Source organism: Mesorhizobium sp. BR1-1-13 (assembly GCF_020165515.1).
Lineage (GTDB): Bacteria > Pseudomonadota > Alphaproteobacteria > Rhizobiales > Rhizobiaceae > Mesorhizobium.
In genome coordinates this window covers 1-55,059 of sequence record NZ_JAIUIH010000017.1, presented here as the reverse complement: position 1 = coordinate 55,059, position 55,059 = coordinate 1, and the positions used below count along the sequence as shown (strand labels likewise).

58 protein-coding genes and 1 tRNA gene (1 of these 59 only partly in view) are annotated in these 55,059 nt (G+C 63.0%); 24 read left to right on the top strand and 35 right to left on the bottom strand.

Features of this window, described 5'->3' with window-relative positions; translation table 11 throughout:
- On the top strand, window positions 1-997 hold the 3' portion of the coding sequence (gene mnmA, locus LB533_RS27745) for a tRNA 2-thiouridine(34) synthase MnmA (protein ID WP_140496104.1). The gene continues 194 nt to the left of window position 1, outside the view; only the last 997 of its 1,191 coding nucleotides appear in the window; the start codon falls outside the window, past its left edge; its stop codon occupies window positions 995-997.
- Window positions 998-1,034: 37 nt separating this feature from the next.
- On the opposite strand, the gene LB533_RS27740 is transcribed toward mnmA, so the two are convergent.
- Complete coding sequence (locus tag LB533_RS27740) at window positions 1,035-2,000, bottom strand: Gfo/Idh/MocA family protein (protein ID WP_140639788.1); 966 nt, start codon at window positions 1,998-2,000, stop codon at window positions 1,035-1,037.
- Window positions 2,001-2,240: 240 nt separating this feature from the next.
- Between LB533_RS27740 and LB533_RS27735 the strand changes: the two genes are divergently transcribed.
- Window positions 2,241-2,317, top strand: a tRNA-Met gene (locus LB533_RS27735).
- A 110-nt stretch (window positions 2,318-2,427) separates the two neighbouring features.
- Here the strand turns inward: LB533_RS27735 and LB533_RS27730 are convergent.
- Window positions 2,428-3,240 carry a helix-turn-helix domain-containing protein gene (locus tag LB533_RS27730; RefSeq protein ID WP_140639789.1) on the bottom strand — a complete coding sequence of 271 codons (813 nt, stop codon included), beginning with the start codon at window positions 3,238-3,240 and terminating at the stop codon, window positions 2,428-2,430.
- Between the two features lie 107 nt (window positions 3,241-3,347).
- Here LB533_RS27730 and LB533_RS27725 point away from each other — a divergent pair, with 107 nt between their 5' ends.
- The 7 genes from LB533_RS27725 to LB533_RS27695 all read left to right on the top strand — a co-directional run bounded on the left by LB533_RS27725 (window position 3,348) and on the right by LB533_RS27695 (window position 12,257).
- The gene (locus tag LB533_RS27725; RefSeq protein ID WP_224678690.1) at window positions 3,348-5,372 is read left to right on the top strand and encodes a CocE/NonD family hydrolase; all 2,025 of its coding nucleotides are present in this window, start codon (window positions 3,348-3,350) and stop codon (window positions 5,370-5,372) included.
- A 188-nt stretch (window positions 5,373-5,560) separates the two neighbouring features.
- The gene (locus LB533_RS27720; protein WP_140639791.1) at window positions 5,561-7,135 is read left to right on the top strand and encodes an ABC transporter substrate-binding protein; all 1,575 of its coding nucleotides are present in this window, start codon (window positions 5,561-5,563) and stop codon (window positions 7,133-7,135) included.
- A gap of 133 nt (window positions 7,136-7,268) precedes the next feature.
- Window positions 7,269-8,207 carry an ABC transporter permease gene (locus LB533_RS27715; RefSeq protein ID WP_140496109.1) on the top strand — a complete coding sequence of 313 codons (939 nt, stop codon included), beginning with the start codon at window positions 7,269-7,271 and terminating at the stop codon, window positions 8,205-8,207.
- Window position 8,208: 1 nt separating this feature from the next.
- A complete protein-coding gene (locus tag LB533_RS27710) occupies window positions 8,209-9,102 on the top strand; it encodes an ABC transporter permease (RefSeq protein WP_224557069.1) in 894 nt (297 codons plus the stop codon).
- Window positions 9,099-10,118 (top strand): ABC transporter ATP-binding protein, encoded by a 1,020-nt coding sequence (locus LB533_RS27705; RefSeq protein ID WP_140639792.1) that lies wholly within the window; start codon window positions 9,099-9,101, stop codon window positions 10,116-10,118. The genes LB533_RS27710 and LB533_RS27705 overlap by 4 nt, the downstream gene beginning before the upstream one ends.
- Complete coding sequence (locus LB533_RS27700; RefSeq protein WP_140639793.1) at window positions 10,115-11,131, top strand: ABC transporter ATP-binding protein; 1,017 nt, start codon at window positions 10,115-10,117, stop codon at window positions 11,129-11,131. Before LB533_RS27705 ends, LB533_RS27700 begins: the two co-directional genes overlap by 4 nt.
- Entirely contained in the window at window positions 11,121-12,257 is a 1,137-nt protein-coding gene (locus tag LB533_RS27695; RefSeq protein ID WP_181169366.1) for a succinylglutamate desuccinylase/aspartoacylase family protein, read from the top strand. The genes LB533_RS27700 and LB533_RS27695 overlap by 11 nt, the downstream gene beginning before the upstream one ends.
- A gap of 79 nt (window positions 12,258-12,336) precedes the next feature.
- Here the strand turns inward: LB533_RS27695 and LB533_RS27690 are convergent, their stop codons facing one another.
- From LB533_RS27690 to LB533_RS27640, 11 genes are all read right to left on the bottom strand, one after another.
- Entirely contained in the window at window positions 12,337-13,086 is a 750-nt protein-coding gene (locus tag LB533_RS27690; protein ID WP_140639795.1) for an SDR family NAD(P)-dependent oxidoreductase, read from the bottom strand.
- A 16-nt stretch (window positions 13,087-13,102) separates the two neighbouring features.
- Window positions 13,103-14,044, bottom strand: coding sequence for a 3-hydroxyacyl-CoA dehydrogenase (locus LB533_RS27685; RefSeq protein WP_224678689.1), 942 nt, complete (start codon window positions 14,042-14,044; stop codon window positions 13,103-13,105).
- A complete protein-coding gene (locus LB533_RS27680) occupies window positions 14,041-14,916 on the bottom strand; it encodes an N-acyl homoserine lactonase family protein (RefSeq protein WP_224678688.1) in 876 nt (291 codons plus the stop codon). The genes LB533_RS27685 and LB533_RS27680 overlap by 4 nt, the downstream gene beginning before the upstream one ends.
- Entirely contained in the window at window positions 14,888-15,505 is a 618-nt protein-coding gene (locus LB533_RS27675; RefSeq protein ID WP_224678687.1) for a hypothetical protein, read from the bottom strand. Before LB533_RS27675 ends, LB533_RS27680 begins: the two co-directional genes overlap by 29 nt.
- Entirely contained in the window at window positions 15,498-16,541 is a 1,044-nt protein-coding gene (locus tag LB533_RS27670; protein ID WP_224678686.1) for a LacI family DNA-binding transcriptional regulator, read from the bottom strand. The genes LB533_RS27675 and LB533_RS27670 overlap by 8 nt, the downstream gene beginning before the upstream one ends.
- A 23-nt stretch (window positions 16,542-16,564) precedes the next feature.
- A complete protein-coding gene (gene hisD / locus LB533_RS27665; RefSeq protein ID WP_224678685.1) occupies window positions 16,565-17,854 on the bottom strand; it encodes a histidinol dehydrogenase in 1,290 nt (429 codons plus the stop codon).
- Window positions 17,855-17,919: 65 nt separating this feature from the next.
- Entirely contained in the window at window positions 17,920-19,140 is a 1,221-nt protein-coding gene (locus LB533_RS27660) for a sugar ABC transporter substrate-binding protein (RefSeq protein WP_224678684.1), read from the bottom strand.
- 103 nt (window positions 19,141-19,243) lie between these two features.
- Entirely contained in the window at window positions 19,244-20,272 is a 1,029-nt protein-coding gene (locus LB533_RS27655; RefSeq protein ID WP_224678683.1) for an ABC transporter permease, read from the bottom strand.
- Window positions 20,269-21,261 carry an ABC transporter permease gene (locus tag LB533_RS27650; protein WP_224678682.1) on the bottom strand — a complete coding sequence of 331 codons (993 nt, stop codon included), beginning with the start codon at window positions 21,259-21,261 and terminating at the stop codon, window positions 20,269-20,271. Before LB533_RS27650 ends, LB533_RS27655 begins: the two co-directional genes overlap by 4 nt.
- Window positions 21,258-22,793, bottom strand: a complete 1,536-nt coding sequence (locus tag LB533_RS27645; protein ID WP_224678681.1) for a sugar ABC transporter ATP-binding protein — start codon at window positions 22,791-22,793, stop codon at window positions 21,258-21,260. Before LB533_RS27645 ends, LB533_RS27650 begins: the two co-directional genes overlap by 4 nt.
- Window positions 22,794-22,893: 100 nt before the next feature.
- Window positions 22,894-23,202: a hypothetical protein gene (locus LB533_RS27640; RefSeq protein ID WP_140639804.1), complete on the bottom strand. Its 309-nt coding sequence runs from the start codon at window positions 23,200-23,202 to the stop codon at window positions 22,894-22,896.
- Window positions 23,203-23,438: 236 nt separating this feature from the next.
- Here LB533_RS27640 and LB533_RS27635 point away from each other — a divergent pair, with 236 nt between their 5' ends.
- A complete protein-coding gene (locus LB533_RS27635) occupies window positions 23,439-23,876 on the top strand; it encodes a GFA family protein (protein ID WP_224678680.1) in 438 nt (145 codons plus the stop codon).
- A gap of 153 nt (window positions 23,877-24,029) precedes the next feature.
- Here the strand turns inward: LB533_RS27635 and LB533_RS27630 are convergent, their stop codons facing one another.
- From LB533_RS27630 to LB533_RS27575, 12 genes are all read right to left on the bottom strand, one after another.
- Window positions 24,030-24,284: a cytochrome C oxidase subunit IV family protein gene (locus LB533_RS27630; protein WP_224678679.1), complete on the bottom strand. Its 255-nt coding sequence runs from the start codon at window positions 24,282-24,284 to the stop codon at window positions 24,030-24,032.
- Window positions 24,285-24,289: 5 nt separating this feature from the next.
- Complete coding sequence (locus tag LB533_RS27625) at window positions 24,290-24,931, bottom strand: cytochrome c oxidase subunit 3 (RefSeq protein WP_224678678.1); 642 nt, start codon at window positions 24,929-24,931, stop codon at window positions 24,290-24,292.
- The gene (gene ctaD / locus LB533_RS27620; RefSeq protein WP_224678677.1) at window positions 24,928-26,571 is read right to left on the bottom strand and encodes a cytochrome c oxidase subunit I; all 1,644 of its coding nucleotides are present in this window, start codon (window positions 26,569-26,571) and stop codon (window positions 24,928-24,930) included. Before ctaD ends, LB533_RS27625 begins: the two co-directional genes overlap by 4 nt.
- On the bottom strand, window positions 26,568-27,527 hold the full coding sequence (coxB, locus tag LB533_RS27615; protein ID WP_224678676.1) for a cytochrome c oxidase subunit II: 960 nt from the start codon (window positions 27,525-27,527) through the stop codon (window positions 26,568-26,570). Before coxB ends, ctaD begins: the two co-directional genes overlap by 4 nt.
- Window positions 27,524-28,276 (bottom strand): SCO family protein, encoded by a 753-nt coding sequence (locus LB533_RS27610; protein WP_224678675.1) that lies wholly within the window; start codon window positions 28,274-28,276, stop codon window positions 27,524-27,526. Before LB533_RS27610 ends, coxB begins: the two co-directional genes overlap by 4 nt.
- A complete protein-coding gene (locus LB533_RS27605; protein WP_224678674.1) occupies window positions 28,273-28,776 on the bottom strand; it encodes a hypothetical protein in 504 nt (167 codons plus the stop codon). The genes LB533_RS27610 and LB533_RS27605 overlap by 4 nt, the downstream gene beginning before the upstream one ends.
- Entirely contained in the window at window positions 28,769-29,899 is a 1,131-nt protein-coding gene (locus LB533_RS27600; protein WP_224678673.1) for a hypothetical protein, read from the bottom strand. Before LB533_RS27600 ends, LB533_RS27605 begins: the two co-directional genes overlap by 8 nt.
- A complete protein-coding gene (locus LB533_RS27595) occupies window positions 29,896-30,375 on the bottom strand; it encodes a c-type cytochrome (protein WP_224678696.1) in 480 nt (159 codons plus the stop codon). Before LB533_RS27595 ends, LB533_RS27600 begins: the two co-directional genes overlap by 4 nt.
- Before the next feature lie 56 nt (window positions 30,376-30,431).
- Window positions 30,432-30,959 carry a DUF3341 domain-containing protein gene (locus LB533_RS27590; RefSeq protein ID WP_224678672.1) on the bottom strand — a complete coding sequence of 176 codons (528 nt, stop codon included), beginning with the start codon at window positions 30,957-30,959 and terminating at the stop codon, window positions 30,432-30,434.
- Window positions 30,956-32,329 carry an NrfD/PsrC family molybdoenzyme membrane anchor subunit gene (gene nrfD / locus LB533_RS27585; protein WP_224678671.1) on the bottom strand — a complete coding sequence of 458 codons (1,374 nt, stop codon included), beginning with the start codon at window positions 32,327-32,329 and terminating at the stop codon, window positions 30,956-30,958. The genes LB533_RS27590 and nrfD overlap by 4 nt, the downstream gene beginning before the upstream one ends.
- A complete protein-coding gene (locus tag LB533_RS27580; protein WP_210239881.1) occupies window positions 32,322-35,216 on the bottom strand; it encodes a TAT-variant-translocated molybdopterin oxidoreductase in 2,895 nt (964 codons plus the stop codon). The genes nrfD and LB533_RS27580 overlap by 8 nt, the downstream gene beginning before the upstream one ends.
- Window positions 35,217-35,283: 67 nt before the next feature.
- The gene (locus tag LB533_RS27575; RefSeq protein ID WP_140639815.1) at window positions 35,284-35,940 is read right to left on the bottom strand and encodes a cytochrome c3 family protein; all 657 of its coding nucleotides are present in this window, start codon (window positions 35,938-35,940) and stop codon (window positions 35,284-35,286) included.
- 202 nt (window positions 35,941-36,142) lie between these two features.
- Between LB533_RS27575 and LB533_RS27570 the strand changes: the two genes are divergently transcribed.
- The 5 genes from LB533_RS27570 (at window position 36,143) to LB533_RS27550 (ending at window position 40,032) form a co-directional block, all read left to right on the top strand.
- Window positions 36,143-36,295, top strand: coding sequence for a peptide ABC transporter permease (locus LB533_RS27570; protein WP_140639816.1), 153 nt, complete (start codon window positions 36,143-36,145; stop codon window positions 36,293-36,295).
- A 120-nt stretch (window positions 36,296-36,415) separates the two neighbouring features.
- Window positions 36,416-37,582 carry an HlyD family secretion protein gene (locus LB533_RS27565; protein ID WP_140639817.1) on the top strand — a complete coding sequence of 389 codons (1,167 nt, stop codon included), beginning with the start codon at window positions 36,416-36,418 and terminating at the stop codon, window positions 37,580-37,582.
- Entirely contained in the window at window positions 37,579-39,180 is a 1,602-nt protein-coding gene (locus LB533_RS27560; RefSeq protein WP_140639818.1) for a DHA2 family efflux MFS transporter permease subunit, read from the top strand. The genes LB533_RS27565 and LB533_RS27560 overlap by 4 nt, the downstream gene beginning before the upstream one ends.
- Window positions 39,181-39,281: 101 nt before the next feature.
- The gene (locus tag LB533_RS27555; protein ID WP_181169370.1) at window positions 39,282-39,446 is read left to right on the top strand and encodes a hypothetical protein; all 165 of its coding nucleotides are present in this window, start codon (window positions 39,282-39,284) and stop codon (window positions 39,444-39,446) included.
- 142 nt (window positions 39,447-39,588) lie between these two features.
- A complete protein-coding gene (locus tag LB533_RS27550; protein ID WP_140639819.1) occupies window positions 39,589-40,032 on the top strand; it encodes a PPC domain-containing DNA-binding protein in 444 nt (147 codons plus the stop codon).
- A gap of 19 nt (window positions 40,033-40,051) precedes the next feature.
- On the opposite strand, the gene LB533_RS27545 is transcribed toward LB533_RS27550, so the two are convergent.
- Window positions 40,052-40,660 (bottom strand): cysteine hydrolase family protein, encoded by a 609-nt coding sequence (locus tag LB533_RS27545; protein WP_140639820.1) that lies wholly within the window; start codon window positions 40,658-40,660, stop codon window positions 40,052-40,054.
- Between the two features lie 238 nt (window positions 40,661-40,898).
- Between LB533_RS27545 and LB533_RS27540 the strand changes: the two genes are divergently transcribed.
- Genes LB533_RS27540 through LB533_RS27530 form a run of 3 tightly spaced genes read left to right on the top strand, consistent with a single transcriptional unit; the run spans window position 40,899 to window position 42,752 of the window.
- Window positions 40,899-41,315 (top strand): GFA family protein, encoded by a 417-nt coding sequence (locus LB533_RS27540; protein ID WP_140639821.1) that lies wholly within the window; start codon window positions 40,899-40,901, stop codon window positions 41,313-41,315.
- The gene (locus tag LB533_RS27535) at window positions 41,267-42,322 is read left to right on the top strand and encodes an ATP-dependent DNA ligase (RefSeq protein WP_140639822.1); all 1,056 of its coding nucleotides are present in this window, start codon (window positions 41,267-41,269) and stop codon (window positions 42,320-42,322) included. The genes LB533_RS27540 and LB533_RS27535 overlap by 49 nt, the downstream gene beginning before the upstream one ends.
- A gap of 13 nt (window positions 42,323-42,335) precedes the next feature.
- Window positions 42,336-42,752, top strand: a complete 417-nt coding sequence (locus LB533_RS27530; RefSeq protein WP_140639823.1) for an HD domain-containing protein — start codon at window positions 42,336-42,338, stop codon at window positions 42,750-42,752.
- Window positions 42,753-42,775: 23 nt separating this feature from the next.
- Here the strand turns inward: LB533_RS27530 and LB533_RS27525 are convergent, their stop codons facing one another.
- Entirely contained in the window at window positions 42,776-43,114 is a 339-nt protein-coding gene (locus LB533_RS27525; RefSeq protein ID WP_318011228.1) for a DUF427 domain-containing protein, read from the bottom strand.
- A 363-nt stretch (window positions 43,115-43,477) separates the two neighbouring features.
- Here LB533_RS27525 and LB533_RS27520 point away from each other — a divergent pair, with 363 nt between their 5' ends.
- Window positions 43,478-43,759, top strand: a complete 282-nt coding sequence (locus LB533_RS27520) for a hypothetical protein (protein WP_140639825.1) — start codon at window positions 43,478-43,480, stop codon at window positions 43,757-43,759.
- A gap of 90 nt (window positions 43,760-43,849) precedes the next feature.
- Here the strand turns inward: LB533_RS27520 and LB533_RS27515 are convergent, their stop codons facing one another.
- Window positions 43,850-44,467 (bottom strand): flavodoxin family protein, encoded by a 618-nt coding sequence (locus LB533_RS27515; protein WP_140639826.1) that lies wholly within the window; start codon window positions 44,465-44,467, stop codon window positions 43,850-43,852.
- Window positions 44,468-44,617: 150 nt separating this feature from the next.
- Here LB533_RS27515 and LB533_RS27510 point away from each other — a divergent pair, with 150 nt between their 5' ends.
- The 3 genes from LB533_RS27510 to LB533_RS27500 all read left to right on the top strand — a co-directional run bounded on the left by LB533_RS27510 (window position 44,618) and on the right by LB533_RS27500 (window position 47,084).
- Window positions 44,618-45,337 (top strand): MgtC/SapB family protein, encoded by a 720-nt coding sequence (locus tag LB533_RS27510; protein WP_318011227.1) that lies wholly within the window; start codon window positions 44,618-44,620, stop codon window positions 45,335-45,337.
- Window positions 45,338-45,429: 92 nt separating this feature from the next.
- Entirely contained in the window at window positions 45,430-45,816 is a 387-nt protein-coding gene (locus LB533_RS27505; protein ID WP_224678670.1) for a hypothetical protein, read from the top strand.
- A gap of 77 nt (window positions 45,817-45,893) precedes the next feature.
- The gene (locus LB533_RS27500) at window positions 45,894-47,084 is read left to right on the top strand and encodes an NADH-quinone oxidoreductase subunit D (protein WP_140639828.1); all 1,191 of its coding nucleotides are present in this window, start codon (window positions 45,894-45,896) and stop codon (window positions 47,082-47,084) included.
- A gap of 55 nt (window positions 47,085-47,139) precedes the next feature.
- On the opposite strand, the gene LB533_RS27495 is transcribed toward LB533_RS27500, so the two are convergent.
- Window positions 47,140-47,577, bottom strand: coding sequence for a CBS domain-containing protein (locus LB533_RS27495; RefSeq protein WP_224678669.1), 438 nt, complete (start codon window positions 47,575-47,577; stop codon window positions 47,140-47,142).
- Window positions 47,578-48,007: 430 nt separating this feature from the next.
- Between LB533_RS27495 and LB533_RS27485 the strand changes: the two genes are divergently transcribed.
- The gene (locus LB533_RS27485) at window positions 48,008-48,193 is read left to right on the top strand and encodes a hypothetical protein (protein WP_140549729.1); all 186 of its coding nucleotides are present in this window, start codon (window positions 48,008-48,010) and stop codon (window positions 48,191-48,193) included.
- A 25-nt stretch (window positions 48,194-48,218) separates the two neighbouring features.
- Here LB533_RS27485 and LB533_RS27480 read toward each other — a convergent pair whose 3' ends face one another.
- The gene (locus LB533_RS27480) at window positions 48,219-48,968 is read right to left on the bottom strand and encodes a metallophosphoesterase (RefSeq protein WP_140639831.1); all 750 of its coding nucleotides are present in this window, start codon (window positions 48,966-48,968) and stop codon (window positions 48,219-48,221) included.
- Window positions 48,961-49,770: a nucleotidyltransferase family protein gene (locus LB533_RS27475; protein WP_140639832.1), complete on the bottom strand. Its 810-nt coding sequence runs from the start codon at window positions 49,768-49,770 to the stop codon at window positions 48,961-48,963. Before LB533_RS27475 ends, LB533_RS27480 begins: the two co-directional genes overlap by 8 nt.
- Window positions 49,771-50,039: 269 nt before the next feature.
- Between LB533_RS27475 and LB533_RS27470 the strand changes: the two genes are divergently transcribed.
- Complete coding sequence (locus LB533_RS27470; RefSeq protein ID WP_224678668.1) at window positions 50,040-51,743, top strand: HAD family hydrolase; 1,704 nt, start codon at window positions 50,040-50,042, stop codon at window positions 51,741-51,743.
- A gap of 84 nt (window positions 51,744-51,827) precedes the next feature.
- Here LB533_RS27470 and LB533_RS27465 read toward each other — a convergent pair whose 3' ends face one another.
- The 4 genes from LB533_RS27465 to LB533_RS27450 all read right to left on the bottom strand — a co-directional run.
- Window positions 51,828-52,025 carry a hypothetical protein gene (locus LB533_RS27465; protein ID WP_140639833.1) on the bottom strand — a complete coding sequence of 66 codons (198 nt, stop codon included), beginning with the start codon at window positions 52,023-52,025 and terminating at the stop codon, window positions 51,828-51,830.
- A gap of 150 nt (window positions 52,026-52,175) precedes the next feature.
- On the bottom strand, window positions 52,176-53,522 hold the full coding sequence (locus LB533_RS27460; RefSeq protein ID WP_224678667.1) for a PQQ-dependent sugar dehydrogenase: 1,347 nt from the start codon (window positions 53,520-53,522) through the stop codon (window positions 52,176-52,178).
- Complete coding sequence (locus LB533_RS27455) at window positions 53,509-53,967, bottom strand: DUF2231 domain-containing protein (RefSeq protein WP_224678695.1); 459 nt, start codon at window positions 53,965-53,967, stop codon at window positions 53,509-53,511. Before LB533_RS27455 ends, LB533_RS27460 begins: the two co-directional genes overlap by 14 nt.
- A 105-nt stretch (window positions 53,968-54,072) precedes the next feature.
- Window positions 54,073-55,059, bottom strand: a 987-nt coding sequence (locus LB533_RS27450) for an acetate/propionate family kinase (protein WP_224678666.1), incomplete at its 5' end; no start/stop codon positions are given.

The window sequence follows — 55,059 nt, the reverse complement described above, 5'->3', positions numbered from 1 at the left end:
CGATGACGCCCGCCGCGTTTCCGAGACGCTCGGCATTCCGCATTATGTGCTCGACTACGAAGAGCGCTTCCGCAAGGCGGTCATCGATCCCTTCGCTGAGAGCTATGTCGCCGGCGAGACGCCGATCCCTTGCGTTTCCTGCAACCAGACGGTGAAGTTCGCTGATCTGCTGGCCACCGCCAAGGATCTCGGCGCCGACGCGCTGGCCACGGGCCACTACATTCGCTCCGGCGCCAATGGCGCCCATCGCGCGCTCTACAGGCCGGTCGACGCCGATCGCGACCAGAGTTATTTCCTCTTCGCCACCACGCAGGCGCAGATCGATTATCTGCGCTTTCCGCTCGGCGGCCTGCCGAAGCCGCAGGTTCGCGCCATTGCCGAGGAGATGGGCCTGACGGTAGCCGCCAAGCAGGACAGCCAGGACATCTGCTTCGTGCCCCAGGGCAAATATTCCGACATCATTGCCAAGCTGAAGCCGACGGCCGCCAATCCGGGTGACATCGTCCATATCGACGGCCGGGTGCTCGGCCGCCATGAAGGCATTCTGCGCTACACCATCGGCCAGCGCCGCGGCATCGGCGTGGCCTCCGGCGAGCCGCTCTATGTCGTCCATCTCGACGCCGAGCGCGCCCGTGTCGTGGTCGGGCCGCGCGAGGCGCTGGAGACGCACAAGATCTACCTGCGCAACATGAACTGGCTTGGTGACGGCGCGCTGGCCGACATGCCCGCGGGCGGGCTGGAACTGTTCGCCAAGGTCCGCTCGACCAGGCCGCCACGCCCGGCGATGCTGCGTCACGAGGCGGGCGTCACATCGGTCGAATTGGCCGATGGCGAGTCCGGTATCGCGCCTGGACAGGCTTGTGTGCTCTATTCCGACGACGGCAACGAGGCCCGCGTGTTCGGCGGCGGCTTCATCGAACGCTCCGAGCGCGGCGCCGAGGCCGAGGCGATGTTGAGCCGGCTTGCCGCGTCACCGGCGCAGGTTCCCGCCGAGTAGGCAACGATCTCTCCGCCGCGACGCGGCCCGGCCTTCTTCAGGGATTGGATTTGGTGTGCGTGACCGTACCCGCGGTCAGGATGCGCAGCACCCGGATCGCCTCCTCGCCGCTGGTGCGCGGTTCGGCCCGCGTTTCGATGCAATGGATGAAGTGCTCGAGTTCGCGCGTCAGCGGCATGCCTTGGCCAACCGCGACATAGGAGGGCTCATTGGTGGTGAACGCCCATTGGCCGCTGTCCTGCCAGACCGCGTGGCGATAGACGGCGAGCTTGCGCTCCCATGGTTCGACATCGTCGAAGACAGCCATCGCCTTGGTGCCGACCACGGTCAGCCGCCGTTCGCGGTAAGGGTTCAGCCGCGAGGCGAAGAGATGGCTGCGCAAACCGTTGGGAAAGCGCATGTGCAGATGCGCAAAGTCGCTGAGATTGTCGAGCAGCGCCGCCCCTTCGCCGCGCACCTCGATCGGTTCGGTGCCGGTGATGGCCAGGATCATCGACAGGTCATGCGGCGCCAGGTCCCATAGCGCATCGTTCTCGGTGTGGAATTTGCCGAGGCCGAGCCGGTGCGAATGGATGTAGCGGACCTCGCCGAGCTCGCCCTTTTCGATGAGCGCCTTCAGCGTCTCGAAGGCGGGATGGAAACGCAAGACGTGGCCGACCATGAAGACGCGGCCCTTGTCCTTCGCCGCCTGCACCGAGCGCTCGGCATCGGCAACCGTCAACGCGATCGGCTTCTCCACCAGCACGTCCTTGCCGCTTTCGGTGGCGCGCACCGCCATCTCGGCATGAAATTGCGGCGGCAGCGCCATGACGATGGCGTCGATGTCGTTGCGGACGAACAACTGGTCCGGTTCGATCGCGAGGCAGTCCTGTTCGCTGGCAAAGCCTTCGGCGCGGGCACGGTTGGCGTCGGAGACCGCGTGCAGCGCGCCGAGCGCCTTGAGGGTGCGGATGTGGTTGGAGCCCCAGTATCCGCAACCGAGGACTGCAATGCGCGGCTTCATCTGTTCTCAAACTCTAAAAACTCGTGGCCGAGACATAGCGACGTGCCTCTTCGAACTCAACCCCGGCGGCTGCAACCAATTATCGGCGCGGCAAAGCTTTTCGGCAGCGAGAATAAGCGCCCCTGCCGAGCGGTTCGAAGCTTGACAGGCTCACCCTCCCAACCTTATATCCGCGCGACCTTGGCGAACGCCTCGAAATGCCTTGCGATTTAAGGCGGATTTCGGGCCTTTCGCCGCCCTGGCGGGGTAGCTCAGTTGGTTAGAGCACGGGAATCATAATCCTGGGGTCGGGGGTTCAAGTCCCTCTCCCGCTACCATCTCTCACCTGTGTACGGCCCGGAGACATGGGTAGCAGTTTATGGGTGACAACCTCGTGCCGAACGGGTTGGACAGGCCCGCAGATGGCGGGTCGCGTTGCGAGGAACGTCTACACCTCTTCCGTCTCGAGCACGAATGTCCCAGTGGGGATGCGGTTGGTGATCATGGCGCGGATGCCGGCATCGATGGCGGGGTCATTTTCGTCGAACAGGCCGCAGGCCTGCAGCGCCTTGCGCTGGTCGACGGAGCGGCCGAGATATTCCAGAAGCACGACCGAGGCTGCGGGTCTCCGCCCCCGTAAAAGGGGCATGCCCGTCTGGATGCCGACCAGATAGGCGACGCTCGTCTGGTAGCTCGGATAGAGGATCACTTGGGTGATGCTGGTCTTGAGCAGGGTTTCGGATTCGAGCGCGAATATGCGATCGCCGAGCAGCAGCAGGGCGGCCGAATATTTCGAGGTCTTCACGCCATATTTGCCGAAATGGACGAGCCGTTCCATGCATTTCCAGAAATAGCGGCCTTCCTTTTCATAGATCACGACCAGGCATTTGATGATCTTGCCGGCATAGCCGAACGAGTAGAAATAGCGGAAATAGTAGCCGACATAGCGCCCGAGATCGCCGGAACGCTGATAGAGCTGCTCCATATGCACCAGCATGTCCGACGGCGCGTGGACGCCGAGCGGGCGGCGGCGCAGGCCGACGATCTCGGCAAAGCGCTGCTGGTCCATCAAAAGCTCGCCTTCGCTCACGCCGAAGAAATCGCAGATCTTGCGCATGTTGCGGCGGGACGGCCAGGTCTGGCCGCTCAGATATTTGTTGAACTGCTGGCGGTTGATCTGCAGGCGCCGGCACACGGCGGCGATCGACGGATAATAGCTGCACAGGAAGGCGAGGTTCTGGGGAAGCGGTTCGGTCTGCATGACCTAATGCATACTGACGCTAGAACAGTGTCAAGTCGCGAAGGGTCGCGAAATTGTGCGGCACCGCCGATTTGCCCAAAGTGGCGCTCTCCAACAGAGGCCTCGTCATGCGCACAGTGTCCAACTTCCCCCATCCGATCCGCTCGGTCGACCATTTCGAGATTCCGATGCCGGACGGCTGCCGGCTTGCGGCGCGCATGTGGCTTCCCGAGGGTGCCGAACAAAAGCCGGTGCCGGCTATCCTGGAATACATTCCCTATCGCAAGAACGATCTGACCGCCGCGCGTGATGTCGTCATGCACCCCTACGTGGCCGGCCACGGTTACGCCGTTGTGCGCGTCGACCTGCGTGGAACCGGCGATTCCGAAGGGCTGATGCTCGACGAGTACCTTCAGCAGGAGCTGGACGACGGCTGCTCGGTCATCCAATGGCTGGCCGCCCAGCCCTGGTGCGACGGCAACGTCGGCATGATCGGCATCTCCTGGGGCGGCTTCAACGGATTGCAGATCGCCGCCATGCGGCCGCCGGCGCTGAAGGCGGTGATCAGTTGCGCCTCGACGGACGACCGCTACGCCGACGATGTCCACCACATGGGTGGCACGCTGCTCATCGACAATCTCTCCTGGGCGGCGATCATGTTCGGGCGCAACACGCTGCCGCCCGACCCACACAACAAGCCGGACAATTGGCGCGCTTTGTGGCACAGCCGGCTAAAGGAAAGCGGGCTATGGCTGAAGAACTGGCTGGAGCACCAGCACCGCGACAAGTTCTGGAAACACGGTTCGGTCTGCGAGGATTTCGGCGCGATCACCTGCCCGGTCTACGCCGTCAGCGGTTGGGCCGATGGTTATTGCCGCTCGGTCTTCCGCCTGATGGAAAAGCTGCAGGGCCCGCGCAAGGGGCTGGTCGGGCCATGGGCGCACACTTATCCCCATATCGGCAAGCCTGGTCCTGCCATCGGCTTTCTGCAGGAATGCGTCCGCTGGTGGGATCAGTGGCTGAAGGGCCGTGACACCGGCATCATGGACGAGCCGATGCTGCGCTTGTTCATGCAGGATAGCGCCTCGCCGCAAACTTCCTACGAGACGCGGGGCGGACGCTGGGTCGCGGAGCCGGCATGGCCATCGCCGAACATCGAGCGGCAGTCCTTCTTCCTTTCCGGCAACGGGCGCCTGTCCATGCGTCGGGCAGACGATGCGGCCGGAACGCAGACGATCCGCTCGCCCTTGTCGGTTGGCCTGCGCGGCGGCAAATGGTGCTCCTATGCCGCGCCCGGCGACCAGCCGGCTGACCAGCGCGGCGACGATGCCGGCAGTCTGGTCTATGAGACGCAAGAGCTGGCGCACGATGTTGAGATCGCCGGCGATGCAATGCTCGATCTTGTCTTCGAAAGCGACAGGCCCGTCGCCATGGTGGCCGTCCGTCTTTCGGATGTCGCCCCCGATGGCGCGACGACGCGCGTCAGCTACGGCCTTTTGAACCTGACGCATCGCGATAGCCATGAGAGGCCCGAACCGCTCGAACCGGCAAGGCGCTACCGCGCCTCTGTCCCCTTCAAGCACGTAGCACAGCGCTTCAGCGCGGGGCACCGCATACGCCTTGCCATCTCGACAAATTACTTCCCGATCGCTTGGCCTTCGCCCGAGCCGGTCACGCTCACCGTCCATCCGGCGGATTGCCGCCTTGAACTTCCGGTCCGTGTCGGAGGCGCCGGAGATCCGGCACCGGCACCTTTTGCCGAACCCGAAGGGGCGCCACCCTTACGGGTGGAGACGATCTCAAAGGCGCAAAAGGGTTGGACGATCACCGAGAATCTGGCAGTCGCTTCGACCGTCGTTGAGATCGACGAAGGCGCCGGCACCTATCGCATCGTCGACAACGACCTAACCATCACCTCGCTCGGCCGCGAACGCTATTCCTTCCGCAGCGACGATTTCGGGTCGGCCCGGGCCGAGGCGAAATGGGAGTTCGAGTTTTCGCGCGCTGATTGGCGCATGCGTTCGGTGACCGAAACGACCATGACCGCGACGCCATCGCACTTCCACGTCGAGGCGCATCTCGAGGCATGGGAAGGCGACGAGCTTGTCCACGAACAGAAATGGACCGAGGCGATAGAGCGTCGCCTGCTGTGACATTCGCGAACTGACGCTAATCTCGCTCACATCTGCGTCGGCAGCGAAATTGACCGGCCTGCCGGCTGAATTGAAGAATGCGCCGTCCGAACTCGCGGCCCATCAGGCGGCGCGGTACCAAAAAGGAGGGATCCCGGCAATCGCCGGGAAACCCGCTCAGTTGAAAGGGGAACGAAATCGTGAATGAAATGAAATTGAATCGCAGGCATTTCCTGCAGGCCGGCGCCGGCCTCGGCGCGGGGATCATCGCGTCCGGCCTGCCCTTGTCGCAAGCCGTATGGGCGGCCGAAGGCAAGGTGCTCAAGGCCCGCGCCTATTCCGATATCGACAAGCTCGATCCTGGCTTCTACCAGAACGCGTACAATGTCGACGTCATGAACTGCATCTACACCAAGCTTACGCGCTATAAACCGGGTTCGGAGTGGGGCTGGGAACTCGAAGCCGCCGAATCCGTCGAGCAGATCGATCCGACGCACATCCGCTTCCGCCTGAAGAAGGGCATCAACTTCACTGGCGGATTTGGCGAAATGACCGCCGAGGACGTGAAGTTCTCGTTCGAGCGCGTCATCCAGCACAATTCTCCGGTCAAGGGCGACTGGGGCCCGCTTGACCGCATCGAGATCGAGGACGACCATACGGGCGTGATCGTGCTCAAGACGCCGTTCGTGCCGCTCTGGAACATCACTCTTCCCTATGGTTGCGGCCACATCGTCTCGAAAAAAGCGGTGACGAGGGCAGTTGCCGACGGCGGCGATTTCGGCATGAAGCCGCCCTGCTATTCAGGTCCCTACGTGCTGTCGGACTGGAAGCCGAACCAGCTCGTCCTGTTGACCCGCAATCCCGAATGGAAAGGCCCCAGGCCGGGCTTCGACGAAATTCATATCCTGCCGATGAGCGATATCAAGACCGCCGAGCGCGCCTATCAGGCCGGCGACATCGACTTCACCGATTTCAGCCTCGATTCGCTGGCGACGTTGAAGGACAGCCCGCCCGAAAACACCAAGATCGAAGAAAAGCCTTCGCTCTACTATGTCTATATCGGCATGAACTCGGACCATCCGAAGCTGAAGGACGTTAATGTCCGCAAGGCGATTCAATGGGCCATCAATGTGCCGCAGATCATGGACGCGGCCTATTCAGGCCAGGCCCAGGTCGCCACCGGCCTCATCGCTCCGGGCTTGGTGGGACACCGGGAAAAAGCGCTGGTGCCGCCGGAGGGCGATCTCGAAAAGGCGAAGCAGTATCTGGAGAAGGCCGGCATCACCGAACTCAGCCTCACCATCGACGCGCTCAACGTGACCACCTTCTCCACGATCGCGGAAATGGTCCAGGCGCAGCTGTCGCAGATCGGCATCATGGTCGAGGTCAATGTTCAGGATTCCGGTTCGTTCTGGACCATCGGCATGGAATCGGAAGGCGAACGCTGGAAGGACATGCAGCTGATCGTGCAGCGTTTCTCGATGGTGCCGGACCCCTATTACGCCACCACCTTTTTCGTGCGCGACCAGGTCGGTGTGTGGAACTGGGAGCGCTTCCGCAGCGAGCGCTTCGACGAACTCAATGCCAAGGCGGTGACTGTCGAAGACCCGCAGGAACGGGCCAAGATGTACTATGAGATGCAGGACATCATGGAAGATTCCGGCTCCTACCGGTTCCTCACCCATGAAGGCTCGCCGATCATGTACCGGACGACGCAACTCGAGGCCGAGACCCGCCCAGACGGGCGGCCGCTCTATCTCGGCTTTGAGCCGAAATCGGCTTAGGGGCAAATTCCAGGAAAAATGCGTCCCGGTTTTCCATCCGGAACTGCAAAAAACAAAGGGTTAGAGCGGGTCGGCGATTCAATCGAACGCTGAACCGCTCTGACGCGGTCGCCGGGACAGGCTGAGTCAGAACATGTGGTTATATCTTGGCAAGCGTATCGTGCTGGCGGCGGCAATCGTCGTCGTTGCCGTTACGCTGCTGTTCCTGATGATCCAGGCCGTTCCCGGCGATCCCGCCGCGGTCCTGCTCGGGCCGCGTGCGACGCCGGAACTGAAGGCGCAATTGCACGAGGAAATGGGCCTCGACAAGCCGCTGCCCGTGCAGATCGTCTCATTCTTCGGGGGGCTGCTGCATGGTAATCTCGGCACCGATGTCTTTACCCAGCGCCCTGTCGCGGCCATCGTTTTCGAGCAATTGCCCTACACGATCGAACTGATCCTGGTTTCGATCGCCTGGGCCGTTATCGTCGGTGTGCCGCTCGGCTGCTATTCGGCGCTGCGCCGCAACTCCGTGATCGACAAGGTCGTGGGTGTATTCGCGGTCGGAACCATCGCCATCCCGTCCTTCGTCATGGCGATCTATGCGCTGTTGATCTTCTCGGTCGGCCTGCGCTGGCTGCCGGCCATCGGCGCCGGCTCAGGCTTCCGCGACGGGTTCGTCCATCTCATCCTTCCAGCCTTCGTCGTCGGGATCGGCTGGGTGGGCTACATCTCGCGCATCGTGCGCGCCTCCATGCTGGAGATTCTTGGCGAGAACCACATTCGCATGGCGCGCTCCTTCGGCCTTTCGGAGCGGCGCATCGTGGCGCGCTACGCGCTGCCGCTCGCGATCCTGCCGACAGTGACGATCATCGGCGTCGGCATGGCGCACCTGCTCTCGGCGGCCGTTTTCGTCGAGGTGGTCTTCGCCCGGCCCGGCATCGGTGCTCTGATCGTCAAGGCGGTGGATTCGCGCAACTATCCGATCGTCATGGGCACGGTCCTCGTCACCACCGTTCTGTTCGTCATCTCCACGACGCTCGCCGACCTCGTCAACGCGGCGCTCGATCCAAGAATCCGTGAGAATTTGTAGCGTGTCCGAAGTTCAACTCATTCGCGAGGCGGTCGATGAACGCAGCGGGCCGGGCGCGGCTGCCATGTTCCTGCGGCAATTGCGCAAGTCTCCGCTCGGCATGATGGGCGCCGTGCTGGTCGTGCTGATGGTGGTGACCGCGGTCTTCGCCACTTGGATCGTGCCTTACGATCCGATCAAGATAATGGTCGGGCCCCGGCTGGCGCCGCCCTCTTTGCATTTTCTTCTCGGCACCGATCAGTTGGGACGCGATGTCTTCTCGCGGGTCGTCATGGGCGGAAGGATCGCGCTGCTCGTCGCCTTCGTCTCGTTGGGCGCCTCGCTCAGCGCAGGGCTTGTGCTCGGCCTCATCGCCGCCTTCGGTCCACGCTGGCTGGACAATCTGCTGCTGCTGGTCTTCGACACGATCCGCTCCTTTCCGGTCATCATCTTCGCGTTGGCAGTGGTGACGCTGCTCGGGCCGAGCCTTGCCAGCGTCATCTTCGTCGTCGCGATCACGTCTGTGCCGATCTATGCGCGCGTGGTGCGCACGCAGGCCCACGCACTGCGCGAGAGCGAGTTCATCACTGCGGAGCGCGCCATGGGCGCCGGCATCGTGCGCATCCTTGCCGTGCACGTGCTGCCCAATGTGATCGGGCCGCTGCTGATCCTGGTCAGCATGGATGTTCCGCTGGTCATCACGCTGGAGGCCGGCATGAGCTTCCTAGGCATGGGTGTCCGTCCGCCGACGCCGGACTGGGGAACCATCCTCAGTGACGGCTATGGCTATATCCACAAAACGGTGTGGCTGGTGATCGCCGGCGGCATCCCGATCGTCATAACCACGCTGGGCTTCACTTTCCTCGGCGAGGCGCTGCGCGACATTTTCGACCCCAAGCTTCGGAAAGACCTATGAACCCCGGCGCTCAGGCAGGACATTCTCCAAACCGCGACCCGCTCCTGGCGATCCGTGGTCTGTCTCTCGATTTTGGCACGCCGCGCGGTCGCGCCCATGCACTGCGCGATATCCATATCGATGTGCCGGCGGGCGAAGTGGTCGGCATCGTCGGCGAAAGCGGTTCGGGCAAATCGACGCTCGCCTATGCCGTGATGGGGCTGCTGGCGGAAAATGCCGAGATGGTGAACGGCGCCATCCTGTTCGAGGGGCGCGACCTGCTCGGCATGGCTCCGGCGGAGCGGCGCGGCTTGCTCGGCAACCGCATGTCGATGATCTTCCAGGACCCGATGACGGCATTGAACCCGGTTCGCAGCATCGAAAGCCAGATGATCGATATCCAGCATCACGAGGGCGGGTCGCACCGGACCAAGCGCCAGCGTGCGCTGCACATGCTCCATCGGGTCGGCATTCCGGACCCGGAGAGCCGCATCGGCGGCTATCCGCACGAGTTTTCCGGCGGCATGCGCCAGCGTATCTGCATCGCCATGGCGCTGCTGGTGAAGCCGGCGCTGCTCATCGCGGACGAACCGACCACAGCGCTCGACGCGACGCTGGAGGTGCAGATCATCCATCTGTTGAAAGAGCTGCAAAAGGAGATCGGCTGCTCGATCCTGTTCGTCTCTCACCACCTCGGCGCCGTCGCCGAGCTCTGCGACCGGGTGGCGGTCATGTATGCGGGCGAGGTGGTCGAATACGGCACCGTGCGCGACATCTTCCGCCAACCGGGGCATCCCTATACGCGTGCGCTGCTCGAATGTGATCCCGGACGCATCAGGAAACGCACTCGCCAGTTGCCGACGATCCCGGGCGAGGTGCCGAGCCTCCTCGGTACCCAGGCGGGTTGCATCTTCCGTCGGCGCTGCCCGCAAGTTTTTACCCGGTGCGTGGATGACAGTCCCGTCCCGTGCGCTATCGGCGCAACGCACACCGCACGCTGCCATCGTCTCGACGACACCCTGGTGGTGCCGGCATGAGCCCCCTCCTTTCCGTCGAGGATCTTCGCGTACGCTTCCGCACCATGGGCCCGCTGAAGGCGCTCGCCAGCGGCGTTAAGAACCCGTTCGTGGATGCCGTCTGCGGTGTCTCCTTCGAGATCCGCAAGGGCGAAACGCTCGGCCTCGTCGGCGAAAGCGGTTCGGGAAAATCCACCATCGCCCGCGCCATTATGGGCCTCCGGCCGCCGATGAGCGGCACGATACGCTTCGATGGTCAGGTACTGAACGGCCTCGCCCCGACGGAGCGCAAGCCGCATCTTCGGCGCATGGCGATGATGTTCCAGGATCCGGTTGGATCGCTGTCGCCGCGGCTCACTGTACGCTCGCTGCTGATGGAGCCTTTCCGCATTCACGACGTTACCGACCGCGACCCCGCCGCCGAAGCGGAACGCCTGCTCAACATGGTCGGCCTGCCCGCCGACTTCGGGCGGCGATATCCACACCAGCTTTCCGGAGGCCAGGCGCGGCGCGTCGGCGTGGCGCGGGCCCTTGCATTGCAACCCGATCTTATCATCGCCGACGAGCCGACTGCGGGACTGGACGTGTCCGTTCAGGGTGAAGTCCTCAATCTGCTTGGACGCTTGCAGGGCGAACTCGGCATCGCCATTCTCATCATCACGCATAATCTCAATGTCGTGCGCCACATGACCGATCGCATGGCGATCATGTATCTCGGCCGCTTCATCGAGGTCGGCTCGACTGAGCGGATATTCGCGCAGCCGCGCCACCCCTATACGGAGGCGCTGCTGTCGGCCAATCCGGAACCCGACCCGGACGCCGTGCTCGACAGGGTCGAGCTCAGCGGCGAGGTGCCGAGCCTGATGACGCGCCCAACGGGCTGCGAGTTCCACACCCGCTGCCGCTATGCGCAGGGCATCTGCAAAAGCGTCTTCCCGTCCCGGGCAGCCGACCGGGAAGATCCCCGCCATGTCTTCAATTGCCACTTCCCGCTATCGGAACGTGCGCTCGCCGGAGCCACCAATGTCTCGTGAAATCCTCGATGTTCCTCTTGCCAACGGCACGCCGGGCACCCAACACAGCGTGCGCATCATCCGGTATGGTGCCGCCGACGCGCGCCCGAAAGCCTATATACATGCCGCGCTGCATGCCGACGAAGCGCCAGGGCTGCTGGTATTGCACCATCTGGTCGAGCAGCTTGACGCCGCCGACGCGCGCGGCGAAATCCGGGGCCAGATCGTCGTCGTTCCCTACGCCAACCCGCTCGGCCTGGCGCAGTTCGTCAATGGCGATCATCTGGGGCGTTACGATCTGGCCAGCGGCCGGAACTTCAACCGCAAATGGCCTGATGTCGCCGGCGAATTGACCATCCGACTTGCCGATCGGCTCGGAAGCAGCGCCGACGACAACACGGTGCTCGTCCGCAGCACGATCCGCGAAATTCTCGACGAACGCGGCGCAGGGCAGCCTGTCGATTCCCTTTACACCGCCTTGGCACGCGAGGCTTTCGATTCCGACCTTGTGCTGGATCTGCACTGCGACGACGAAGGGCTGATGCATCTGTTCGTGCGGCCCGAGATCTCGGCCGCATTGTCCGACCTTGCGCGGGAACTCGGTTGCCGGGCGGTTTTCTCACAGGGTTCGTCGGGCGGCTCAACCTTCGCCGAAGCAAGCGTCGAGCCTTGGATCAGGCTTGCGGCTGCCCTTCCCGATAAGGTGATCCCGATCGGCTGCCTCGCCGCGACGGTGGAACTGCGCGGCTTCATCGACATCAGTGATGAGATGGCGTCGGCTGACGCTTCCGCCTTGCTCAACGTGCTTCGCCGCCGCGGCTATGTCGCGGGGGAAGCGGGCCTGCCGCCCGCTGCGCTTTGCGAGATCACCGGCTTCGACGCGTGCGATGTGGTTCGCACGCCCGCTTTCGGTGTCATCGTCTACCGCGCCGAACTGGGTGAACGCGTCACTTGTGGACAGCCGATCGCGGACATCGTCATGCCTTCCTCCCTCGGTCACGACGCGCGCGTGACCGTGCGGGCGCGCACCGACGGGCTCGTGGTGACGCGAAGGCTGAAGAAACTCGTCGCCGCCAATCAGGTCATTGCCAAGGTGGTGGGCCAAAAGCCTCTGGCCCACCGGACAGGCTATCTGCTGGAGGATTAGACCAATCAGCAGGCACTTCTTGCCCGCAGATCGATCATGGCGAAACGAGGTCCGTTCGATCTGATCCTGGTCCCGGGCTCTAGGCCAGGGGCCGACCGCCGTCGACCGGAATGATAACGCCGGTCACGAAACGAAGGTGAGTTGCGGCCGCCAAAACGGCCTCGGCGACATCGTCGGGCGTGCCCAGTCGCCCCAGCGGCGTCCGGTTTGCCTGTTCGTCCCGCCAGGATTCGTCACGGCCCTTGATGAAGTCGGTGTCGACGACGCCGGGCGAGACCGACACGACCCTGATTCTCGGGGCCAGGGCACGCGCCAGCGACTTGGTCAAATTGTCGACAGCGGCTTTCGACGCGCAATAGGCGACGTTGCTTCCCATGGCGGTGACCCCTGCGATCGATGAGATGTTGACAACAACCCCGCTGCCGGTGCGGTCGAGAAGCGGCCGCATGGCCCGCGTCGCAGCAATCACACCGCGCACGTTGACGCTGAAGATGCGGTCGATCAATTCGTCGTCCAGGCTGTCGAGGTCCGGGTGTGGCACGAAGCGGGTTGTCCCGGCGCAATTGACCAGGACATCCAGCCGGCCAACGCTTTTCTCGATCTGACCGGCAAGGCGCGCGAGGCAATCGCTGTCCGTCACGGTCGCCTCGGCGACAAAGTGACCGCCGGGCGCCAGTGACGAAACCAGATCGTCGGCTGCCTGCCGCGAACGGTTGTAGCCGATGGCAACCGAAGCCCCTTCCGCAGCAAGCCTGGATACGATCCGCGCGCCGATACCGCCGGTTGCTCCGGTGACCAGGGCGACCTTGCCCGTGAGTGTGCCTGTCATGGCCGTCTCCTGAGTGTCAAATCCCGGTGCGTCGCTTATGGGAGGCCAGCGCCATGAGATTGCGGTCGCGCCAGGCGCTGCGTTCGGCGAGTTGGGATGCTGACAACTTTTCGCGGCGCGCTTCCTCGGCCTTGGCAATCAGCCCTTCCGACCAGGGGGCCGGATCGCGCCTGGCGAGGGCGATCGAATGGTAGAGCGGTCCCAGACGTCTCGCGTAGTCTGCGATCCCGCCGGGCGCATTCAGATCGATCGTCTCGAAAGGCCCCATGAAGGACCACCGGTAGCCGAGCCCACGCGACACCGCAAGATCGATATCGGCGGCACTTGCCACGCCCTCCTCGAGCAGGGCCCAGGCTTCGTTCAGCAATGCCCCCTGGAGCCGGTTGAGGACGAACCCTTCGATTTCCTTGCGCACGATGACGGCCGCCTGCCCCACGGCCTCCATTTGCACCCGCAGCCACGCAACGGCCTCCGCGTCGGTCCAGGGCGCCGGGACCAGTTCCACCAACGGGATCAAATGCGGTGGATTGACGGGATGAGCGACAAGAAAACGCCGGCGGTTGGCACAGGACCCGGTGAAGGCCGAGGCGGGAATGCCGGAACTGGAGCTGCCTACGACCGCGTCGGGCCGCATCGCTCGGTCAATCTCCAGACAGACCGCCTCCTTGATGTCGCGCACTTCCAGCACCGACTCCTGGATGTAGTCGTGGTCCGCTACCGCGCCCTCCAGCGTATCGACAACGTTCAGCCGCCGCATGACTGCATCGACGGCATCTACCAGGCCGGCCTCTTGCATGTCGGCAAGACTAGCCCGGATCTTGTCGAGCACCGCGGCGCGGATCTCGACATTGCCGTCATAGATAGTCACATCATGGCCGGCCCGGGCGAAGACGATCGCCCAGCCACGGCCGACCAGTCCGGCACCGACAATGGCGACCTTGCGGATTGCATCCATCATTGCACCCGCGACGTCTCGCCGTCCGCGAGGCAAATTTCGGTGATCCGCAGGCCATCCTGAGTGATGCGGGATGGGAACCGGTCCTTCAACCGCTCTTCGTGGATGGGAATGACCCGCCGTGCCTCGTGGCCCACCTGCTTCATCATCTCCTCGGTGGCGAGAACGAGATTGGTCTGGCTGCCGACCGCAAGCCCCACCGGAACGTAGAGCGTCTCGATGTCGACGGCAGCTCCCGAACCCTCGATGTTGTCGAAGACGTAGACCAGATCGCCAGCCAGCACCCAAGTGTCGTCCTTGCCGTTGCGTATGGTGACCCACATCGATCCGTAAGTATGGCTGTCAAAGGCGGCATGGAGATCGATGTCGGGCAGGACGTCCTGTTTCGCTCCGTCGATCGTCACCAACCGCTTCTGACGGGCCAGGTCGACGCCGCGCACGATGTCGCCGGGGTCGACGGCTACGTTCATCCAGCGCATGCGATCCGGCAGCGACATCGCCCAGACCCACTTCGCGATCTCCCTCTCCTGGATGTAGAAGGTCGCATTCGGGAAGTCCTCGACATTGCCGAAATGGTCGAAATGCGCGTGCGTGACGAAAACCGTGTCGACGCTCTTTGGTGAGAGGCCGATTTCGCCAAGAACGGCCTCGGGCGAGTGCCAGTTCTCGACGCCAAATTTGTCGGCCAGATGCTTGCCGTAGTCCTTGTTGTTGTAGCCGACATCGACCATCGCGACGCGACCCTTGCCCTTGATCAGCGCGTAGCAGTAAGGAAGCTTGACGTAACCCTGGTTGTGGGCGCCGTAGAGCACGCCGCTCTTGTGGTAGTTGCTGACATAGCTGTACTCAAGCACCCAGATCGAATATTGGCCCATTGCTTCCTCCCTGTTGTCGCCAACGCTGCGCACAGCTGCAGCAGGCGTGATTGAAATCGACCGGCGTCATACCGGCCCGCGATTCCGACGCCGCCTGCAGCCCGGCATAGGCGCGTTTGATCCTCTCCCCGGCCCGATCGAGCCCCTGCTGCCAGTCGCGCCGCAGTCGGGCCGAACCGAAATCGTCCAAGACCTCGCCCAGCGTTGCATGAGCGGCCCGCAGACGCGCGCAATGGCTTTCGAGCGTGTGCGGCGCCTGCAAGGCGCCCAGCCGCTGCTCCACCTCCGTCCACCGTTCGCGGGCCGCCGGGATGTCAGGCAGGTCGAGCACGTCGCGGCGTCCGCCGGCCTGAGCCAGGACCAGCAGGCCTGCGAGTTGGCCGATCAGCCGGCGCAGGCCTTCGTAGACGGGGCGGGTTGCCACGACGTAGCGGACGATGGCTTCGTCGGCCAACGCGGCATCGTTGACGGCCGCGACGGGTTCCTCGCTTCCGGTGACAGAGACATGGGGCGCCGCGACGACCTCGCAGTCATAACGGTGGACGCTTACCGCCCGCTCGAAGAAGCGCTTTCCGGAGATATCAGCCATGGTGCCTTTTTCGCGTCGTCGCGCGCTCGATCACCGCACCGGGCGGGATTAGTTGGACGATCGGCTCCCGGCCGGAATTCGTGCTCAATTCCTTCGCCAGGCTGACCGTGGCCTCGAGCATCTGGTCTATGGGCTGCCGGACGGTCGTCAGCCCGTGTGAGGGCCAGTGGGCCATCTCGATATCGTCGAAGCCGACGATCGAAATGTCGTCCGGCACGCCGAGGGCCAGCTCTCGCCGCACGCCGTCGAGAAAGCCGATGGCGAGAATATCGTTGGCGCAGAAAACACCGTCGGGAACCTCTCTCAGCTCACGCAGCTTGCGCGCCGCTTCGTAGCCGGCATGATAGCTGAACTGGCCTGCCTCGATAACCGCCGGCGCGGCGAGGCCGCGCTCGACGGCGCGTTCGCTGAAGCCCCTGTGGCGCGCGACATTGGTGGAGGCATCGGGCAAGGCGGCGATGTAGGCCAGGCGCCGGTGGCCGGTATCGACGAGATAGTCGGCGATGCTGCGGCCGCCGCGTATGTTGTCGCAGGAAATGCCGAACGCGTGGTCGTCGGCCGAGAGCCGGTTGAAAAAGATCACCGGAGTGCCGGCCCTACGGCATTCCTGCGCGGCCGCCGAAGACAAGGTGGCCGCCAGGATGATGGCAAGATCTGGCTGGTAGTTGAGCAGCAGGCGTAGCGCCTGGTCGACGTCTCCGGACTGGTCGGCGGCGACGAGCATCACATTCATATCGATGGCGCGAAGGGCGGTGGTCAGCCGCGTCAGCACTTCCGGATAGAACGGGTTCTTGATGTCCGCGACGACGATACCCACGATACGCGTCTTCTTGGTGATGAGGCTGCGCGCGAAAGGGTTCGGCGAATAGCCGATCTCCCTCGCACGGTTCAGCACCAGGTCCCGCGTATCCTTGGCGATCACGGCATCGGCGTGAAAGGCCCTGGATACGGTCGAAACAGACATGCCGAGATCGCGCGCCAGATCCTTCACGGTCAGGCGGGGCTTGCTGTTCTTGTTGCGGGCGATGATCGACATGAAAACTCCGTTGGCGCGCTGGCTCAGGCCTGGTTGCGACCTCCATAGCGGCGGACCCGGATGTTCGCCTGCTCGGCATGCCCGTAGAATCCCTCGAGGACACACAGGCGCGAACAGTACTCGCCTATCATGGCGCTCGCTTCGTCGGTCAGGACGCGCTGATAGGTGCAGGTCTTGATGAACTTGCCAACCCACAAACCGCCTGTGTAGCGGGCCGCCTTCTTGGTCGGCAGCGTATGGTTGGTGCCGATGACCTTGTCGCCATAGGCAACATTCGTGCGCGGCCCCAAAAACAGAGCGCCGTAATTGCGCATATTGTCGAGGAAGTAATCCGGATCGCGCGTCATGACCTGGACGTGCTCGGATGCGATCCGGTCGGCCTCCGCGACCATCTCCTCATAGGAAGCGCAGACAATTACTTCGCCATAATCCGCCCATGCCTTGGCGGCGATCTCGGCGGTCGGCAAGATCTTCAGCTGCCGCTCGATCTCGGCCAGGGTGTCGCGCGCGAGCTTCTCCGAGTTTGTCAAAAGCACGGCGGGACTGGTCGGACCATGCTCGGCCTGGCCGAGCAGATCGGTCGCGCAGATCTCGCCGTCGACACTGTCGTCGGCAATGACCAGCGTCTCGGTCGGGCCGGCGAACAGGTCGATGCCGATGCGGCCGTACAATTGCCGCTTGGCTTCAGCGACGAAGGCATTGCCGGGACCGACGAGCATGTCGACGCGCCCGATGGTTTCGGTTCCGAGCGCCATGGCGCCGACGGCCTGCACACCGCCCAGAACGTAGATCTCGTCCGCGCCGGCCATGTGCATCGCGGCCACGATAGCCGGATGCGGACCGCCCTGGAACGGCGGCGCGCAGGCGATGATCTTCTTCACCCCGGCGACCTTGGCCGTCACCACGCTCATATGCGCGGAGGCGACCATCGGGTATTTCCCGCCCGGTACGTAACAGCCGACCGTTTCCACGGGAATGTTCTTGTGGCCGAGGACAACGCCGGGAAGCGTTTCCACTTCGAGGTCCTTGAGGCAGGCGCGCTGCTTCTCGGCGAAATTGCGAACCTGGGCCTGGGCGAAGCGAATATCCTCGATGTCGCTTGCCGACACCTTGGACATCGCCTGCTTGATCTCGCTGTCGCTGAGCCGGAAGCTTGGCGGCGACCATTTGTCGAAACGCTCCGACAACTCCCGGACAGCGGTATCGCCTCGCTTTTCTATGTCGGCAAGGATCGTCTCGACGGTCGTCCGGACGGCCGCATCGCCCTGGGCGACAGCTTCGGGATCCCTGCCCCGTTTCAGAAAAGTCGGCATATTCTCATCCTTATGTTGAGTCAGGTGGGCGGCAGGATGCCGTCCACCTGTTGCATTGCTGATCGTCAGGGTTTTACCGTCGGCTCGACCTTGGTGAGCTTGTATTCGTCGGCCGGAGCCTTGCACGACGAGCAGTTGATGCCGGGCGCATCGGGCGCCTGCTTCACGTCCGCGGGCAACGCCTGAATGGTCGCTCCTGGTGTTGGCTTGCCCTCGAGCGCCGACTGCAGCGACAGTTCCGGCAGCAAATCGGGATTGAAGACCTCGGTGACGAAGGAACTCGGAACCTTGTCGGACGGGAAAACATTGCATCCGTCGGCGAAGGTATCGCCCTTGCAAGGTTTGACTTGATCCGCTGGCACCCAAGGCAGCGGGTACTCGATGTTCATCGGCTTCAGGTCGCGCTTCTTGGTCAGGATCTCCATCATCAGCTTGAAGGCATAGCCTGACGTAGCAGGCGGCGAACCGGCGGATACACCCTTGAGACCCATGCCTTGCATCTTCGGGTCTGCCAGTCCGAGACGAAAACCGTCCGAGTTCTCGCCGGTCATCGGAACCAGTTTGTTGCCCTTGTCGAGCAGCGCTTGAACGGCGCCATATTCGCCTGCCTGAGCCCAGATGCCGTCGACGTCGGGATGCGCCGCGAGAGCCTTGGCTGTCTCCTGCTGTGTGGTGCGGTCATCCCAGTAGGAGTAGTATTCCGCGACGACCTTGATGCCGGGATACTGGTTGAAAATGTGCATCGCGCCGTCGGTGTGGCGCTTATCCACCGAGTTGCCCGGGACGCCACGGCTCAGGAAGATCTTGCCCTTGCCTCCCAGGATATTGACCAAGGCCTGGGCGGTGTTCTCGCCGAAGCCTGCGGTGATATAGCTGACATTGTAGGCGCAGGGCTCGGTCACCGTGGCGTCGTACATGAAGAAGAGCACGCCCTTCTGGCAGCCGCGATGGACCGTGCGGTTCAGCGCCGTCGACGAGATCGGGAAGCTGATGATGCCGTCGGCGCCAGCCTGTATCATGCTTTCATAGGCCGAGATCTGAGCCTGGGGGTCGGTTCCCGAGATGACTTCCTTCAGCTCCACCGTCTTGTCGTAGGGCGGCGTCTGCGCCAACGCCTTGACGATGTTCGCAGCCTCCGACTGCCATGAATTGCCGCTGTAGCTCAGCGACAGATATATCTTGAACTTCTTGTCCTGCGCTTCGGCATGGTCGACAACCGCCCCAACGCCCATGGCGGTGGCAAGCGTCAGCGACGCGGCCAGTCCCAGTCTTTTTAACAGCCTCATTTCGATCAACCTCCCGTTGGAATTTGGCCCTTGCAGGTGCCGGACCAGAGCTTGTGAGAACGTTCTCACAATTGGACAAAACGCATTTCACGCACAGGCATGGTCACTTCCTCCGCGTCAGCATTCGATTTCCGAGATCGGCCAGGAATTCGCCGCGCAGCACCAGCAGGGCGGCGACAATGATTGCGCCCTCTATGACAGTGCGCCATCCTTCGTTGAGGCCGATGGCGGAGATAACGGTGCCAAGCGTCGTCAGAAGAATTGCGCCGCCGACCGTCCCGATGAAAGTTCCGCTACCGCCGAGGATCGAGGAGCCGCCGACCACGACGGCAGCGATGGAAGGCAGCATGTAGCTGTCGCCCATCCTCAGCGTCGCCCCGTTCGAATAGCCCACCAGCATCATGCCGACGAACCCTGCGCAGGTGGCACTGATCGCATAGGGGACGAGCTCGAGCCGATTGACAGCGATGCCGGCGATGAGGGCGGCGTTCCTGTTGGTACCAAGGGCGTAGAGCCGGCGGCCGAGCGCTGTGAAGTTTTGCAAGAACCAGCCGAACAGGATGAAAGCGACGGTGAAGTAGAGGACCAGCGGCACGCCGAGGAACCATTCCTTCATCAGCCACAGCAAGACGGACGGGGAGCCGCCGCGCGGCGTCCCGCTGGTATAGCCCAGCGCCACCGACGCCACGACGATCGAGGTCGCCATGGTCATGATGAAGGGAGGAACCTTCAGCCAGACAATTCCCAGTCCGCTGATCGTGCCGACCAGCGCGCAAATGACCAGGATGGCCGGCAGCATGTACCAGATGCCGGCGTTGCCGCTACCAATCCAGGTCGTCGTCAACACGCCGCCGAGCGTGATGAGGGCGGGGACGGATAGGTCAAGCCCGCCGATCAGGATGACGAGCCCTTGCCCGAACGACAAGACGATCAAGAAGGACGCGAGGATAAGAACCGTCAGCACCTGATCCCAGGAACCCAGCGCCGGACTGATGAAGCGCGAGCACACCACAAGCACGATACTCAGCCCAAACACCACAAGCGTATTGACCACCTCCCGGTCGAGCCTTTGCCTGCCGCGCCGGTCGGAATTGGCCTCGAAACGCGTTGCAACGTCCTTATGCGCGTTCACCGGATCTCTTCCTTCTTGAGCAGGCGCGCCACGGCGCTGCCGAACACGATCGCAAGCACCAGCACGAAACCTTGGAATATGCCGGTGTAGAAGGACGAGACCCCACCCGAGAAAAGCACCTTCTGCAAAAGCATCAGCGTACCGGCGCCCAGGATCGAGCCAACGAGGCTGCCCCGGCCGCCGCTCAACGGCGTGCCGCCGAGCGCCACCGCGGCAAAGGTGAGCATCAGGAATGGCGTGCCGGCTGTCGGATTTCCTGTCGCCGTCTGGGCGCTCAGCATGAAGCCGGCGACGCCGTAGAGGATGCCGGCGCCGACAAAGGCCGTGATGCGTACCCCTGCGACGGGCACACCGGAGAAACGAGCCGACTGCTCATCGGCGCCGATCGCATAGAGGCCGATCCCGGTATTGGTCCGCCGGAAGGCAAGCCAAAGCGCGATGACGGCAACCAGAAACAGCCCGGCGATCGGGATGACACCGAACAGGGTGTCGGTCAGCGTGTAGGTAACGAAGTCGGCAACCATACCGCCAGGCGCGTCCAGGATAACCAGCGCAAGTCCCTGGCAGACGATCATCGTGCCGAGCGTCGCCGCGATGGTCTGCAGTCCAAGCCTGGCCACGAGAATGCCGTTGATTGCGCCGACGGCACCGCCGATCGCACAGCACATCAGGAGGCTGGCCAGCGCACCGCCAGGACCATCGAACGGATAGACCGCCATCAGCACATTGGTCAGCGAGACGACGCCTGCGACAGACAAGTCGAAGCCGCGGCTGATGACGACCAGCGTCTCGCCCGCTGCCGCGAGCGCCAATGGCGTCGAGTTGTTGACGAGGTCGGTGAAGGTGTAAACCGAAAGCGCATCCGGTTGCCAGAACGCGTAGAGCGCATAAAGCAGGACATAGATCATCGCCACGATGCCGGTGCCGCTGATGACAGCCCTCCATAACGCGGAGCGGCGGGGCGCGGGATTTGCCTGGACCGCGGTCATGCGGCCACTCCATTCACCGCGCCCGCAGCGTGGCCGATCAGCGCGCCGACGATAGTCGGCTCATCGATGGCATCGCCCTGATATTCGGCGAAGACGCGGCCGCCATAGAGCACCATGCAGCGATGCGCGAGATGGACGAGTTCCGGCAGTTCGGACGAGTAAAAGAGCACCGAGCCGCCATCGGCGGCGAACTTCCGGATCGCCTCGTAGATCGACTGCTTGGTTCCGACATCGACTCCACGCGTCGGATCGAAAAGCAGTAGAGTGCGCGCACCCGTCATCATGACGCGCGCCAGGAGCGCCTTCTGCTGGTTGCCACCGGAAAGCTCGTCGATCTTGAACTGCAGATAGCGCTCCTGCAGTTCGACCGCCTCAGCGGTTTTTTTCGCAATGCGACGCTCGCTGGCCGGCCAGACGACGCCACCCTGCGCGATACGCGAAATGATAGGCAACACCATGTTGCTGGCGGTGCTGAGGCCGGCGAAAATCCCTTCCGACTTGCGGTCCTCCGGCAGGTAGGCAAGGCCGTTGCCGAAATGGAGCGCGGCGCCCGGGTTCGGGATCTGGGCGGACACGCCGTCGATCTCGATGCCGCCGCTTTTCGCCTTGGAGAGGCCGATCATCGTCCTGAACAGGTCGCGTTGGCCCTGCCCCTCGAGCGCGGCGATGCCGACGATCTCACCTCGCCTGACATCAAACGACACGTCGCGCAAGATTCCGCCGGAGAGGCCCCGAACGCTGAGCGCGACGGGCGCGGTGTCGGCGACCAAAGGCTGCGAGGCGGTCGTCTCACGCGCGCTGCGGCCGACCATCATCTCGAAAATGTTCTCGTCCGAAGCGCCGGACAACTCGACGGTGCCGATGCTGCGGCCATTGCGCAGGATGGTGGCCCGCGAACACAGGGTGCGCACCTCGCCGAGGCGGTGGGAAATGTAGAGGATGGCCGTCTGCAGGTTTTTCTGCCGGCGCACGAGCTCAAACAGCCATTCGACGTCCGCCAGCGCGGCCGTCGGCTCATCGAGGATCAGCAGCTTCGAGGCATGGGTGAAGGCGCGCACGATCTCAAGCCGCTGACGATCCGAAAGCGAAAGCACGCCGACGGGCGTGTCGGGATCAAAGTGGGAGAGAGCGTAGTCGTTAAGAACCTTGCCAGCTGATGCCGTCGCGGTGCGGCGCGACACGAGACCTAGCTTGCCCTTCGGCATTTTCGGCAGCACGAGATTCTCGGCGATGCTCAGATTCGGCAGCAGGCTGAGTTCCTGAAAGGCCGTCGCCACGCCCTGCGCCCGCGCATCGACGATGCCATGCGGCGCATAAGGCTTGCCGAAGATCGACATGGATCCCCCGTCAGGCGTCACGACGCCGCTGAGGATTTTCACGAGCGTCGATTTGCCGGCGCCGTTCTCGCCCAACAGCGCATGGACTTCGCCTGGCCGCAGATCAATGGAGACGGAATCGAGTGCGACTGTCGGTCCGTAGGATTTTGCAATGTTCGCGATGCGAACAGCCAGCCGGATCTCGTCGGTACCCATACCTCCTCCCAAAAGGTAAGTCCGCCGCAGCGGTGAGAACGTTCTCAGAGAACGTTCTCACTAATCCACAAGCACTGCCGGCTTGTCAATTGTGAATCGTTCATTCCTTGTCGAACGCACCGGGCTCCCGGCCTCCGGGCGGCACTTGGCCGTCTTTGGAGTGCTCAGAAGTGGCTGAGCCGGCGCCTTTTCTGGGCGGCAGGTCTGGGGTCGCCCGCCGGGATGGATTCTGCCCTTCGGACTGATGCGTTTTCTCGTTCACCTCGCCTGAAGGGCGCGTCAGACCTTGCCCGGACGCCGGCGGCTTGTTGCCTGCGGCGTCCTGGGAGAATGAATCGGCGGGATCGCCGTCGCCCCTGGCCGGATATTTGGTGGCACCAGTCTCGCGGCGATTTTCGCTTCCAGTCATGGCCCGGTCCTCCTTTGGCATAGTCATAACCTGGTTTCGACCGGCAGGTTCCAGCGGCTAAGCAGGAAGCGCAGATTTGAATCCCGCCGCCGCTCCTCATGGCCGGAAACCAATTTGGCGGCGCTGCGTTGACCCCGCAGGATCAGATCCCCCCAACAGCTTCGGAGAAAACCCATGCTCGACCGCTGCGGAAGCGCCGTCCTGACGACCGACAGTCTCTGACAACGGGCAGCAACATGGCTCGCATCGAGCGCGGACATTGTTTCTGCGGTGCCGTCACGGCGGTGATGGAAGGAGAGCCCTTCTGGACCTGCTTCGACCATGACGACGATTGCCGGCGGGCGATCGGCGGACCTATGACCATCTGGATCGGCTATCGTCCGCACCAGGTCGAGCTGACCGCCGGGAAGCCGAAGACCTTTTCGAAGACGAAGGGGGTCGTCCGCTCCTTCTGCGCCGATTGCGGTACCTCGATCTTCTATGCCGACGAAGGCCTGCGTGACGAACTCTATGTCTCGATCGGCTTCATGGACGCGCCGGAGCGGTTTCCGCCACAGGCACAGGCCTATTGGGATATGCGCCTGCCATTCATCGAAATGGCCGACGGCTTGCCCCGTGTCGATGGCTACACGAGGCGCCGCGATCCAGCCCTGGGCAATCCGCGCGAACGTTGATGGCTCCTCGAGCACTCCAGGCAACTGTGTAACGACTTTCCCGGGAAAGGCGCGAAACGCCTTCCCGGGGAAGGTGCAAAAACAACGAGATAGTCTGGAGCGGTTCGGCGTTTCTACCAAACACAGAACCGCTCTACTACAAGGCCCCGCAGGCTATTGCCCGATCAGCGTCAGGCCGAAGAGAATGGCCAGCCACAGGCCCGCCGCCGCGACCGCAAGCCTGGGGAGGATGCCCTCGCCCGCCAGATGCATGAACAGCAGCGCGATCACCACTGTCTTGGCGGCCGCCGCGGCAAGGTTGAGCGCGGAATTGAACCCGCCGAGGTCGACAAACGAAGAGCCGACGGTAAGCGCCAGCAAGGCGAGCAGCGCGAGATAGGCGAATGTGAGCTTTGCGAGGTCGCTCATCGTCGTCAGGCCCGGTTGATCAGATAGAGGACCGGGAACAGGAACACCCAGACGATGTCGACGAAATGCCAGTAGAGTCCGATCGCCTGCACGCGGCGCGCCCGGCTGCCCTGCGCGGTCCCCGGCCAGAGCAACAGTATGCCGGCAATCACTGCGATGCCGCCTATCAGATGCAGCGCGTGCAGCGATGTCATGGCGAAATAGAGCGCGAAGAAGAATTCGGCATGGGCGGGATCTGGGCCTGCGAAGCGGAACGGCGCGCCGAGCACCGGCGCCAGGCCCTCCCTGAATTCCTTGCCGTATTCGACGGCCTTGATCACCAGGAAGATGCAGCCAAGCAGGCTCGTGGACATCAAGGCCCAGAAGGCCGGCCGCCAACGCCGGGCAGCCGTGAACATGTGGGCAAGCGCCATCGCGAAGCTGCTGGTGATCAGAACCGCCGTATTCAGCGTGCCGAGCGGCAATGACAGATGTTGCGACGCTGCGGCGAACGCCGCCCCATAGCTCAACCGGGCGAAGAGAAACACCAGCACGATCGCGCCGAACAGCATCGCCTCCGAGCCGATGAAAATCCACATGCCGAACGCATCGGCGGCCTTCTCGCGGGCCCGTGTGTCGAAGGCAATGCTTTCGGTCGGCCCGCTCATGACGCTTCGTCCCTGTGCGGGCTGAACGTCTCGTGCCTCAGTCCTTTCATGGCATAGTCATAGGCCGGCCGCCTGACCACGGGCATGGCGTCGAAATTATGCGCGGGCGGCGGCGAAGCCGTCTGCCATTCAAGGCCGGTCGCGCCCCACGGGTTGGCCGGCGCCCGCGCGCCGCGAAACAGCGACCAGCCGAGATAGAGCAGCGGCATAAGATAGCCGACGGCCAGAACGACCGCGCCGGCCGAGGACAATACGTGCCAGAACTGAAACTCCGGCGGATAGGTGTGATAGCGCCGCGGCATGCCGAGAAAACCGAGCACGAATTGCGGAAAGAAAGTCAGGTTGAAGCCGAGGAAGGTCACGGTCGCGGCGATACGGCCCCAGGTTTCGGAATAGACGCGGCCGGTGATCTTCGGCCACCAGAAATGCAACCCCGCCATGTAGGCCGTCACCATGCCGCCGACCATGATGTAATGGAAATGCGCCACGACGAAATAGGTGTCATGAACGTGGATGTCGACGGCGAGAGCGGCCAGGAACAGGCCGGCCAGCCCCCCGAATGTGAACAGCGCCAGGAAAAACAGCGCATAAAGCATGGGCGTCTCGAAAGTGATCTCGCCCTTGCGCAGCGTCAGGGTCCAGTTGAACACTTTTATCGCCGAGGGGATCGCGACGCAGAACGACAGGAACGAGAACACGATGCCGGCGTAGGCCGACTGGCCTGATACGAACATATGGTGACCCCAGACCAGGAAGCCGAACACGGCAATCGCCATCGAAGACATTGCCACCGCCTTGTAGCCGAACAGCGGGCGCTTGCTGAAGCAGGGCAGCACTTCGGAAACAACGCCCATGCCGGGCAGGATCATGATGTAGACCGCGGGGTGCGAGTAGAACCAGAACAGATGCTGGAACAGCAGCGGGTCGCCGCCCAGAGCGGGATTGAAGATGCCGATACCGAAGGCACGCTCCAGCACAATCAGGATCAGCGAGGCGGCCAGCACCGGCGTCGCCAGCACCATGACCAGCGCGGTGGCATACATCGTCCAGACGAAGATCGGCAGCCTGAACCAGGTCAGCCCCGGGGCCCGCAGCGTGTGGACGGTGACGATGAAATTGATGCCGGTCATGATCGTCGAGAAACCGACGATGAAGACGCCCAGCGCGGCCATCGAAACGAAGCCGTTGGCATAGAGCGTCGAGAGCGGCGTGTAGAAGGTCCAACCCGTGTCGACGCCGCCGGCGAGCACCGCGGCCAGGGCAAAGGCGCTGCCGAAGATGAACACGTACCAGCTGGCGAGATTAAGCCGCGGAAAAGCGAGATCGCGCGCGCCGATCATCAGCGGCAGCAGGAAATTGCCGAGCGTCGCGGGGATCGACGGCACCAGGAAGAACCACACCATGATGATGCCATGCAGGGAAAACAGCCTGTTATAGACATCGTCCGACACCAGATCGCCCGCAGGCGACGCGAGTTCGATCCGCATCATCACGGCGAAGGCGCCGCCAAGAAAGAAGAATGCCGTCAGCGACATCAGGTAGAGCCAGGCGACGCGCTTGTGGTCGGTGGTCAAGAGCCAGGCGGCAGGTCCGGCCTCCCCATGCAGATAGCTCGAAGGCGCCAAGGCTTGCCTGCTCATTGGGTCGCCCCGCTTTCCCTGGTTGCCCGCGGCGACAGGGATTTGAGATACGCCAGCAGCATCTGCAGCTCCTGCTCGTCGACAAAGCCGTCGAAACTCGGCATCACGGGCTCATAGCCGGCGGCGATCTCCTTCTTCGGATTGAGGATGGAATCGCGCAGATAGCGTTCGTCGGCAATGACGGTCTGTTGATTGTCCAGGGCTACCGGCCGTCCGAAGACCCCAGCCAGATCCGGCGCCCTCACCTTGCTGGAATTGCCATGGCAGCCGGAGCAGCCGAGCGCGCGGAAGAGTTTTTCGCCGTCGGCGGCAAGCGTTTCGCCCTGGCCCTGGTTGCCCAGCCACGCCGCATATTCTTGCGGCGGCATCACGGTCACCCAGCCGCCCATCTCCGAATGCTGGGTGCCGCAATATTGCGCACAGAACAAATGATACCGTCCGGGCTCGCTGGCGATGAACCAGACATGCGTGGTGCGCCCCGGCACCGCGTCCTGCTTGACCCGGAAGGCAGGTACGAAGAATGAATGGATCACATCCTGCGATGCCAGCGACACGATCACCGCCTTGCCGACCGGCACATGCAGTTCGTTGATCTCACGCTGACCGCCGGGATGACGGAACTCCCACATCCATTGCTTGCCAAGGCCGGCGATCTCGAGCGCGTCAAGCGGCGGATGCTCGCGGCGCAGGAACAGCACGGCTCCCCATCCGAAGATGGTGAAAGCGATCAGCAGGCTGGCGACTGTCCAGGTTACCTCGAGCGGCGTGCTGCGCGCACGCTCTCCCGTTCGCTCCACCTTGGAGCCGGCGCGATATTTGATGGCGTAGAAAACGACCAGGCTGGTCAGGAAGACGCCCAGCGTGACGGTGAAGGCAAGCAGCACGTAGAACAGGGCGTCTACACTGCTGGCGATCGAGGAGGCCTGCGGCGGCGTAAAGGGGATGCCGAACGTCAAATCGGCCTCCTTCGCGAAAGGGCGAGAATGGTGACGCCAAGGCCAAGCAGCGTCGCCATGCCCGTCACCTTCACAACGGCCCAGATCGCCGGCGTATACTGGCCCTTTGACGCATCGAAGCCAGCACACAGCAGAAAGACGTGATCGGCGATGGAGCCAAGCCGCCCGGCCGACGCATCGACCAGGGCAAGCCTGAGATCGCGCGGCTCGAAACTCAGCGCCGGAAGTACTTGCGCGATACGCCCTTGCGGCGTCAGCGCGATGACCGCGATCGGGTGGACATATTGCGAGATCCGGCCGCGCCGGTCGAATGTGATGCCGGCCTCCGCAGCAAGGGCCGCGCCGGCGCCATCCTCGCTGGTCAGGAAGCGCCACGCGGACAACCCTGCCGGACCGGCGGACCGCCCGACCTCGGTTTGGATGGAGGCCGCATCCCCGACAGTCTCGGAAGCATCTATCGAGACGAAGAGAGCATGGTAGGTCGCAGGATCGAGGCCGGTCTTGTTCAGATCCGAGGCAACCGCCTGCTGGGTCACGCCGCAGAGGTTGGGGCATTTGTCGTAACCGAAAATGAGCAGCGCCGGCCGCCCGCCGAGAATGCCGGAAAGCGTCTGCCGTGCGCCCGAAGCCTCGCGGAAGACTGTGTCGAGGCTGAGCTGCGCGCCGATCTGCGGTTCGAAACCCGGCCGCGCGCACGCGCTGGCGGTCATTGCAGCCAGGAGCACGAGCGGCAGGATCAAACGCCTCATGGCCTCGTCTCCATGGCCGGTGCAGCCTGGCGCTGCTGCGGCGCCCTGGCGTTTGGCTGCGCGGCGTCGGCGCTGGCGCGACAAATGCCGGCCTGCGGCGCGCGCGGAACCTGGCCTTCGAGCAAGGGGCAGTCCTCATCGGCCGCAGCGGGCGTTCCCGCCCAATCCGGCAGCCCCTGCGCGGCGACCAGCTTCATGGCGTCGTCGATCGGAATGCGCGCGATGCCGCCATTGCGGTCGACCCAGGCAAGGATGCCGAGTTCACGGTCTTCCTGCTGACGGAACGCGGCAAGATCGGCCCCGGGAAAATCCTGCAAGGCGGGACCTGCGGCGCTGCCGTTCATCTGCGCGCCCGCAAGTGGCCAGAACGGGGCCGTATCGAAAATCAGTCTCAGCCCAAGCGCGGCGAGCGCCAGGAAGACAAGCAGGCCGAGGCCGATGAGCACAAGCGCCCTCGGCCAGACATCGCGTGTCTCGGGATGACGCACGACCTTAGCCACGGGCCAGCCTCCCGCGCCAGAAGACGATGCGATCCGGCCTGGTCCATATATAGACGAAGCACCCGCACCAGATGCCGCCCGCGCCGACCAATGCCGCGAGATCCGGCCACGACACTCCTGCACCGAGGGCGGACAAAGCCGGCCGGACGCGCCAGGCGACATCGGCGAAATGTCCGGCCAGCAGGAGCGCGCCGAGCCCTATCAGGCCAACGCGGCTGCGTTTGACGGAGCGGTTCAGGAAACCTGCGAAGGGCAAGGCAAATTGCAGCACGATCAGCAGCCAAAGCAGATACTGCCAGCCATTTCGCCCACGGATGACATACCAATGGATTTCGTGGGGCAGGTCGCCGCCCCAGACGACCAGCCACTGCATGAATGCCAGATAGGCCCAGATGAGCATGAAGCCGAACATCATGTTGGCGAGGTCTTCGCCGAGCGCCACGTCCTCCTCGCCACCCGGCGCCGACTCGATCGCGCGGCCCGCCGAAAGCACCGCCAGCGCCAGCCCGCACACGCCGACGACCTCGGCCGCCGCTTCGAGCATCGCATAGATGGTGGAGTAAAAATCCGGCTCTATCGACATCATCCAATCGATAGCAAACACCGTCACGGCAAAGCCGTGCGCGACGAGCCCGATGGCGTAGCCGCCGCCGGTCCTGCTTGCACCCGAACCGGGCGCCGTCCAGCCAAGTACAAGCCAGGCCAGCACCAGCCAGACGAGAGCACAGGCGATGAAACGAACGACGAAGAATGGTACGTTGAGATAGGTCAGCTTCTGGCGCACCGCTTCCGTCAGCGCCGGGTCGGCTCCTGCCCAGGGAAAGACCAGATCGAGCCGCGCAAGCACCGGCAGCATCAACAGCAGCGCGACAGGCAAGGTCGCGACGGCGGCCCGCAGCGGCGGCCGCAACGCGTCGCCCCAGCGCCCGCCGGTCAGCCCGTGCACCATGAGCAGGGTCATTGCGCCGAGCGGCAATCCCAGCAGGAACACCGCCATCATCAGCCAGCCCGCCAGCGTCGCGCGCGGAGCGACGAACAGCCCGGCCGCGCATAGGCAGAGGCCTGCGGCGGCCAGCATGAGCAGCAGGATGAGGTAGCCATCGGGCCAGGCGATGCGCCTCATCGTGCAGCCTCCGCGTCGAGTTTCGCGCGAAGGGATTCGGGCAGCGTGCCGGCCGCCGCATAGCGCGAATATTGCAGCGCTCTGATATAGGCGACGATCGCCCAACGGTCCTGCGGGTCGACACGCGCGGCGTAGGAATACATCGCGCCGTAGCCGTTGGTGATGACGTCGTAGAAATGCCGGTCCGGCGCCTTGCGCAGGGCATCCTGATGGTAGGTCGGAGGCGACGGGAAACCGCGCCGAACCACCATGCCGTGCCCATCGCCGGTGCGGCCATGGCAGGGCGAGCAGAAGATATCGAACCGTTGCCGTCCACGCTGGAGCAGCGCCATGGTGATCGGGTACGGCGATTTGTCCGGCGTTGCCGCCAGCGCGGCGTCGCGCGTCACCGTGCCTTCGACCGGGGACCTGGCCGACATGCCGTCGGCGAACTGTCTGCTCTCTTCGAGCGGGTCGTAGCGCGGCTGATCGGCCATGTTCTGCTTGCAGGCGGCAAGAAGCAGGATGAACGGCAAGAGCAGCGACCGCCGGTTCACGTCGCCATCTCCTCGACCGTCTCGGCGCCAAGCCGCGTCAGCTGTCGCTTGGTAACGTCCTTGCGGTATTTCGGATCGGCCGCCTCGATCAACAGATAGAACTTGCCGCCGCGCGCATAGGTGAAGCTCTCGGCATTGAAGACGGGATGATAATATTGGGGCAGCCCGTTCGCGACCAGCATGCCGAAGAAGCCGGCGAGCACCGCCCCCAGGATCGCCGCCTCGAACGCGATCACCGTGAATGGCGGCCAGGAATGCAGCGGCCGGCCGCCGACATTGACGGGATAGTCGATCTCGACGGAATACAGGATCAATGCATAGACCAGCACGCCGCCGGCCACGGCACCCGCCAGCATCACCCATGGCAGCCGTGTCTTTCGCATGCCGAGTATGTCGACCAGGCCGTGCACCTCGAACGGCGAGAACGCATCCATATGCCGGTAGCCCTTGTCGCGCATCGTTTGCGCCGCGCTGGTCAGCGCATCCGGATCGGCGAAAGCCGCGATGACGCCATGGAGGCTCATGCCGCGCCGCCTTTCTGCTCGGCCAGTTCCTCGACCTCGAAGATGGTTATCGCCGGCAGGATGCGGATGAACAGGAAGACCAGCGCGAAGAAGGTGCCGATCGATCCGAACAGGATGCCGAAATCGAGCCAGGTCAGCGACTGCTCGCCCCAGGACGACGGCAGGTAGTCGCGGCTCGGGCCGGTCACCACGATGATGTAGCGTTCGAGCCACATGCCGATGTTGATGACCAGAGCGATCGAAAACAGCAGCGGCATATTGGACCGCACGCGGCGAAACCAAAGCAGTTGCAGCACCGCGCAATTGCAGAAGAGCATGGTCCAGAACAGCGGCGCATAAGGGCCGACGGCGCGCTGGACCATCATCGCGCGCTCGTAAGGCTCACCCGAATACCAGGAAAAGAACGCTTCCGACGCATAGCCGTAGATGACGACCATGCCGGCCGCGATCATCAGTTTGGCGGCGTTGTCCATGTGGCGCGGCGTGATCAGGTCCTCCACAGCGAATGCCCAGCGCAAGGGAATGGCTATGGTCAGCACCATGGCGAAGCCGGAGAGAAGCGCGCCGGCGACGAAATAGGGCGGGAAGATCGTCGAATGGAAACCCGGCGTGATGGCGAAGGTGAAATCGAGGGCGACGATCGAATGCACCGAGACGACCAGCGGTGTCGCCAGCGCCGCCATCAGGAAATAGACCGTCCGATAGCGCGCCCAATGATAGGCCGAGCCGCGCCAGCCAAGCGAAAGGACGCCGTAGAAGAGTTGCGCCGGCCGCGACGTCGCCCGGTCGCGCAGCACGCCCAGATCGGGCAACAGGCCCATGTACCAGAACAGCAGCGAGACGGTGGCGTAAGTGGAGATCGCGGCGAAGTCCCAGACCAGCGGACTGCGCCATTGCGGCCAATGCATGTGGGTGTTGGGCAGGGGCAGAAGCCAGTAGAAGAACCACGGCCGGCCGAGATGCAGGATCGGATAGAGGCCCGCCATCGCCACGGCAAACAGCGTCATCGCTTCGGCGAAGCGGTTGATCGAGGCGCGCCAGGGCTGGCGCAGCAGCAGCAGCACCGCCGAGATCAGCGTGCCGGCATGGCCAATGCCGATCCACCACACGAAGCTTGAGATCATCGTGCCCCAGACGACGGGGATGTTGACCCCGTAGGCACCGACGCCGACCGAGATCAGGTAGGTGATCGAGTAGAGAAACAGCAGCATGAAAGCAAAGCAGACGAAGAATGCCGCCCAGAAGAAGCGCGGCAGCTTTCCTTGCAGCACGATCGCGCTGATGCGGCCGCTGATCTCTGGAAAATCGTGACGCCCGCGCAGCACAGGTGTCACGCCTTTGCTCGTCCTGCGGGCGGCCACGTCAGCCATCGCCGCCCTCCGAGCCGGATGTCACGGCGAGCCGGTCGTTAGGGTTGCTGACCTTGCCCAGATAGGTGGTTCGCGGCCTTGTGTTCAGTTCTTCCAGCAGCGCGTAATTGTGTGGCGAGGCCTTTTCCTGGACGACCTGCGAATCCTTCCTGTTGAGATCGCCGAAGGTGATGGCTTGTGTCGGGCACGCCTGCTGGCAGGCGGTGACGATTTCACCGTCCTCGATCTCCCGGTTCTCGATCTGGGCGCGGATCCGTTTTTGCGAAATGCGCTGTACGCAGTAGCTGCATTTTTCCATGACGCCGCGCGAACGGACGGTGACATCCGGATTGTGGACGGCCTGCTCCGGTCCTGCCTCGTCCTTGTCGAATTCCTGGTATTCCAGGAAATTGAAGCGCCGCACCTTATAGGGACAGTTCTGCGAACAGTAGCGCGTGCCGATGCAGCGATTGTAGACCTGCGCGTTCAGCCCGTCATGAGTATGGATGGTCGCATTGACCGGACAGACGACCTCGCACGGCGCCTTCTCGCAATGCATGCATGGCACCGGCTGGAAGAAGGTGTCCGGATCGTCGATCCCGCCTGCATAGTAGCGGTCGATGCGCAGCCAGTGCATTTCGTGGCCGAGTGCCGCCTCGTCCGGCCCCACCGTCGCGATGTTGTTCTCGGCCTGGCAGGCCGAAACGCAGGCCATGCAGCCGATGCAGGCCGACAGGTCTATCGACATGCCCCAGGCTTCCTGGTCGTAGCTCCAGTCGGGGTAGAGCGATTCCACCGGCGCTGGGGGCGCGTGGTCGCGCACGAAATGGGGATTTGCCCTGAACGCATCGAGGGAAGCATGGCGGATGATCGCCCTGCCCTCCATCGCTTGATGATGCTGGGTCGTGACCACACGCGCCGAACCGCCGCGCGGGCTCAGGACGACATCGTCGGCAAACCATGCCGCATCGCTGGTCCGGATCGCGAAGGCATCGTAGCCGCTCGCGAGTGCCGCCACCGAGCCGGCCTTGCGTCCAAAACCGAGCGACAGCGTCACCGTGTCGTCAGGCTGCCCCGGCGTGATCCAGACCGGTGCGTCGAGATCTTTGCCACCTCGTGCCAAATTCACCACCTGCCCGCTTTCGAGCCCCAGACGCTGCGCGGTGGCTGGGGAGATCAGCGCCGCATTGCCCCAGACAAGCTTGGTGAGCGGGCGCGGCAGTTCCTGAAGCCACGATGAATTGGCGTGGCGGCCATCGCGAAGCCAGGGATCGGCGACGAAGCGAAGCTCCAGCCCGTTCGCGACGGGGGCATACGGTGCGAAGCCGCCACTATCGGCCGGCACTGATACGGCGACGCGAGCAGCAGCACTGTTTTCCACGACACCGTCACGCAGCGCCTTGCGCCAGGCCGCCTCGTCCATGGCCGTCCACGTCCGGCGCACCAGTGCCTCCGCATTGACGCCGAATTCACCGCCCAGCGCGGCAAGCAACTGATGCAGGCTCTTGCCACCGAACAGAGGCTCTATGAGCGGCTGCACGATCGAGACCGTACCGTCATAGGCCCGGATATCGCTCCAGCTCTCCAACTCATGCGCGGCCGGCATATGCCATTGAGCCAGAAACGCGGTCTCATCGCGATAGAGCCCCCAATGAACAAGAAGCTTCAGGCTCGAAAAAGTTTTCCGCGCATCGATATCCGATGGCGCCGTGTGCAAGGGATTGGCGCCGAGCACGACGGCCTTGTCGACCGAACCGTCCATGATGGCCCGGCAGAGCGCGGCAAGATCGCCATCCACCGGCATGGCATCAGGCGGCTCGATCAATTGCAGCGTGTTGCCAAGGGCGCCAAGCCTGGCATTCATCGCGAGGGCCAAGGCATGCACGGACGGTGCCTGGTGCGCTCCGGCCACCACAAGCGCATTGCGGCCGATAGCGCGCAGATCGTCGACAAGCGCGTTTATCCATTCCGGATCGAGCGGCGACAAGCCGGCCGCGGCATTGTCGCCATCGAGGGCGGCCTTGATCGCCGCCGCAACGCTTGCGACGGCGCTTGGCCTGACGGCACGGCGATGGTCGGCGGCAGCACCCGTGATGGTGGGAGTCGTCTCGACGACATAGAGGCGGCTCATCGTGTCCGTCGATTTGCGCACCCGCCGCCGCTGCGCGAAATCACGAGCATAGGCCAGGCGCCCGGGGCCATCGCCCAGGAAATCGGCATCCAGGCTGACGATCACATCGGCGCGGTCGAAACGGTAGATCGCCGTCAACGACCTGCCGAACAATGTGCCCGTTGCCTGTTCACCGGAATTGGCCGCAAGCGGATCGTGGCGGAAGACACGAAGTCTGGGATAGCGCGCCCTCAGCGCCGCGATCTGCGCCTTCGTCGTCGGCGATGTCGTCGCCTCGAGCAGCAATGCCAGCCCTTGCCCACCTGAAGCGAGGAATCCTCCAGCCAGTTCGGCGATATCTTTCAGGAACTCGTCGTAACTCGCCGGCTCGCCCTTCCTGAGCGGCGTGCGAGATCGCTCGGGATCGAACAGCGACAACACCGCCGCCTGCATGACGGCATCTGTGGCGCCGCGCGACGCCGGATGATCGGGGTTGCCCTCGACCTTTGTCGGCCGGCCCTCATGGCTCTCGATCACGGCACCGATGCCGTAGCCGTCGCTGGAGAGGGTTGTCGCGTAATAGAGCGGCCGGCCGGGGATGATGTTCTCCGGCTGGCGGACATAAGGCACGATGCTCTCGGCCTCGCTGCAGGCGGTCAGCCCGGCCAGCGACAGCGATGCGCCCATCAGTTTCAAGACCGTGCGTCGGTCGAAGCCAGGCTGAAGGCGATCGGCCATCGCGGGGAATTCGGCCTCCACAAAGCGCTGGAATTCCGCCGTGTCAGCCAGTTCGTCCATGCTTCGCCATGGCTCCCGCCCCACCGCGGCGAGCCGCAATGCCTCAAGATCGAAAGCCGGATTTCGGTCAACGGTGGCAGACATAGCAATCCGTCATGGTCTCGGGATGAATGTCGAGCACGCTGATCAGGGAATGCCGGATCTGCTCGATGTCGTCAGGCGGCTTCCAGTGCATCAGGAAAACGTCCCGCGGCGGGCGAAGATTGGGACCTGGGTCGCGGTGGCAGCCAAGGCACCATTCCATCGACAATGAATGCGCCCGTCGCGTCAGCGGCATCTCGTCGACCGCGCCATGGCAGGTCTCGCATGCGACGCCCTTGGCGATATGGATGGAGTGGTTGAAGTAAACGAAATCCGGCACCGCATTGACCCGCTGCCATTGCAGCGGCTGTCCCGAAGCGAGACTTGCGCGCACCGGCGCCAACATCTCGGCATTGGTGAAGAGTTGCGAATGACAGGTCATGCACACTTCCGTTGCCGGCAGTCCCGCCGAGGCTGACGTCTCGACCCCGTTGTGGCAATAACGACAGTCCAGTCCGATATCGCCGACATGATGCTTGTGGCTGAAGGGAACGGCCTGGGCCACGGGTTGCCCCACGCCGGTAACGAACCCTGAACGCAAAAACGCCGTGCCGCCGACGGCCGCCAGAAGCGCGAAACAGCAAACACCCCACAGAAAGAAGCGGGCAATCCCATTGGCGTTGCTGGAAAAGACCTGCGGCATCCTCGCCGATTTTTCGCTTGGAACAAGCTTTTGGATCGAGCGCCTAACGGCGGCGAAGTGACAAAGGTTCCGTCAACGCGGAATGCTCACAAAATGGTGAGTTGAGAACGGCCGCCAGCCCCCACGATTTCTGGGGAACCTTGCCGGGATGAGCAGGGTTTAACTGCTTGAGACACTCCAAATTAGTCGGAAGGAGCAGCTCATGAGCAACGATCCCGACAAGGAGGGGCCTGTCTTTTCCGCAGAGGATGCGCGGCAAGGCGAGATTATCCTGCGAACGCGAACGCGCCGTATCATCTTCATTGTGGGACTTGTCGGCATCGTCCTGGTGGCGGTGCTGCTGCGCTTCGCTTAGCGCGGGCCGGCCACAAACACTCGATCTGAAACAGGAACTTTCTCGGACGCGGATCCGTTGATTTACGTCCTTCCAGTACGCGGCTTTTGCCGCACCAAAACCCTACTGCGGACTGCTAACGTGGACACGAACTCTCCAGACGTCGCACCAGTCGACGAAAGACCTCAAACAAAGCGGCGCCCCGATTCACGACCGAAGGGCGCCTCGTCGCGCCCACAAGCGAAACAGGACCCCGATGCTTCCCCCGGGAAAAAAGAGGGCCTGTTCGGCTCGCTCAGGCGGCACCCCTACGTCACCGCGGCGGTCGTCCTTATTCTGCTGCTGGCAGCGGCCGCAGCGATAATCTGGTGGCTCCAGGCGCGACAGTATGAATGGACCGATGACGCCTTCATCGACGCCCGCACCGTAACCATAGGCGCCGAAATCGCCGGCCGCATCACCGATGTGGCGGTGACCGACAATCAGAGCGTAAAGGCCGGCGACGTCCTGCTGCGCATCGACGACAGGGATTATCAGGCGTCCCTCAAGCAGGCTCAGGCGCAGGTGGCGCAGGCCGACGCCGAAACCGCCGACATTGCAGCCCAGATCGAAGCGCAGCAGGCCAAGGTGGACCAGGCCGAAAAGCAGGTGTCGCAAGGCCGGGCAGCACTTGATTTCGCCAAGGCCGAAAATCAGCGCAACAGCGAATTGCTCGCCCAGGGAACCGGAACGCTGCAGCAGGCGCAACAGGCTGCCTCGACCCTTCGCCAGGCCCAGGCGACGCTCGACAGCGCGCAGGCGAATGTCGTGGCGGCACAGAGACAAGTCGCCGTCCTTGAGGCCCAGCGCAAGAGCGCCGCGGCAAAACTCGACCAGGCCCATGCCAGCGAAGAGCAGGCCCGCACCGCGCTTTCCCGTACCTCGATCACCGCTCCGGTGGCCGGACGGGCAACGAACATATCCGCCGCCGTGGGCGCCTATGCCCAACCAGGGCAAGTGCTGATGATGTTCGTGCCCGAGGACGTGTGGGTGAAGGCCAACTTCAAGGAAACACAACTCGACCTTATGCGGCCTGGCCAGCCCGTCGAGATCAATATCGACGCCTATCCGGAGCAGACCTTCAGGGGCCACGTCGACAGCATCCAGGCCGGCAGCGGAACCGCTTTCAGCCTGTTGCCCGCGGAGAACGCGACCGGCAATTTCGTCAAGGTGGTGCAGCGCGTGCCCGTAAAGATCGTATTCGACAAGAAGACCGGCTTGCTGCTCGGACCCGGCATGTCCGTGGTGCCGACGGTCAAGGTGCGATGACTGGCCAGGCGACCGTGCAGCAAGCCGGCGAAAGCCGGTCCGCCGCCGGCGGGCGCAATCCCTGGCTTATCGCCATCGTCGTCTCCATCGCCACCTTCATGCTGGTGCTCGATACCTCCATTGCCAATGTGGCGCTGCGCAACATAGCGGGCAGCCTCGCGGCCGGGATGGACGAAAGCACCTGGATCATCACCACCTATCTGGTCGCCAATTCCGTCGTCATCCCGATCAGCGGCTGGCTCGCCGGCGTGATCGGTCGCAAACGCTATTACATGATCTGCGTCGCCACCTTCACGCTCGCCTCGCTGCTCTGCGGCCTGGCGCCGAACCTGAAAATGCTGATCCTGTTTCGCATCCTTCAGGGACTGGGCGGCGGCGGGATGGCGCCCAGCGAGCAGTCGATCCTCGCCGATACTTTCCCGCCCGAAAAACGCTCGCAGGCCTTTGCCCTCTACGGCATCGCCGTGATTGTGGCGCCGACGGTCGGGCCGACCATCGGCGGCTGGCTGACCGATCATTTCTCCTGGCACTGGATCTTCTTCATCAACGTGCCGTTCGGCATCATGTCGTTGGCCCTTGTGCAATGGCTGCTGGTCGAACCCGACGTGCTGGAGCGCGAGCGCCGGGAGAGGCTGAAGGGTGGCCTGAAGATCGACTGGGTCGGCTTCATCTTCGTCGTGCTGGCGCTCGGATCCCTTGAGATCTTCCTTGACGAGGGCCAGCGCAACGACTGGTTTGCGTCGGGCTTCATCACGACATTCGCCGTGATCTCGGCCGTCTCTTTCCTTTTCCTGATCCCCTGGGAGTTTCGCCATCGCGATCCGATCGTCGACATGCGGCTGGTTTTCACCCGCCAGTTCGGCACATCTTTTCTGGTGATGTTGGCGGTCGGCGCGGTGCTGTTCAGCACCACGCAGATATTGCCGCAGCTCCAGCAGACCACCTTCGACTACACCGCGACGCTTTCGGGGCTTTCGATGATGCCCGGCGGCATCGCCATGCTGATGCTGATGCCGATTTCCGGCTTCGCCTCCGGCTTCGTGCAGCCGAAATACCTGATCATGATCGGCATGTCGGCGGTTGCCGTCGGGTTGTGGCATCTGACCTCACTGTCGCCGGATGCCGGTTTCAGCTATTTCACCTATGCCCGCATTTTCATCACGGTAGGGCTTCCCTTCCTGTTCATCCCCATTTCGACGGCGGCCTATGTCGGCCTACCGCCGCAAAAGACCAACCAGGCCTCTGCGCTGATCAATGTCGCACGCAATATCGGCGGCAGCGTCGGCGTATCGCTCTCCAACACCGTCGTGGCGCAGAACGCGCAACTGCATCAGACCCATCTGATCGGCAACACGGCGCAGTCCTCGCCTGTCTATCAGCTGATGCTTCGGCGCATGACGGACTATTTCGTCGCTCAGGGCTCGCCCGCGGTCGAGGCGAAAGTCCAGGCGGTCGGCTGGATTGGCCAGACGATAGGCCGGCAGGCGACGCTTCTGGCTTACGTGGACTTGTTTCGCTACTCGGCGATCGCGACCGCCCTTCTCGTGCCGCTCGCACTTTTGCTGCGCTCCCCCAAGTCGAGTTCCTCCGCGAAATAGCTTCTGCCGAGGCAGGCGCTCCCTTGAGCAGGGCAGTTTCATGGAACCGGGCGGCGCTTGTCTGGTTACGTCCCATGACACGGAAAAAAGGAGACAGACCGATGGCCAAGGAAAAGATCCGGCCACAGGACGAAGATCGCGAAGCCGTGCATCTGGCCGAAACGACCGACGTTTCGCCCAAGCAGGCGAAAGATCTCATCCGCAAGCACAACAACGACAGGAAAGAGGTGAAAAAGGAAGCCAAGAACTTCAAGGCTGAGGGGTAGGCGTTCGGATATTAGCCGATCGCTTCGACGCCGCAAGCCTGCCGCAATATGGAACAAGGACGCGAACGGTTCGTTCAAATAAGTGGGCCGGCCTGAAAATTCACCGCCAAGGTTTCTGCGCCTTGGCTACAGGACGACGGCAATGAAATCGAAACTGGTTTCGAAAGTCGCGGGACAGAGGACCTTCGTGGTGGTGCTGGAGCCTGGCGAGGAGGCGATTGGCGCGCTCACTGCCTTTGCCAGCGAAGAACAGATCGACGGCGCATCGCTGACGGCACTCGGCGCGTTCGAGCGAGCAGCCGTCGGCTGGTTCGACTTCGAGGCAAAGGACTATCGCAAGATACCGGTCAACGAACAGTGCGAGGTTCTCAGCGCGATCGGCGATATTGCCGTGGGCGATGACGGCAAGCCCAGCCTCCACTTGCATGCCGTGCTCGGACTGAGCGACGGAGCGACGCGGGGCGGACATCTGCTGGGCGGCGTCGTGCGACCGACGCTGGAGGTCACACTGGTCGAGTCCCCCGCTCATCTGCGCCGCAGGAAACACGCCGATCTCGGCATCGCCTTGATCGACCTGAGCGCCTGATCTGGCCATTGCTTCGACATCAGGTCCAGCTGGAAAGAACCGTCTCCATCTCGACCGTCTCGACCTGCTGCGCGAACCGCTGATGATAGACGGTCATCAGCGCGTCGTGTGTTGCATCCGAAGAGCTGCACAGGGCATCCGTCACCAGAACCACGCGGTAGCCGATGTCGATCGCGCCAAGCACCGTCGCCAGAACGCAGACGTCGGTCTCGCCGCCGGTAATGACCAGAGTGTCGATCCGGCGAGATGAAAGCAGCGCGTGCAGATGCCCTTCGGGCCACGGTGAGTAGATATGCTTGTCGACGACGATCGCCGGCGGGCAGCATGCCGCCAGCGGCGGCAGGAGTTCGATCATCTCCTCGCCGATCCTGTCGATGGTCATCGATGCCCAGCGTTCATAGTACCGCTTCCAGGTGCCGGCGCCCTGCCCCGGGCTTCGCGCCGGAAGGAAGCGCGTGAAGATCGTTTGTGAAGGATATCTTTCGGCAAGGCTGACGATCCGGGGAAGGACACGGGTGATCCAGGGCGTCGCCCACTCCGACGGCTCGGCGAACAGCCGCTGCATGTCGACACACAGATGGGCGCAATGATCGCCCAGAGGTCCATATGCCAGACCCGGAACCGACATCAGCAGCGACCCGCTTTGTCGTCTTCGGCGTCGAGCCGGCACAGAGCAGCCATGGACAGATACCTGAACGCACATGCCAGCCGGATAGGGGTTCCGTTCAAGTCGACATCCTTGCGCTAGTCCCCAGTTTCTCGAGTGCCGACCAAACGCGAGGCAACGAAACTCGTTCCCCTCGGGCTTTCGGAAACCACATCATCGGTGGAACGTTGACCAGCATCGAGGTTCGAGAGATCGGCCAATGGTCGCGCAGCAAGAAACGAGAGAACGAACCGGGGGATGCCTGTGCGGCAATGTCCGCTATCGCACCATCTCCAACCCGCGCGCTCACTATTGCCACTGCGACATGTGCCGACGCTCGACCGGCAGTGCGTTTGCAGTCCTGGCGTGGGTACCATCAGCCAGCTTGCAATGGCTTTCCAACAAGCCTTTCTGCCGCAGGTCATCACCCATCGCACAAAGAAGCTTCTGCCGCGACTGCGGATCGCCCATCGCGTTGGCCTACGATGCATCGCCGGATGAAATCGCCCTGCATGTCGGAACCTTCGACGATCCCGCCGATCTCGAGCCACGGTACAACTACGGATCCGCGCAACGGCTCGGATGGACATGCTGCGGTGTGGACCTGCCGCACCACGACGCCGAAGAGCGGTGGTAGAGGCCGTGGCCGCTGCTTTTCCACTGCCTTTGGATACCCGCCCCATGGAGGCCAAGGCGGCCGACGCGCTGCCGGGCGACGACGGTCTCTGGCAGTACGAGCCGAAGTGGGACGGATTCCGCTGCCTGGCCTTCAAAGGCGCCGCAAGCGTCGATCTCAGGGCCAAGTCCGGCAAGCCGCTCGGCCGGTATTTTCCGGAAATAACGACACTGTTGCGCGATCTCGATACTCAGTCTTTCGTTGTCGACGGCGAGATCGTCATCGAAGTGAATGGCGATCCCTCCTTCGAGGCCCTGCAGATGCGGCTTCACCCTGCTGAAAGCAGGATTCGCATGCTGAGCGCGCAGACCCCGGCCCATCTCGTCCTGTTCGACATTCTCGCCGATCCGGATGGCGGGATCATGCTCGACAAGAGCTTGACGGAACGACGGGCCGCGCTCGAGCGCTTCGTCACGAGGTCGGGCGTTTCCTCGTTGCGGTTGTCGCCGCGCACCACCGACGTGACCACCGCCAGACGCTGGCTGGGCGAGTCCGGCCACGGCTCCACCGATGGAGTTGTCGCCAAACTGCTGACGGACCCCTATCGGCCGGGCGAGCGCGCTATGATCAAGGTCAAGCGGCTGCGCACGGCGGACTGTGTCGTCGGCGGGTTCCGCTACCTGACGGGCAGCAGCCAAGTCGGATCCCTGCTCCTCGGACTCTATGACGACCACGGCAAGCTCGACCATGTCGGGTTCACGTCGACGATGGGCAAGGACGACAGGACGGAAATTACCGCGAAGCTCGAGAAACTGCGAGGCGGACCCGGCTTCACCGGCAAGGCTCCCGGTGGGCCGAGCCGCTGGAGCACCGAGCGCAGCGGGGAATGGGAGCCCGTGCTGCCGGAGTTGGTTGTCGAAGTCCGTTTCGATCATGTCACCGGCAATCGGTTTCGCCATGGAACCAAACTGTTGCGATGGCGGCCGGACAAGGCGCCGCGGCAATGCCGCTTCGAACAGATCGAATGAAGGGAGGCTGGCAATGAGCATGCTCTACCGGGCGGCCAAGATTGCCGAGGACGCGCATCGATCGCAGACCGACAAGACCGGGCAACCCTATATCGAACACTGCAGGCGCGTGGTCGACGCGGTCGAAACCCTTGACCAGAAGATCGTGGCTTATCTGCATGACGTCCTCGAAAAAGGGGAGGGCTGGACAAGGACGAGGCTGAAATCCGCAGGCTTTGGTCCCTCGATTGTCGCCGCGGTCGATGCGCTGACGAAGAGGCGTGGCGAGAATGAAATCGCTTTCGTGCGCCGGGCTGCGTCAAATCCTCTGGCGCGGCCGGTCAAGCGTGCCGATCTGGCCGACAACCTATGGCAAGCGCGGCAGGCCGGGATTCCCATCGCGAAATTTGAAGAGGGCCTGCGCATTCTCGACGAAGACAGCGCAGCGTGAAGGCGACCCGGGCCGCTGCCCTGCTATTCCACGATGTGAGGCGTGTGGCGCTCGTCTTCAGCGGGATCGGCGTCTATGCGAGCCTTGCCGGGATCGAAGGCAGCGTGGCGAGCAAGCATCCGGACAGGCGCCTCCGGCTCTTCATACGCCCACATGAAATCATCCGCCGATCCGCCAACGGCATGCACGCGCCAATAGCTCGCAGTGCCTTTTGGCGATATCGAGGTGGTATCGGTTTTCTCGAGCAGGTCGAAATAGATATCCTGGAACGGGATGTAGAACACAGCATCCCTTCCCCTTTCCTGGACCTGCAGTGCATGTTCGGTGGAGGCGATGATGGCGTCGGAGAATCTGACGGTCACCGTTCCATGGAAAGGCTGAATATGGAGATTGTTTCCCGACGGTGATCGGGGCTCGGCTGAGGGGTTCATTTGAGTGTCTCTGAGGTTTCCAATCGGTACAGTTCGATCAAGGGCCGGTCTCAAAGGCAAAACGAGGTAATGCGGGATTGGTTGCGCGAATGCGGCGGCCCACCCCGCGATGCTGCATCCCAGGCCCGCGGCGGAACACCAACCGATCCCACTGAGAGGAACCACAGGCCGGGGTTGGCGGTTATCCGTTAGCCTTTCCCATTCCACGACCCATCAGGATAGCCGACGGCGGAAAGCGACGCACTGGCGACAAAGGGGCCACATGAGGCACCCCGTTCATATCGGAGACATGAGATGGAACCGCGCAAGAAGCAACGATCCGAACAACGGGACGAAACTGAAGCCCCGGCAATCCAGCAGACAGACTGGGATGCAATCAAGGGCGGCAGGGTTCTTCCAGATAAGGTGTCCGACAATGTCGACGCTGTCGTCGACGTCGAGAAGGAAGGGGACCTGCCGGAGGAGGACGATGACAACGCCTACCAGAACAGCGACGAGGCGTTGCCCGACGACGAAGAGGAAGGTGCCATATCGCGCGATCTGGCCAGGCGGGCCGGACCTTTTGACGAGACGTGAGACAAGAGGACGCCAACCGACCATCGAGTGGCCGATGGCGTCAGGGCCAACAGACACTCCGTGAATGGAGAAGCCGCCACGAAAATCTCTTCACTTTCTCACGCCGGGATACTGCCTTTCCTTCAGCACGGTAGCCAGATGGGCCGCATTCGAAGCCGTCATTTCGATCATCTCGACCACGGCTTCCGGCGTTCCGGGCAGGTCGACATAGTTGACGTCGCCCATAGCCTGCCCAACCCAATACACGCCGCCATTGGCAGGAATCGTGAAGCCGACGTCGTTTAGCGCCTGAAAGCACGCTGCATGGCAGGCATGGGCGCCGTCTTCATTGCCAACGATCGCCACGATCGCGACCTTGCCAGCGGCCGGCATCCGGCCTTGTTTGTCGGTCTCCGATAGAAACGCATCCATTCGTTCCAGGACGCGCTTGGCGACACTCGACGGCTGGCCGAGCCAAATGGGCAGGCCCAGCACGAAGATGTCGGCGTCGAGGATCTTCCTGCGGAGCTGCGGCCAACCATCTCCCTCGCCCATGTCCGACAGCACGCCGGGTTTGATGTCATGGTCGAGGGCGCGAACAATCTCGCCGCGGACCCCATGCGGCACCATTGCCGCCAGGAGATCCGCCAGCAGGCGGTCCGTGGACGATCTCTCGGCGTCGTCGGAGGCCTTCAAGGTGCAATTGAGCGCGAAGGCGGTGAGCGGCATGGAAAGATCTCCCGAGTGCGTTCTGTGCCAAACGCGCCGGGACGTCGTGGGTTGCCTGAAACCCGACAAGATGCTTCACCTTCCACCGTGGGAACCATCGAACGCTCCGCGGTGTTGGAGAACGAGCCCATTGCGTGAGTCGTCCTCGCCATGACCATGCCGCTTCATCCAACCTTGACCGACCTCGCCCTGCGCCTGGCTCTTGCTTTTATTGCCGGCGTGATCATCGGACTGAACAGGGAAGCCCGCGGCCACACCGCCGGGCTCAGAACCACCATCCTCGTCGGCCTGGCGGCCGCCATCGCGATGATGCAGGCCAATATCCTGCTTGAGGTGGGTGGCAAGGATGCGGATTCGTTCAGTGTGATGGACGTGCTGCGTTTTCCGCTGGGCGTGCTGACGGGCGTCGGCTTTATTGGCGGCGGAGCCATTCTTCGCCGCGGCGACTTCGTGACAGGTGTCACCACGGCCGCCACCTTGTGGGTCATGACCGCAATCGGCCTCGCCTTCGGCGGTGGGCAACTGGCACTTGGCACAGCGGGGACGGTTTTGACTTTGATAACGCTTCAGGTGCTGAAGCAGGTCGATCTGTGGATTCCACGAACCCATCATGCGATCCTGACGATCTCGTCGGCGAACGGCGTTCCGCCTGACCTCGATCCATTGGTTCAACCGCTGGGCTATCGCTGGCGCTTTCTCGGAATGCAGCACGACATCGAGCGCGGCCGTTTCATATTCTCCTTCGAGCTGAGCTGGAAACAGCCCGATGCGGCCAAACCGTCCGTCGAGATACTGGCTCGGATCAGTCCGCGCTACGACATCGAACGGTTTGAGGCTGGAGCCGGAACAAATCCGGGCTTCGCGCTTTGAACACGCAACGCTGTTCGAGGCGATAGCTGCATTCGGCAGTTCCTGTCGCGCGGCATCCCGATCGATCCTCCTCGAACAAGGAAGGAAACATCATGAACAAGACGATCATCATCCTGGCGGCGTTCGCTTTGGCTTTGCCTGCCCATGCACAGTCCCAAAACGCGCCTCTTCCCCCAGCCGCACCAGCACCGGAAGCCGTGCCTGATCAGACCGGTCCCGACCAGGGCATCACCGGACAGACATTCACCAACGTAGCCATCGTCGCATTGGCGGACTTGCCCCCCGACCTCAAGGCCAAGGTCGAGACCGTGGTTGCCCAGACCAGCCAGGAAGACCTTCACGTCCTGCAGAGCTCGGTCAGCGCATCGCCTGAAGCCTCGTCGGTGCTGGCCGCGAATGGGCTTGATGCCTCCGAAGTGGTGGCGGCCAACATTGACGGCAACGGCACGCTGACGCTGATCATCCAGACCACGACCTGACGGCATGGGTCAGCACCCGATGCCGGGGCGGATGTCCCAGGTCCGCAGCCAGGCGGCAAAGGTCGAAGGAGGGCGTCATGGCTGACGCGACGGTCCGCAATTTCACGATAAACTTCGGACCGCAGCACCCTGCGGCGCATGGCGTCCTGCGGCTGGTGCTCGAACTCGATGGCGAAGTCGTCGAACGCGTCGATCCGCATATCGGGCTGCTGCACCGAGGCACGGAGAAGTTGATCGAGTACAAGAACTACCTGCAGGCCCTGCCCTATTTCGACAGGCTTGACTATGTGGCGCCGATGAATCAGGAGCACGCCTTCTGCCTGGCGGCGGAGAAGCTGCTCCAGATCTCGGTTCCACAGCGCGGCCAGCTCATCCGCGTGCTGTATTGCGAGATCGGCCGGCTGCTGTCGCATCTGCTCAATGTCACCACGCAGGCGATGGATATCGGCGCCCTTACGCCGCCGCTGTGGGGTTTCGCCGAACGCGAAAAACTGATGGTGTTTTATGAACGCGCGTCCGGCGCCCGCATGCATGCCAACTATTTCAGGATCGGCGGCGTGCACCAGGATCTTCCACCGGACCTGTTGGACGACATCTGGGATTTCTGCGATCCGTTCCTCAAAGTCTGCGACAATCTAGAAGAGCTGCTCACCGAAAACCGCATTTTCAAGCAACGCAATGTCGACGTCGGCGTCATCGGTCTCGACGATGCCTGGGCTTGGGGATTTTCCGGCGTAATGGTGCGGGGATCGGGCGCGGCATGGGATTTGCGCAAGGCGCAGCCTTACGAATGCTACCCGCAGATGGATTTCGATATTCCCATCGGCAAGAACGGCGATTGCTATGACCGCTACCTCGTACGAATGGAGGAGATGCGCCAGTCGGTCCGGATCATGAGGCAATGTCTTGACATGCTGCGGTCGCCGCAAGGCCAGGGACCGGTCGCAATTCCCAACCGGAAGATCACGCCGCCACGCCGCGCGGAGATGAAACGCTCCATGGAAGCGACCATTCACCATTTCAAGCTTTACACGGAAGGCCATCACGTGCCCGAGGGCGAGGTCTATGCCGCCGTCGAGGCGCCGAAAGGCGAGTTCGGCGTCTATCTGGTTTCGGATGGGGGCAATGTTCCTTACCGGTGCAAGATTCGCGCGCCGTCCTTCGCGCATCTGCAGGCGATGGACTATCTGTCCCGGGGGCATATGATCGCCGACGTCTCGGCGATCATCGGCTCCCTCGACATCGTCTTTGGAGAGATCGATCGCTGAACCGCGGTCGCCGCCCGCGGCACGCGGGCAGCGACTCTCGCCATGTTATCGATGGTCAGTGTGCCGTCTGCGAATGCGCGCCGCCTGGCTGTGAGATGCCGTTCAGCGCTTCACCGGCTTGCGCGGCCTCGCCATTCTTCGTGAGATCGCCAAGCGAGATGATGCCAACCAGCCGTTTTTCACGGTTGATCACCGGCAGCCGCCTAACCTGAAGGTCCCCCATCTGCTGGAGCACGTCTTCGATCTCCTCGTCGTCGTAACAGTACCTGATCTCGGCACTCATAACTTCGCGCACCCGGGTATCAGGCCCCCTGCCCTGGGCGACGCCACGGACGGCGATGTCGCGATCGGTAATCATTCCGACCAGTCGGTCGTCCTCGCCTACGGGCAGAGCGCCGGCATCGAGGCTGGCCATGGCGGCGGCGGCCTCCCGTAGGGTCTGGTCCGGACTGGCGACCTGAACGCCTTGCGTCATGCAGTTGCCAACTTTCATGATGTTCTCCTTTGCTGATGCGCCCCTTGCCGTAGTTGCAGTGGACCACGATGGAGTCGGCACGAGACGTTTCAGTATCTCACGCGTCGCACGGTCGGACGACGCGGCTCCCGGCATGCATCGGCGACTCTTCGTTCTCGTCGGGATTGGGCAAAGGCGTCTCGTCCGGAAGTTGCTCCGGATCAGGCTCCTCGATCGGTTCCGGCTTCCAGGTCGGCGCCGGCATCGGCACGTCGCGATTAGGATCTGGTTTTCGTGGGTTTGGCACGGGATCACCTCCCTTCATTCGGGACGCAACTCCTGGCCGGCGTCATTTGTTCCATGGAGGTGACGCGCTGCCGATCGCATCCGCGGTCGACTTCAGCCGCGTCTTTCGGAACCGGACGGTTTTCCAATCCGTTGTTTCGACAATCGATCGAGGAGGAAGACGATGGCTGGTGACGAGAGAATTTCCGGCAGCAACTTGCCGCAGGTCGCGGTCGACAGTGAACAGGTCCGGCAGTTGGCGGCAACAGCCGATCTGCCGTCCAATCAGGCACGCGAGCTCGTGCGCCGTCACGGCAACGATCCGCACAAGCTCGAAGAACTGGCAAAATCGATCAAGGCGGTAAGCTGATCGTCGGGACGGCGTCCCGACTCCGTCAGATTTCAAGCAAGGCATATGGTCGGCCGGTCGGTTTGGAGACGTGCATGGCGACGTTGTAGACCCGCGCCCCGCCCGGCGTGCGGCCCTCATAGCTTCCCCGATGCGCATGGCCGTGCACGACAGCACTGACCTGGAACCGGTCGATCGTTTCCGCCAGCCGCGACGAGCCCAGAAACGGAAATATCTCCAAGGGCTCGCCGGCGATGGTCTCGACGATCGGAGCGTAGTGCAAAATGACAAGCGTGCGTTTTGCGCGAACCTGGCGCATCGCGTTCTCAAGCCGCATCGCCTCGCTGACGCTCTCGGCGACCATTGACTTGATGGCCGGCTCGCCGAAGGAGCCGAGCATGCGTGACCCAAACCCTCCGACGAACCCCTTCACGCCGACGAAGCCGACCTCCTCTATTTCCGTCGTCTGCCCGTCGAGGAGATGGACGCCCGCTTGACGCAGGATTTCCGCGACGTCCTCGACCGCTCCGGATTCATAATCGTGGTTGCCGAGCACGCCGACCACCGGGATGGAACAGGCGCGCAGGTCTTCGGCGAGGATCTCGGCCTCGCGGGGCTTGCCCAGATTGGTCAGATCGCCTGGAAGGACGAGGATATCGGCCTCGCGTGACATCTCGCCGAAGAGATCGCGATACGACGTCTGGACGTCCTCCTTTACATGCAGGTCGCCAACGGCTGCCACCTTGAGTGTAGTGGTGCTATCCATCGCCACAGCGTTTTCGGCCCGTTCAGCCATCGCGCAATTCTCCTGTACCGCCGACGCCGGCAAAACCCCATTCCTTGACGTCGATTTCGTAGTCGGTTTGCGAAAGCAGGCGGCCGCGGCAGATCTTCATTCTGGGGGAAGGCAATTGACGTTGCTTGGCAAGACGGTCGAGCAGTTCGTCAAGCAGCCACGCGGGGATGCGGTCACGCTCGCTCGGATAGATCCATCTGAAACTGAGAAGCTGCATCAGCAGCACTTCCCAGTGGACTTCCAGGTAGGACAGAAGCCTGTGCCAGTCGATCTGGTCCTGCGCCTTGAGGATGGTGTGGGCGATGTCCGCCCCATCATGACGCCCTCTGTCCTGGATGAAGCATTTGGACCATATGAGCTCGGTCGGGCTGATGATCCTCACCCGGCTTCCCAACAGTTCGGTTTGGCGGGCATGCTCCAGCCACTGGTCGCTTACCGGCACCGTTCCGTTCGCGGAGGCGAATATGATGTCGAAGAAATGCGTACCCTTGAAGACCTTTCCAAGCCATCGGTCGTCCTCGATCTCGACCGCGTAGCCGAGCTGTTTGAAATGAGCCAGGATGCGCGCGTAGTCGCCTGCCTTGCAGAAGATATCGAGGTCCTTGGTCTGACGGATGACGCCGGTGTAGGCGCTTACCGCATAGGTTCCGGCGACAAGGAAAGGAATGTCGGTGGCGGCGAGTTCGCGAATGGCTTCGGTATAGAACACCTCCGCCTCGGCGTTCTTGAGCGTCGGGGCGGCCTTTGCGTCAATTGTGGGAAGGGATGCCGGAACAGTTCCCGGCAGCGGATCGTTGATCATGGCACGCATGGCTCCCACACATCGGCAACCGATTGATCGCCCGCGTTGTTAACAGCGGGAACCCTGCCTGGTTCCGCCACGGTCGCGTTGCGGCCTGAACGAAATCGGGCGCGACGGGCAAAATTATCGCGGAGTCCTGGGTTTCAATATCATTGCATGGGCCGTTTCCCTGCATGGAACCATCGCCATTCGGCATCGTTAGCCCGGACCAGCCGAAGCTGCCTTCGGGCGATCGGGGTGTCTGGTTTCAAGCGCAGACGATATCCAGGATGTATGTTCTTGCCCTAGCGACAGACTATGACGGCACGCTGGCCGAAGACGGGGTCGTCTCCGATGAGACCTATGCTGCGCTCGAACGACTGAAGCAGACGGGCCGCAAGCTGATCATGGTAACCGGCCGCGAGCTTGCCGATCTCGAGCGGGTCTTTCCGGCGCTCGACATCTTCGACAGGGTGGTCGCGGAAAACGGTGCGCTGCTCTATACGCCCGCTTCGAAGAAGGAACGGCTTTTGGCGCCGGCGCCTCCGGCCGAATTCGTCGACCGGCTCAAGCGCCGCGGGGTCGCGCCACTGTCGGTCGGACGCTGCGTCGTGGCCACCTGGGAACCACAGGAAGCCGCCGTGCTGTCGGAGATCAAGGAACTCGGACTTGAGCTCGAGATCATCTTCAACAAGGGCGCGGTGATGGTGTTGCCAAGCGGGGTCAACAAGGCCACCGGGCTTGCCTGCGCGCTCGAGGAATTGGGGTTTTCCGCCCACAATGTCGTTGGCGTCGGCGATGCCGAGAACGATCATGCATTCCTGCGCGCTGTCGGCTTCGGCGTTGCGGTGGCCAACGCCTTGCCGACAGTGAAGGAGACGGCCGACTTCGTAACCGCCAGCCCTCGGGGTGCCGGGGTGGTGGAGCTGATCGAGCAACTCATATCGCGCGATGCCGGCTTCGTGGAGACGGCTCGCCAACACGTCGAAGTGGGAACCGACAAATCGGGCGCGCGGGTGCATCTTTCACCGCATGACGGCGGTGTCCTGCTGGTCGGCACGTCCGGGATCGGCAAGTCCACGCTTGCCACGGCCCTGACCGAGCGCTTTGTCGAGAACGGTTTCCAGTTTTGCGTTCTCGACCCCGAAGGCGACTATCAGGAACTCGAAGACGTGGTGGTGGTTGGGGACGCCAAGACCCCGCCGATCTCGCGTGAGATCTTTGATCTTCTGTCCAAGCCAACCAACAATGTCGCGGTCAACATGCTGGGACTGAAGACCGCAGAACGGCCGGGCAATTTCGCCAAGCTGCTGCCTGACATGGCCAGCATTCGCGCGCGGACCGGCCGGCCGCATTGGCTGATCATCGATGAAGCGCATCATCTCTTGCCGCGGGCCCGCGACGGCGCTTCGTTCGCGCTGCCCAAGAGCCTTCCCGCGACCATCCTGATCACGGTGCACCCCGATCTGGTCTCGCGCGACGTCCTGGCCGGCGTCGAAACCGTTTTGGCGCTTGGGCCGGAAGCCGACAAGATCGTCGCGAGCTTCTGTGCCGCGGTCGGCATCGACGTTCCCGAGGGCGCCGTGCCGCCTCCCAAGGACGAAGTCCTGTTCTGGAAGCGATCCTCGGGCGAGCCGATCAGGACGGTCAAGGTCGAACGGCCTCGCCAGGTTCGCAAGCGGCATATGCGCAAATATGCCGAGGGCGACCTTGGCGACAACAGCTTCTACTTCCGGGGTCCGGACGGAGCGCTTAACCTGAAAGCGCAGAACCTGATGATGTTTCTTCACATCGCCGAAGGCATCGACGACCGCACCTGGGAACATCACCTGCGCGCCGGCGATTATTCGGACTGGTTCCGCAGCAAGATCAAGGACAAGAACCTCGCCGACGAGGTTGCCGACATAGAAGCGGACATCGGCACGGACATGAAGGAAAGCCGCGCCGCCATCGCCGAAGCCATCGGCCGCCGTTACACCGCTCCCGCGGATTGAGGTCGGCAGACATAGGCCCACCCCGATTCCGCGGGATGGGCCCTCTCGATGTCATGATGTGCGGCTTACGATTTCGATGCGCGGCTAGCGATTTTTGTGGCTCTGCTGGCCGGCTTTGACATGTTGTTCGTGCGTGCCGCCCCGCATGTTGGAGCCGTCACCCTGTTGCCGCTCATTGTTGCCCGCGGCCTGTTGCTGCTGGCGGTTCTTGTTTTCCGTGTTTTTATGGCTCTGTTGGCCCGCCTTCACGTGTTGCTCGTGGCTACCACCTTGATTGGGCATGCTAATTCTCCTTTCAGTCCAAGTTCGAGACGAGCGTCGTCTCCCCCGGAAAATGCGGATTTCAGCGCGGACGTTCCCTCACGTAATATTTCGTGACCATCGGGCCGTCAGGAGACCGGCGTGTGAGCAACATGCCTGAAGCAGCGGGCATTACCCCGCGGGCGTGACACGCCATACGGTGTTTCCGACATCGTCGGCGATCAGCAGCGCTCCGGTTTTGTCGATGGCGACGCCGACGGGCCGCCCGCGCGCCTCTTCCTGGCCGTTGAGGAAGCCTGTGACGACGTCTTGAGCCATGCCGCTCGGACGGCCGCCGCTGAATGGCACGAAGACGACTTTGTAGCCATTCAGCCCGGGCCGGTCCCAGCTGCCGTGCTCGCCGACAAAGGCGCCGCCCCGATATGTCTGCGGCAGGCTGGTTCCGGTGTAGAAAGCCATGCCCAACGGTGCCACATGCGAACTCAGCGCATAATCGGGAACGATCGCCTTGGCGACCAGATCCGGGCGCTGCGGCATTACCCGGGGATCGACATGCTGGCCGTAATAGCTGTACGGCCAGCCGTAAAAGCCGCCATCCTTCACCGAGGTCATGTAGTCCGGCACTAGATTTGGCCCAAGTTCGTCGCGCTCGTTGACGACGGTCCAGAGTGCTCCCGTCTGCGGCTCGAAGCTCAAGCCGTTCGGATTGCGCAATCCGCTGGCAAAAATACGCGATCGCCCGGTGGCCCTGTCCACCTCCCAGATCGCGGCACGGTCCTTTTCCGCGCCGATGCCGTTTTCGGTAATGTTGCTGTTCGACCCGACGCCGACATAGAGCAACGAACCGTCCGGACTGGCGACGAGGCTTTTGGTCCAATGATGATCGATCGGACCGCCCGGCAATTCCGTCAACCTGACGCCCGGCGCGGTGATCTTGGTGTCGCCTGGCTTGTAGGGGTAGCGCATGATCGCGTCGGTGTTGGCGACGTAGAGGTCGTTTCCCACCAGGGCGACGCCGAAGGGCGAATTCAGATGATCGAGGAACACGTCCCGGACGTCCGGCACGCCGTCGCCATTGCTGTCACGCAGCAAGGTGATGCGGTTGCTCGGTCCTGTGTCGCCGCCCGACGTGACGAGCGATTCGATGAAGCCCATCACCAGATCCTTCGGCCGGTTGGCTGATGGTTCCGGCGGGGCCTTGGATTCGACGACCAGCATATCGCCATTCGGCAGGACGTAGAGCGAGCGCGGATGCTGAAGCCCGGTGGCCAGCGCATGGATCCGCAGGCCTTGCGCTACCTTCGGCGTTTCGTCCTTTTTCCAGCCGACGACGGATGCAAGATGCATCGGGGGAAACAGATATTGTTGTATCTCCGGCAAATTCGGGTTGGGGCCGATCTGAGTGCTTGGGTCGGCGGCGTCGTCGCTGCAGCCCGCGGTGCCGAGCGTCGCAACGCAAAGGAGCACAAGCCCGGCACCATAAGCGCTTCGCTTGCCGGATGGGTCAAACGGTTTCATCGGCCACTCCTACGTGGTGGCGGTAGACAAGGGCCCAGCCCAGCCAGCCGGTGAATATCAGGATGAGTACCACCAGCGCCGACAGGATCAGGCCTGTCGGCATCACCGAGGTCCAGGCATCACGGGTATGGATGAGCATGTTGAAGAACGAGAGTATGACCGCCAGCGCATTGCCCAGCATGTGCAGCCACGCGGTTTTATGTGCGCGCACCCGGCTATCGCCCAGGAAGTCGATGAGGCCGGCAATGGCGGCCAGCACGCCCACGATCACGCCGACCGTCAGCAGCCAGGCCGAGAAATTCGCCCACATCATCTCCGCCGTCCGCCAGTAGTTCAGGTCCGTCAGCAAAGCGCCAACGAAGCAGGCGATGGGAATGGGCACGAGCATCGGATGGATGGGATGGCCGGCGATGCTGGCCGTGGAAGCCGGATTCTCCCTTGCCATGAGGAAGTCCTTCCATATCAACTCTTTATTGCCGATAAACAATCCCCAGGCCCGGAGGTTCCTGCCTGATGGTCCCGGCGGGTCGCCGCGGACCGAGTTCAGCGGTCAGATCGGCACGGTCGCCAGCACCTGGCGGGCGATGATCAATTCTTCGTTAGTGGTGATTGCATAAACCTCGACCGCGCTGCCCTCGCCGGTGATCCGCCCTTTTCCCGACTGGTTTGCATTCGCGTCGAGCAACACGTCCAGCCATCGCAGGCGCTCGCAAACCGCTTCACGGATCTGCCAGGAATGCTCTCCGATCCCTCCCGTGAACACCAGCGCCTCGAAGCCCTGGAGCGTGGCTCCCATCGCCCCGATCTCGCGGGCGATCCGAAACGTGAAGAGATCGATCGCCTCTGCCGCACGAGGATCCTTGCTGCCAAGCAAGGTCCGCACATCTGCCGACACTCCCGAAACGCCGAGCAGGCCGGACTTGTGGTAGAGCAAGGTCTCCAACTCTTTCACGGACATGCCGCGCGCCTGCTGAAGGTAGAGAAGCACGCCGGGGTCGATGGCGCCCGGCCGCGTCGCCATCATCAACCCGTCAAGCGCGGTGAACCCCATGGTGGTGTCGAGACTTCTGCCTTCGCGCATCGCGCACAGGCTGCATCCGCTGCCGAGATGCGCGACCACGCAACGCTTGCCCCGGAGTCCGGGCGAAAGCGCCTGCAGCTGGCCTGCGACGAATTCGTAGGAAAGGCCGTGGAAGCCGTAACGGCGGATCCCGCTTTCCTCGAACTTGCGCGGAAGCGCATAGCGGTTGACGGGCGGCTCCAGCGTGCGGTGAAAGGCGGTGTCGAAGCAACCGATCTGGGGCAGGCCGGGCAGCAGTTTGGAGATTGCGCGAACCGGCGCCAGGCCGGCCGGCTGGTGGAGGGGTGCCATCGGCGTCAGCGAGTCGAGCGCCTCGACGATCTCGCCGGTCAGCAGGACCGGAGCCGAAAACCGCTCGCCGCCGTGGACGATGCGATGGCCGACCGCGCTCAGCGGAGCCTGCGCAAGATATGGATCGAGGACATCGAACAAGTCCCGCAGGAGAACCTCTACGGG

What these genes read in the sequence shown, in the direction of transcription:
- hisD (WP_224678685.1), bottom strand. Translation starts at nt 17,854, where the DNA reads ATGCCGACTTTTCTGAAACGGGGCAGGGATCCCGAAGCTGTCGCCCAG.
- LB533_RS27650 (WP_224678682.1), bottom strand. Translation starts at nt 21,261, where the DNA reads ATGACCGCGGTCCAGGCAAATCCCGCGCCCCGCCGCTCCGCGTTATGG.
- LB533_RS27570 (WP_140639816.1), top strand. Translation starts at nt 36,143, where the DNA reads ATGAGCAACGATCCCGACAAGGAGGGGCCTGTCTTTTCCGCAGAGGAT.
- LB533_RS27550 (WP_140639819.1), top strand. Translation starts at nt 39,589, where the DNA reads ATGAAATCGAAACTGGTTTCGAAAGTCGCGGGACAGAGGACCTTCGTG.
- LB533_RS27475 (WP_140639832.1), bottom strand. Translation starts at nt 49,770, where the DNA reads ATGATCAACGATCCGCTGCCGGGAACTGTTCCGGCATCCCTTCCCACA.
- LB533_RS27505 (WP_224678670.1), top strand. Translation starts at nt 45,430, where the DNA reads ATGAACAAGACGATCATCATCCTGGCGGCGTTCGCTTTGGCTTTGCCT.
- LB533_RS27460 (WP_224678667.1), bottom strand. Translation starts at nt 53,522, where the DNA reads ATGAAACCGTTTGACCCATCCGGCAAGCGAAGCGCTTATGGTGCCGGG.
- ctaD (WP_224678677.1), bottom strand. Translation starts at nt 26,571, where the DNA reads ATGAGCAGGCAAGCCTTGGCGCCTTCGAGCTATCTGCATGGGGAGGCC.
- LB533_RS27485 (WP_140549729.1), top strand. Translation starts at nt 48,008, where the DNA reads ATGGCTGGTGACGAGAGAATTTCCGGCAGCAACTTGCCGCAGGTCGCG.
- LB533_RS27455 (WP_224678695.1), bottom strand. Translation starts at nt 53,967, where the DNA reads ATGGCAAGGGAGAATCCGGCTTCCACGGCCAGCATCGCCGGCCATCCC.
- LB533_RS27740 (WP_140639788.1), bottom strand. Translation starts at nt 2,000, where the DNA reads ATGAAGCCGCGCATTGCAGTCCTCGGTTGCGGATACTGGGGCTCCAAC.
- nrfD (WP_224678671.1), bottom strand. Translation starts at nt 32,329, where the DNA reads ATGGCTGACGTGGCCGCCCGCAGGACGAGCAAAGGCGTGACACCTGTG.
- LB533_RS27510 (WP_318011227.1), top strand. Translation starts at nt 44,618, where the DNA reads ATGACCATGCCGCTTCATCCAACCTTGACCGACCTCGCCCTGCGCCTG.
- LB533_RS27555 (WP_181169370.1), top strand. Translation starts at nt 39,282, where the DNA reads ATGGCCAAGGAAAAGATCCGGCCACAGGACGAAGATCGCGAAGCCGTG.
- LB533_RS27670 (WP_224678686.1), bottom strand. Translation starts at nt 16,541, where the DNA reads ATGTCGATCATCGCCCGCAACAAGAACAGCAAGCCCCGCCTGACCGTG.
- LB533_RS27465 (WP_140639833.1), bottom strand. Translation starts at nt 52,025, where the DNA reads ATGCCCAATCAAGGTGGTAGCCACGAGCAACACGTGAAGGCGGGCCAA.
- LB533_RS27700 (WP_140639793.1), top strand. Translation starts at nt 10,115, where the DNA reads ATGAGCCCCCTCCTTTCCGTCGAGGATCTTCGCGTACGCTTCCGCACC.
- LB533_RS27720 (WP_140639791.1), top strand. Translation starts at nt 5,561, where the DNA reads ATGAAATTGAATCGCAGGCATTTCCTGCAGGCCGGCGCCGGCCTCGGC.
- LB533_RS27660 (WP_224678684.1), bottom strand. Translation starts at nt 19,140, where the DNA reads ATGAGGCTGTTAAAAAGACTGGGACTGGCCGCGTCGCTGACGCTTGCC.
- LB533_RS27575 (WP_140639815.1), bottom strand. Translation starts at nt 35,940, where the DNA reads ATGCCGCAGGTCTTTTCCAGCAACGCCAATGGGATTGCCCGCTTCTTT.
- LB533_RS27690 (WP_140639795.1), bottom strand. Translation starts at nt 13,086, where the DNA reads ATGACAGGCACACTCACGGGCAAGGTCGCCCTGGTCACCGGAGCAACC.
- LB533_RS27730 (WP_140639789.1), bottom strand. Translation starts at nt 3,240, where the DNA reads ATGCAGACCGAACCGCTTCCCCAGAACCTCGCCTTCCTGTGCAGCTAT.
- LB533_RS27590 (WP_224678672.1), bottom strand. Translation starts at nt 30,959, where the DNA reads ATGAGCCTCCATGGCGTCATCGCGGCTTTCGCCGATCCGGATGCGCTG.
- LB533_RS27635 (WP_224678680.1), top strand. Translation starts at nt 23,439, where the DNA reads ATGGCTCGCATCGAGCGCGGACATTGTTTCTGCGGTGCCGTCACGGCG.
- LB533_RS27500 (WP_140639828.1), top strand. Translation starts at nt 45,894, where the DNA reads ATGGCTGACGCGACGGTCCGCAATTTCACGATAAACTTCGGACCGCAG.
- LB533_RS27560 (WP_140639818.1), top strand. Translation starts at nt 37,579, where the DNA reads ATGACTGGCCAGGCGACCGTGCAGCAAGCCGGCGAAAGCCGGTCCGCC.
- LB533_RS27600 (WP_224678673.1), bottom strand. Translation starts at nt 29,899, where the DNA reads ATGAGGCGCATCGCCTGGCCCGATGGCTACCTCATCCTGCTGCTCATG.
- LB533_RS27535 (WP_140639822.1), top strand. Translation starts at nt 41,267, where the DNA reads ATGCTGCGGTGTGGACCTGCCGCACCACGACGCCGAAGAGCGGTGGTA.
- LB533_RS27480 (WP_140639831.1), bottom strand. Translation starts at nt 48,968, where the DNA reads ATGGCTGAACGGGCCGAAAACGCTGTGGCGATGGATAGCACCACTACA.
- LB533_RS27715 (WP_140496109.1), top strand. Translation starts at nt 7,269, where the DNA reads ATGTGGTTATATCTTGGCAAGCGTATCGTGCTGGCGGCGGCAATCGTC.
- LB533_RS27530 (WP_140639823.1), top strand. Translation starts at nt 42,336, where the DNA reads ATGAGCATGCTCTACCGGGCGGCCAAGATTGCCGAGGACGCGCATCGA.
- LB533_RS27630 (WP_224678679.1), bottom strand. Translation starts at nt 24,284, where the DNA reads ATGAGCGACCTCGCAAAGCTCACATTCGCCTATCTCGCGCTGCTCGCC.
- LB533_RS27695 (WP_181169366.1), top strand. Translation starts at nt 11,121, where the DNA reads ATGTCTCGTGAAATCCTCGATGTTCCTCTTGCCAACGGCACGCCGGGC.
- LB533_RS27515 (WP_140639826.1), bottom strand. Translation starts at nt 44,467, where the DNA reads ATGCCGCTCACCGCCTTCGCGCTCAATTGCACCTTGAAGGCCTCCGAC.
- LB533_RS27675 (WP_224678687.1), bottom strand. Translation starts at nt 15,505, where the DNA reads ATGGCTGATATCTCCGGAAAGCGCTTCTTCGAGCGGGCGGTAAGCGTC.
- LB533_RS27625 (WP_224678678.1), bottom strand. Translation starts at nt 24,931, where the DNA reads ATGAGCGGGCCGACCGAAAGCATTGCCTTCGACACACGGGCCCGCGAG.
- LB533_RS27705 (WP_140639792.1), top strand. Translation starts at nt 9,099, where the DNA reads ATGAACCCCGGCGCTCAGGCAGGACATTCTCCAAACCGCGACCCGCTC.
- LB533_RS27540 (WP_140639821.1), top strand. Translation starts at nt 40,899, where the DNA reads ATGGTCGCGCAGCAAGAAACGAGAGAACGAACCGGGGGATGCCTGTGC.
- LB533_RS27580 (WP_210239881.1), bottom strand. Translation starts at nt 35,216, where the DNA reads ATGGACGAACTGGCTGACACGGCGGAATTCCAGCGCTTTGTGGAGGCC.
- LB533_RS27545 (WP_140639820.1), bottom strand. Translation starts at nt 40,660, where the DNA reads ATGTCGGTTCCGGGTCTGGCATATGGACCTCTGGGCGATCATTGCGCC.
- LB533_RS27645 (WP_224678681.1), bottom strand. Translation starts at nt 22,793, where the DNA reads ATGGGTACCGACGAGATCCGGCTGGCTGTTCGCATCGCGAACATTGCA.
- LB533_RS27595 (WP_224678696.1), bottom strand. Translation starts at nt 30,375, where the DNA reads ATGGCCGATCAGCCGCGCTACGACCCGCTCGAAGAGAGCAGACAGTTC.
- LB533_RS27640 (WP_140639804.1), bottom strand. Translation starts at nt 23,202, where the DNA reads ATGACTGGAAGCGAAAATCGCCGCGAGACTGGTGCCACCAAATATCCG.
- LB533_RS27680 (WP_224678688.1), bottom strand. Translation starts at nt 14,916, where the DNA reads ATGGGCCAATATTCGATCTGGGTGCTTGAGTACAGCTATGTCAGCAAC.
- LB533_RS27470 (WP_224678668.1), top strand. Translation starts at nt 50,040, where the DNA reads ATGTATGTTCTTGCCCTAGCGACAGACTATGACGGCACGCTGGCCGAA.
- LB533_RS27725 (WP_224678690.1), top strand. Translation starts at nt 3,348, where the DNA reads ATGCGCACAGTGTCCAACTTCCCCCATCCGATCCGCTCGGTCGACCAT.
- LB533_RS27520 (WP_140639825.1), top strand. Translation starts at nt 43,478, where the DNA reads ATGGAACCGCGCAAGAAGCAACGATCCGAACAACGGGACGAAACTGAA.
- LB533_RS27610 (WP_224678675.1), bottom strand. Translation starts at nt 28,276, where the DNA reads ATGAGGCGTTTGATCCTGCCGCTCGTGCTCCTGGCTGCAATGACCGCC.
- LB533_RS27495 (WP_224678669.1), bottom strand. Translation starts at nt 47,577, where the DNA reads ATGAAAGTTGGCAACTGCATGACGCAAGGCGTTCAGGTCGCCAGTCCG.
- LB533_RS27685 (WP_224678689.1), bottom strand. Translation starts at nt 14,044, where the DNA reads ATGATGGATGCAATCCGCAAGGTCGCCATTGTCGGTGCCGGACTGGTC.